The 57,671-nt window shown below is 45.1% G+C and carries 48 protein-coding genes and 1 pseudogene (1 of these 49 running past the window's edge); 26 read left to right on the plus strand and 23 right to left on the minus strand.

Annotation, left to right across the window (positions count from 1 at the left end; translation table 11 throughout):
- On the minus strand, positions 1-7,157 hold a 7,157-nt coding region (locus ACLI09_RS00005), incomplete at its 3' end, for a fibronectin type III domain-containing protein (RefSeq protein WP_411417521.1).
- 169 nt (positions 7,158-7,326) lie between these two features.
- Between ACLI09_RS00005 and hflX the strand changes: the two genes are divergently transcribed.
- The 3 genes from hflX (at position 7,327) to ACLI09_RS00020 (ending at position 10,737) form a co-directional block, all read left to right on the plus strand.
- Positions 7,327-8,577 (plus strand): GTPase HflX, encoded by a 1,251-nt coding sequence (hflX, locus tag ACLI09_RS00010; protein ID WP_411417522.1) that lies wholly within the window; start codon positions 7,327-7,329, stop codon positions 8,575-8,577.
- A gap of 224 nt (positions 8,578-8,801) precedes the next feature.
- The gene (locus ACLI09_RS00015; protein ID WP_411417523.1) at positions 8,802-9,392 is read left to right on the plus strand and encodes a TetR/AcrR family transcriptional regulator; all 591 of its coding nucleotides are present in this window, start codon (positions 8,802-8,804) and stop codon (positions 9,390-9,392) included.
- Positions 9,393-9,459: 67 nt separating this feature from the next.
- On the plus strand, positions 9,460-10,737 hold the full coding sequence (locus ACLI09_RS00020) for an MFS transporter (RefSeq protein ID WP_411417524.1): 1,278 nt from the start codon (positions 9,460-9,462) through the stop codon (positions 10,735-10,737).
- A gap of 15 nt (positions 10,738-10,752) precedes the next feature.
- Here the strand turns inward: ACLI09_RS00020 and ACLI09_RS00025 are convergent, their stop codons facing one another.
- Positions 10,753-12,243: a hypothetical protein gene (locus ACLI09_RS00025; protein ID WP_411417525.1), complete on the minus strand. Its 1,491-nt coding sequence runs from the start codon at positions 12,241-12,243 to the stop codon at positions 10,753-10,755.
- Positions 12,244-12,379: 136 nt separating this feature from the next.
- On the opposite strand from ACLI09_RS00025, the gene yiaA reads away from it, so the two are divergent.
- The 3 genes from yiaA to ACLI09_RS00040 all read left to right on the plus strand — a co-directional run bounded on the left by yiaA (position 12,380) and on the right by ACLI09_RS00040 (position 14,829).
- Positions 12,380-12,853, plus strand: a complete 474-nt coding sequence (gene yiaA, locus ACLI09_RS00030; protein ID WP_411417526.1) for an inner membrane protein YiaA — start codon at positions 12,380-12,382, stop codon at positions 12,851-12,853.
- Between the two features lie 142 nt (positions 12,854-12,995).
- Positions 12,996-14,267: a DUF2157 domain-containing protein gene (locus tag ACLI09_RS00035; protein ID WP_411417527.1), complete on the plus strand. Its 1,272-nt coding sequence runs from the start codon at positions 12,996-12,998 to the stop codon at positions 14,265-14,267.
- Positions 14,257-14,829: a GDYXXLXY domain-containing protein gene (locus ACLI09_RS00040; protein ID WP_411417528.1), complete on the plus strand. Its 573-nt coding sequence runs from the start codon at positions 14,257-14,259 to the stop codon at positions 14,827-14,829. Before ACLI09_RS00035 ends, ACLI09_RS00040 begins: the two co-directional genes overlap by 11 nt.
- Before the next feature lie 3 nt (positions 14,830-14,832).
- On the opposite strand, the gene ACLI09_RS00045 is transcribed toward ACLI09_RS00040, so the two are convergent.
- Positions 14,833-16,866, minus strand: coding sequence for a site-specific recombinase (locus ACLI09_RS00045; protein ID WP_411417529.1), 2,034 nt, complete (start codon positions 16,864-16,866; stop codon positions 14,833-14,835).
- A 355-nt stretch (positions 16,867-17,221) separates the two neighbouring features.
- Between ACLI09_RS00045 and ACLI09_RS00050 the strand changes: the two genes are divergently transcribed.
- The 11 genes from ACLI09_RS00050 (at position 17,222) to ACLI09_RS00100 (ending at position 27,202) form a co-directional block, all read left to right on the plus strand.
- Positions 17,222-19,897 (plus strand): tetratricopeptide repeat protein, encoded by a 2,676-nt coding sequence (locus tag ACLI09_RS00050; protein ID WP_411417530.1) that lies wholly within the window; start codon positions 17,222-17,224, stop codon positions 19,895-19,897.
- Between the two features lie 11 nt (positions 19,898-19,908).
- Positions 19,909-20,322 carry a bactofilin family protein gene (locus tag ACLI09_RS00055; RefSeq protein ID WP_411417531.1) on the plus strand — a complete coding sequence of 138 codons (414 nt, stop codon included), beginning with the start codon at positions 19,909-19,911 and terminating at the stop codon, positions 20,320-20,322.
- Positions 20,300-20,539 carry an AtpZ/AtpI family protein gene (locus ACLI09_RS00060; RefSeq protein WP_411417532.1) on the plus strand — a complete coding sequence of 80 codons (240 nt, stop codon included), beginning with the start codon at positions 20,300-20,302 and terminating at the stop codon, positions 20,537-20,539. The genes ACLI09_RS00055 and ACLI09_RS00060 overlap by 23 nt, the downstream gene beginning before the upstream one ends.
- Positions 20,540-20,543: 4 nt before the next feature.
- Entirely contained in the window at positions 20,544-20,933 is a 390-nt protein-coding gene (locus tag ACLI09_RS00065; RefSeq protein WP_411417533.1) for a hypothetical protein, read from the plus strand.
- Positions 20,934-21,048: 115 nt separating this feature from the next.
- Entirely contained in the window at positions 21,049-22,224 is a 1,176-nt protein-coding gene (atpB, locus tag ACLI09_RS00070) for a F0F1 ATP synthase subunit A (protein WP_411417534.1), read from the plus strand.
- Positions 22,225-22,256: 32 nt separating this feature from the next.
- Positions 22,257-22,454, plus strand: a complete 198-nt coding sequence (gene atpE / locus ACLI09_RS00075) for an ATP synthase F0 subunit C (protein WP_099085034.1) — start codon at positions 22,257-22,259, stop codon at positions 22,452-22,454.
- A 92-nt stretch (positions 22,455-22,546) separates the two neighbouring features.
- Positions 22,547-23,047, plus strand: a complete 501-nt coding sequence (locus ACLI09_RS00080; protein WP_411417535.1) for a F0F1 ATP synthase subunit B — start codon at positions 22,547-22,549, stop codon at positions 23,045-23,047.
- 9 nt (positions 23,048-23,056) lie between these two features.
- Complete coding sequence (gene atpH / locus ACLI09_RS00085) at positions 23,057-23,584, plus strand: ATP synthase F1 subunit delta (RefSeq protein ID WP_411417536.1); 528 nt, start codon at positions 23,057-23,059, stop codon at positions 23,582-23,584.
- A 52-nt stretch (positions 23,585-23,636) separates the two neighbouring features.
- Positions 23,637-25,211 (plus strand): F0F1 ATP synthase subunit alpha, encoded by a 1,575-nt coding sequence (atpA, locus tag ACLI09_RS00090; RefSeq protein ID WP_411417537.1) that lies wholly within the window; start codon positions 23,637-23,639, stop codon positions 25,209-25,211.
- An 84-nt stretch (positions 25,212-25,295) separates the two neighbouring features.
- Complete coding sequence (gene atpG, locus ACLI09_RS00095) at positions 25,296-26,162, plus strand: ATP synthase F1 subunit gamma (protein WP_411417538.1); 867 nt, start codon at positions 25,296-25,298, stop codon at positions 26,160-26,162.
- 134 nt (positions 26,163-26,296) lie between these two features.
- Positions 26,297-27,202, plus strand: a complete 906-nt coding sequence (locus ACLI09_RS00100; protein WP_411417539.1) for a hypothetical protein — start codon at positions 26,297-26,299, stop codon at positions 27,200-27,202.
- 188 nt (positions 27,203-27,390) lie between these two features.
- Here the strand turns inward: ACLI09_RS00100 and ACLI09_RS00105 are convergent, their stop codons facing one another.
- A complete protein-coding gene (locus ACLI09_RS00105; protein WP_411417540.1) occupies positions 27,391-29,292 on the minus strand; it encodes a M1 family metallopeptidase in 1,902 nt (633 codons plus the stop codon).
- A gap of 123 nt (positions 29,293-29,415) precedes the next feature.
- Here ACLI09_RS00105 and ACLI09_RS00110 point away from each other — a divergent pair, with 123 nt between their 5' ends.
- A complete protein-coding gene (locus tag ACLI09_RS00110; protein ID WP_411417541.1) occupies positions 29,416-29,760 on the plus strand; it encodes a type II toxin-antitoxin system HigB family toxin in 345 nt (114 codons plus the stop codon).
- 5 nt (positions 29,761-29,765) lie between these two features.
- Positions 29,766-30,320, plus strand: a complete 555-nt coding sequence (locus tag ACLI09_RS00115; RefSeq protein ID WP_411417542.1) for a helix-turn-helix domain-containing protein — start codon at positions 29,766-29,768, stop codon at positions 30,318-30,320.
- Between the two features lie 89 nt (positions 30,321-30,409).
- On the opposite strand, the gene ACLI09_RS00120 is transcribed toward ACLI09_RS00115, so the two are convergent.
- The 17 genes and pseudogenes from ACLI09_RS00120 to ACLI09_RS00200 all read right to left on the minus strand — a co-directional run bounded on the left by ACLI09_RS00120 (position 30,410) and on the right by ACLI09_RS00200 (position 49,817).
- Complete coding sequence (locus ACLI09_RS00120; protein ID WP_411417543.1) at positions 30,410-32,023, minus strand: S8 family peptidase; 1,614 nt, start codon at positions 32,021-32,023, stop codon at positions 30,410-30,412.
- Positions 32,024-32,264: 241 nt separating this feature from the next.
- Positions 32,265-33,128: an MBL fold metallo-hydrolase gene (locus tag ACLI09_RS00125; RefSeq protein ID WP_411417544.1), complete on the minus strand. Its 864-nt coding sequence runs from the start codon at positions 33,126-33,128 to the stop codon at positions 32,265-32,267.
- Positions 33,129-33,401: 273 nt separating this feature from the next.
- The gene (locus ACLI09_RS00130; protein WP_411417545.1) at positions 33,402-34,226 is read right to left on the minus strand and encodes an OmpA family protein; all 825 of its coding nucleotides are present in this window, start codon (positions 34,224-34,226) and stop codon (positions 33,402-33,404) included.
- Between the two features lie 9 nt (positions 34,227-34,235).
- Positions 34,236-36,233 (minus strand): KUP/HAK/KT family potassium transporter, encoded by a 1,998-nt coding sequence (locus tag ACLI09_RS00135; RefSeq protein ID WP_411417546.1) that lies wholly within the window; start codon positions 36,231-36,233, stop codon positions 34,236-34,238.
- 261 nt (positions 36,234-36,494) lie between these two features.
- Complete coding sequence (locus ACLI09_RS00140; RefSeq protein WP_411417547.1) at positions 36,495-37,316, minus strand: sulfurtransferase; 822 nt, start codon at positions 37,314-37,316, stop codon at positions 36,495-36,497.
- Positions 37,295-37,477 carry a hypothetical protein gene (locus ACLI09_RS00145; RefSeq protein WP_411417548.1) on the minus strand — a complete coding sequence of 61 codons (183 nt, stop codon included), beginning with the start codon at positions 37,475-37,477 and terminating at the stop codon, positions 37,295-37,297. The genes ACLI09_RS00140 and ACLI09_RS00145 overlap by 22 nt, the downstream gene beginning before the upstream one ends.
- 5 nt (positions 37,478-37,482) lie before the next feature.
- Positions 37,483-39,126, minus strand: a complete 1,644-nt coding sequence (locus ACLI09_RS00150) for a S41 family peptidase (protein WP_411418001.1) — start codon at positions 39,124-39,126, stop codon at positions 37,483-37,485.
- On the minus strand, positions 39,119-39,955 hold the full coding sequence (locus ACLI09_RS00155) for a DUF4349 domain-containing protein (protein WP_411417549.1): 837 nt from the start codon (positions 39,953-39,955) through the stop codon (positions 39,119-39,121). The genes ACLI09_RS00150 and ACLI09_RS00155 overlap by 8 nt, the downstream gene beginning before the upstream one ends.
- A gap of 51 nt (positions 39,956-40,006) precedes the next feature.
- Positions 40,007-40,405 (minus strand): ribonuclease P protein component, encoded by a 399-nt coding sequence (gene rnpA / locus ACLI09_RS00160; protein WP_411417550.1) that lies wholly within the window; start codon positions 40,403-40,405, stop codon positions 40,007-40,009.
- Between the two features lie 374 nt (positions 40,406-40,779).
- Positions 40,780-42,099: a Fe-S cluster assembly protein SufD gene (sufD, locus tag ACLI09_RS00165; protein ID WP_411417551.1), complete on the minus strand. Its 1,320-nt coding sequence runs from the start codon at positions 42,097-42,099 to the stop codon at positions 40,780-40,782.
- Between the two features lie 132 nt (positions 42,100-42,231).
- A pseudogene (locus ACLI09_RS00170) lies at positions 42,232-42,621 on the minus strand (four helix bundle protein).
- A gap of 51 nt (positions 42,622-42,672) precedes the next feature.
- Complete coding sequence (sufC, locus tag ACLI09_RS00175; RefSeq protein ID WP_411417552.1) at positions 42,673-43,419, minus strand: Fe-S cluster assembly ATPase SufC; 747 nt, start codon at positions 43,417-43,419, stop codon at positions 42,673-42,675.
- 24 nt (positions 43,420-43,443) lie between these two features.
- Positions 43,444-43,821 carry a PIN domain-containing protein gene (locus ACLI09_RS00180; RefSeq protein ID WP_411417553.1) on the minus strand — a complete coding sequence of 126 codons (378 nt, stop codon included), beginning with the start codon at positions 43,819-43,821 and terminating at the stop codon, positions 43,444-43,446.
- Entirely contained in the window at positions 43,808-44,011 is a 204-nt protein-coding gene (locus ACLI09_RS00185; RefSeq protein WP_411417554.1) for a hypothetical protein, read from the minus strand. Before ACLI09_RS00185 ends, ACLI09_RS00180 begins: the two co-directional genes overlap by 14 nt.
- A 27-nt stretch (positions 44,012-44,038) precedes the next feature.
- Positions 44,039-45,487 (minus strand): Fe-S cluster assembly protein SufB, encoded by a 1,449-nt coding sequence (gene sufB / locus ACLI09_RS00190; protein ID WP_411417555.1) that lies wholly within the window; start codon positions 45,485-45,487, stop codon positions 44,039-44,041.
- Between the two features lie 142 nt (positions 45,488-45,629).
- Positions 45,630-45,959 (minus strand): HesB/IscA family protein, encoded by a 330-nt coding sequence (locus ACLI09_RS00195; protein ID WP_411417556.1) that lies wholly within the window; start codon positions 45,957-45,959, stop codon positions 45,630-45,632.
- 252 nt (positions 45,960-46,211) lie between these two features.
- Positions 46,212-49,817 (minus strand): gliding motility-associated C-terminal domain-containing protein, encoded by a 3,606-nt coding sequence (locus tag ACLI09_RS00200; RefSeq protein ID WP_411417557.1) that lies wholly within the window; start codon positions 49,815-49,817, stop codon positions 46,212-46,214.
- A 339-nt stretch (positions 49,818-50,156) separates the two neighbouring features.
- Between ACLI09_RS00200 and ACLI09_RS00205 the strand changes: the two genes are divergently transcribed.
- The 6 genes from ACLI09_RS00205 to ACLI09_RS00230 all read left to right on the plus strand — a co-directional run bounded on the left by ACLI09_RS00205 (position 50,157) and on the right by ACLI09_RS00230 (position 54,438).
- Positions 50,157-51,371 carry an aminotransferase class V-fold PLP-dependent enzyme gene (locus ACLI09_RS00205; protein WP_411418002.1) on the plus strand — a complete coding sequence of 405 codons (1,215 nt, stop codon included), beginning with the start codon at positions 50,157-50,159 and terminating at the stop codon, positions 51,369-51,371.
- Positions 51,372-51,543: 172 nt separating this feature from the next.
- Positions 51,544-52,011, plus strand: coding sequence for a hypothetical protein (locus ACLI09_RS00210; protein WP_411417558.1), 468 nt, complete (start codon positions 51,544-51,546; stop codon positions 52,009-52,011).
- Positions 52,012-52,013: 2 nt separating this feature from the next.
- Complete coding sequence (locus tag ACLI09_RS00215; RefSeq protein WP_411417559.1) at positions 52,014-52,433, plus strand: SufE family protein; 420 nt, start codon at positions 52,014-52,016, stop codon at positions 52,431-52,433.
- A gap of 6 nt (positions 52,434-52,439) precedes the next feature.
- Entirely contained in the window at positions 52,440-52,763 is a 324-nt protein-coding gene (locus ACLI09_RS00220) for an SUF system Fe-S cluster assembly protein (RefSeq protein WP_411417560.1), read from the plus strand.
- Positions 52,764-52,945: 182 nt separating this feature from the next.
- Positions 52,946-53,470: a DUF2480 family protein gene (locus tag ACLI09_RS00225; RefSeq protein WP_411417561.1), complete on the plus strand. Its 525-nt coding sequence runs from the start codon at positions 52,946-52,948 to the stop codon at positions 53,468-53,470.
- A gap of 74 nt (positions 53,471-53,544) precedes the next feature.
- Positions 53,545-54,438, plus strand: coding sequence for a DUF3078 domain-containing protein (locus ACLI09_RS00230; RefSeq protein ID WP_411417562.1), 894 nt, complete (start codon positions 53,545-53,547; stop codon positions 54,436-54,438).
- 104 nt (positions 54,439-54,542) lie between these two features.
- Here the strand turns inward: ACLI09_RS00230 and ACLI09_RS00235 are convergent, their stop codons facing one another.
- On the minus strand, positions 54,543-55,196 hold the full coding sequence (locus tag ACLI09_RS00235; RefSeq protein ID WP_411417563.1) for an HD domain-containing protein: 654 nt from the start codon (positions 55,194-55,196) through the stop codon (positions 54,543-54,545).
- 189 nt (positions 55,197-55,385) lie between these two features.
- The gene (locus ACLI09_RS00240; RefSeq protein ID WP_411417564.1) at positions 55,386-56,339 is read right to left on the minus strand and encodes an L-threonine 3-dehydrogenase; all 954 of its coding nucleotides are present in this window, start codon (positions 56,337-56,339) and stop codon (positions 55,386-55,388) included.
- Between the two features lie 264 nt (positions 56,340-56,603).
- Between ACLI09_RS00240 and ACLI09_RS00245 the strand changes: the two genes are divergently transcribed.
- A protein-coding gene (locus ACLI09_RS00245; protein ID WP_411417565.1) for a hypothetical protein crosses the window boundary here: on the plus strand, positions 56,604-57,671 show its 5' end (the start). Its footprint extends 2,352 nt past the window's final position; the window shows 1,068 of its 3,420 coding nt (coding positions 1-1,068); the start codon lies at positions 56,604-56,606; the stop codon falls past the right edge of the window.

The raw sequence follows: 57,671 nt of genomic DNA on the forward strand, positions 1-57,671 counted from the left end.
AGCAATGTAATTGTTATTTGCGTTGCAGGGAACAGCTGTGCAAGGCAGGCCGTAGTTGCAGCACTTTCATAAACTACATCATACGTGCCAGGGGTACTGGCGGCAAGGTCTACTTCGCCAGTTGCAGGGTTAATAACAAGGCCTGCAGTAGAGGTAAATGTACCGCCGGTTGTACCGCTAAATGTTATTGTTGCAGTACCGCCGTTAGAGCAGTAAGGCGTATTATCATAGCTGTAAGTAGCTGTAGGTGCCGCTTCAATAACTACTGTGGCAGGCGCCGATACAAACTCCAGGCATGAACCGTTTGCCGGTATAGTATAAATTACATCATATGTGCCCGGTGTACTGCCATCAAGGGTTATTTCACCAGTTGTGGGATCTATTATGAGGCCCGCTGTAGATGAATAAGTACCATTAGCGTCACCCGTAAGGATTACCGCAGCAGTACCGCCATTAGTACAGAACGGTGTAGTTCCGTAGTCAATAACGGCAGAGTAAGACTCGTTAATAACTATTTCGGTAGTTGCCGGAGCCGGTGCACATGGCAGCGGTATGGCAACGTCATACGTTACAGTATAGGTACCCGCTGTACTAGCTACAAGGTCTATTTCGCCTGTAACAGGGTCAATCGCAAGGCCTGCTGTAGAGCTATATGTACCTCCTGCAGGGCCTGTTTGGGCAACTGTTGCAGTGCCCGCACTGTTACAGTAAGGCGAGGCATCATAGCTAATAGTTACTACAGGCTGCTCTATAATTTCAACCGTTACCGGCAGCGATACAAACTCAAGGCATGAGCCGTTTGCAGGTATGGTATAAATTACATCGTATGTGCCCGGAGTACTATCCGCAGGAGTAATTTCACCTGTTACAGGGTCTATTACAAGTCCTGCAGTTGATGAATAGGTTCCGTTACTATCACCTGTTAAAGTAACAGCAGCCGGGCCGTTGCTGGTACAGAAGGATGGCGCGCCATAATCTATAACTGCTGAGTACGACTCGTTTATGGTAATGTTAGTAGTTACGGTAACAGGGCCACAAGGTGCAGGAGATGCAACTACGTAAGTAACCACATAATCGCCCGGTGTACTGGCCACAAGGTCTACTTCGCCCGTTGCAGGGTCAATAGCAAGGCCTGTGGTAGAACTAAATGTACCGCCTGATGGGCCTGTAAGGGTAACCGTTGCTGTACCCGCACTATTACAGTAAGGCGAAGCATCGTAGCTTATGGTTACTACAGGTGGTGCCACGATTTCAACCGTTGTGGTGGTTGTAAATTCAGGGCAAGACGGTGTAGCTGCTATTGTATAAGTAACCACATAGGTGCCCGGTGTACTTAACGACGGGTTAATGGTACCCGTTACAGCATCTATAGAAAGGCCCGGTGTAGACGAGTATGCACCACCGGTGTTGCCTGTCTGGGTAACCGCAGCGCTTGTACTTGTAGTACATATAGGCGTAGCATAGGCTATTGTTCCGCTTGGCGCTGTATTGACTGTTATTTCCAGTTCTACAATCTGCTTACACTGCGGTACTGCTATATCGCGTACAACCACATACAGTGTTTGCGTAGTTGCATTAAACGGTACGGAAGTGTCTATAGCACCTGTACCCGTATTAGCCCCTGAAAGTGTAGTATATACACCCACCAGTTCATAAAGTGTAGGGTCTAATGAACCAAGGAAATCAATTGCTGCAAGGTCTGCATCTGCAGTACCGCTATCCCCGCAAAGCACAATTGGCTCTGGTACAGGCACCGTAAACGGAGCGCTTAGGGCAATAGTTACCTGGTCTGTTACAGGATCCGGGCTGGTAGGTACAGGCATTGTTACAATAACGCTGTATACATGGCTTCCCGGTTCATCGACTATAATGGTTTGGGAGTCATCTGTGGTGGTAACAATTGTAGGTGTAATCGGTTCTGCGTCCATAAACCACTGGTAAGTGTACACCTGTGGTGCCCCAGGGTTATCTACGTTTGCCGTAAGGTTGTATGTTTCAGTATTACAAAGTACCTGATCCAGGCCAAGTGATACTGTAGGGTTACAGCTAAGGTCGGCACCGGCTGATTGTGTAATGGTAACACTACCCGGAGCACCGTTAAAGTTTGTAATCAATAGCGCAAACACATCACCTGCTGAACCAGTAATGTCTATTTGCTCAAAGGCCGAACCAGAGTAGCTACAGTCTACAATGTAAGACGTATTAGGTGGTGAACCCAGTAACGAGCACGCCTCAAGTTTACTTTCAAACGGGCCGAATGCCGCGAAATCTACGTCGATAGGGTTACCGGTTCCATCAGCTATTTGTGAAAGTTCCAAGGTTACAGGGCCATCTTCGCTTAATGTTACATAGTACCATGTAGGGTTAGGTGTGCTGAAAAGGCAGCCTACAGTACCGTACGGTGGTACTGTGCCCCCAGAGTTGCTTGTTTGCGGCACAGAAAGTAAACCGGCACAAAGTGCCTGGGCATCTCCTACCGAAACTACCGGTCCATTAAAGTTGAGGGTAGCCCATGTACTAAAGCCACTGCCGTCAGGACACACAGTCCTTACATAGAAGGTATAGGCTACACCCGGGGTAAGCGGGCCAGAGGTATATGATGGCTGTGTTACCACAGTACCACTTGTAGGGGCAGGGTCTGCTTCGGGCTGTAGAACTACCTCCCACTCGCTAACCGTATCCGGCGAATCCCATGATATAGTAACGCCGTCTGCAGTAAGGCAAAGTATCTCAAGGTTTGTAGGTTTAGGGCATGGCGGTGGTGTACAGTTTACCACACCGGTAAACAGTGTTTGCCCTTGCAGGTTGGTTCCCGGCGCGTGCGCAAAAAGGTCTTCTCCAAAAGGATCTTGTATGGCAATGCCCACCTCGGCAGCAAAGTTACCACCGGTATTCCATACAAGTGAGAAGCCCAGACCATCGCAAAGCGCAACAGGGATAGTAAGTGGGCCAGAACCTGTAGGCAATGTAAGTGTACCTACCACAATACCGTTTTGTATAACGGACATGGTATTGCCATTCCATCCATCCCCAAAAGAGTCGGTAAGTATAAAGTTGTAGTTACATTGCGCTATAGGGAGGCAAATAGTGGTGTTAAAGTTAACAGGGCCCGACCAAAAGCTGGAATCTGTAGGTGAACACACCGCCCTTACATATACTTTATAAGGTGTGCCTGATGTAAGGCCTGTAGCAGTGTAAGGGTTATCTGTTGTTATAATGCCTACAGATGATGCTGTAGGAGCAGGGTCTGTAGCAGGAACTATATAAACTTCCCATGATGTGGCAGTTCCCTGGTTTGTCCATGCTATGGTAGCCTGGGAATCTGTAGGGTCTGTTACGGTAATGGCTGTGGGCTGCGGACAGGTAATTATAGTAATGTTTACATTATCTATAGCTCCCGGCGGGTTAGTGCCGAAAACACCGTCATTGCGCCACTCAAATATTAGCCTCATGGTGCCGCCCGCAAAAGCCGACGCGTTAAATATCTGGTTATAGGTGGTCCAGTTAGCATTTCCTACAAAGTTACCGCCAAGCTGTATTCCGCCACTGTTTGCAGCACTGGTTTGTGTGCCTGCTGTAGGTATGTAGGTAGCAGGTACTGCCCATACACGCACATAATCCCACCCTGTTTCACCAAGGTTTCTCCAGTCAAAGCCCAGGTTAATATCGGTAGTACCTAAAGGGATTGTAAAGTCGCGGTAGGCGTGTACCACCGATGCAGCATTGTTTGTATAAGCATTACTTACACCACCGTCATTAGTAACGTATAGTGAATGTGTGGGGCTGTTGCTTACCGCGGTGCCATAGTACCACTGGTTAGTTTGCGAACCGTTTACAAAAGTAAAGCCGTTATTGGTTTCAAAATCGTTGCTATAGTTAATGGTAGCCGGTATCTGCAGCGTACTGAAGTTTATAGGGCCGGTCCATAAACTAACGTCTGTAGGCGAACATATTGCCCGTACATATACTTTATAGCCTGTACTGTGTGTAAGGGTAGTGGTTACATACGGGTTAGTAGTTACCACAACTCCTGTAGACGAGGATGTAGGTGCAGGATCAGTAGCCGGCACAAGGAATACTTCCCACGATGTGGCTGTACCCTGGTTTGTCCACGCTATGGTAGCGCCTGTCTCGGTAATGTTTGTTACCGTTACGTTAGTAGGCTGCGGACATGTAATTATAGAAAGGTTTATGTTATCTATTGCGCCCGGAGGGTTAACACCGCCGCCGCCATCATTCCTCCATTCAAATACAAGCCTCATGGTACCGCCTGCAAAGGCCGAAGCATTAAATATCTGGTTGTAGGTAGTCCAGCTGGCATTGCCCACAAAGTTTCCGCCAAGCTGCACTCCGCCGCTGTTAGCCACCGATGTTTGTGTACCGGCTGCCGGTGTATAGGTTACCGGAACCGCCCAAACCCTTATATAATCCCAGCCTGTTTCGCCCAGGTTTCTCCAGTCGAAGGCAAAGTTTACATCTACAGTCCCTGCAGGAACGGCAATGTCCCTGTAGGCATGTACAACCGAGTTTGCAGAAGTAGTATACGCATTAGAAACACCGTTGTCGTTAGTTACATACAGCGAGTGTGTAGGGCTGTTACTTACAGCGGTACCGTAAAACCATTTATTAGTTTGTGTACCGTTTACAAGGGTAAAGCCATTCTCAGTTTCAAGGTCGTTGCTGTAGTTTAGCGTTGCAGGTATCTGCGTGGTACTAAAGTTGAGCGGACCCGACCAGAAACTTGAATCTGTAGGGCTACATACAGAGCGTACATAGAAGGTATAGTTTGTACCTGGTGTAAGGCCGGTAGCCTGATACGGGTTAGCGGTAACAATTTCCCCTGTAGACGATGCCGTAGGGGCAGGGCTTCCGGCAGGTAATACTAGCACTTCCCATGAAGTAGCCGTACCGGCGTTCGTCCAGCCCAGTGTAGCCGAATTTTGCGTTAAGTTAGATACTGTTAGCGCCGAAGGCTGCGAACAGGTTATTGCTGTAACGTTTATATTATCAACAGCCGCCGGTGGATTAGTACCAAAGATGCCGTCGTTGCGCCACTCAAATATAAGCCTTACGGTAGTACCCGCAAAAGCCGAGGCATTAAATGTATTACTATAGTTGGTCCAGCTGGCATTACCTACAAAGTTACCGCCAAGCTGTATACCACCGCTGTTTGCAATTGTAGTTTGTGTGCCTGCAGCCGGGTTATAAGTAACCGGTGCTACCCAAACCCGTAAATAGTCCCAACCGGTTTCTCCAAGGTTTTTCCAGTCAAAAGAAAGGTTTACATCGCCGGTTCCTACAGGAAGGGCTATATCCCTGTATGCCTGCACAACTGAAGACGCTGCGTTGTTATACGCGTTAGTTATACCACCATCGTTTGTAACGTATAGCGAGTGCGTAGGGCTATTGCTTGTAGCCGTGCCGTAAAACCATTGGTTAGGCTGCGATCCGTTTACAAAGGTAAAGCCGTTATTTACTTCAAAATCGTTGCTGTAATTAAGCGTAGCCGGAATTTGTGTAGTGTTAAAGTTTATTGGCCCGGACCAGAAACTCTTATCATCAGGGCCGCATACTGCCCTTACATAAAATTTATATGAAGTACTGTCTGTAAGGCCGGTAAGTACATAAGGGTTTGTAGATACTATGGTTCCTACAGAAGATGCCGTAGGTGCAGGGTCGCCTACAGGTACAGCAAATACTTCCCAAGATGTAGCTGTGCCTATGTTAGTCCAGCCCAGCGTAGCGCCGGTTTCAGTAATATTAGTTACCGTAAGCGCGGTAGGCTGAGAACAGGTAATAAGTGAAAATGATATATTGTCTAAAGCCCCAGGTGGGTTAACACCGCCACTGCCATCATTTCTCCACTCAAATATAAACCTCCTGGTAGTCCCCGCGTATTCTTGAACATTTATAGTGTTGCTTGATGTAGTCCAGACACTGCTGCCTACAAAGTTACCGCCTATCTGCACGCGGTTTGCGTTGCCGGTGGTCTGTGTACCTACGGTAGGTGTAAATGTACTGGGCACGTTCCATACCCGGATGTAGTCCCAGCCGGTTTCACCAAGGTTTTTCCAGTCAAAAGAAAGGTTCATTTCTATCGCACCTAACGGGATGTTAATATCGCGGTAAGCATGTACTACAGAGATTGCGCTGGTTGTATAAGCATTAGTAACACCGTCATCGTTACTAATGTATAACGAATGCGTAGGGCTGTTGCTGGTAGCAGTACCCAGAACCCATTTATTAGTTTGGGTACCGTTAAGTATGGTAAAGCCGTTATTTGCAGTCTCAAAATTAGTGGCAAAATTCAGGTCAGCCGGCACCTGTGTGGTGCTGAATGAAAATGGCCCTGCCCATCCGCTGTTGTTACCGGAGGGGCTACAAAGCGAACGCACATAAAATGCATAAGATGTGCCTGCCTGTAATGTTGTAACGGTATATGGGTTTGTGGTAACCACAGTGCCTGTGCCTGTGGGCGCCTGGGTAGCCTCAATAATCTGGATTTCCCATGAGGTAGAACCGGCAGGGTTAGCCCAGCCCAATGTGGCAGATGTGGCGGTTATAGCGGTTGCTGTAAGGCTTGTAGGGGTAAAACACTGCTGGAAAACACTTACATTATCTATCAGCCAGCGGTCGCCGTTGTTGCCCTGCATTACAAAGGCTATAAAACGCTGCTGGCCGCTTTGTGCTGCCGGTATGTCAACCACTTTTTGTACATACTCTATTTGCACAGGGTTAAGGGTAAGCTCGGTCCAGCTTTGCAGTTCGGTAAAGGTACTTGTGTCATTAGCATCGGTACCTATCATTACCTTGTAAGTGCTCAACTGGTCTGCAGGCAGCGTAAGCCTCGAGAAAAAGCGGAGCTGCGCATTTGTAGGTACCGTAAACGAAGGCGTTATAAGCCAGTCTTCAGTAACTTCACCCGCGGCCACGGTTTCCCTGTTAAGATATGCCGCGTGTGTTCCCTGGTAGGCAGGCTGTGCAGAACCGCCATTACCCTGTATCCACGTTTGAGCCGGTCCGGCTACATTGATTATCGACCATCCTGCAGGGCCTGAACCTGGAGTCCAGGTACCCTCAAAAGTTTCCGTAGGAAGCTGTGCCAACACGGAAAAAGAAAGCAGGAAAGCGAAAATCACAAAAGTAATTTTCTTCATATTGATTTATGTTTAGGTAAAATTTAATTCCCAAATTTAAAAAAATATAACACACGGTTAACTTATTCATAAATTTTAACAAATAAAAAGGCTTTGCCGTTATATTCTTGTTACAATAAAATTATTCGGATTTAATTTTTGTATTTTTGTGAAATCATTAAAAAGTAGTATGCTCGAAAAAGAAACCATAAATTTTGAAAAGACCGTAATTGCAGGAATTGTAACCCGGGAGCAAAATGAGGAAAAACTCTCAGAATATCTTGATGAACTTGAATTTCTGACATTTACAGCGGGCGGTCAGGTAGTTAAAAGGTTTTGGCAGCGTATGGAAAAACCCAACCCAAAAACATTTCTGGGCACCGGAAAAATAGAGGAAATTAACACCTATATAAAAGAGCACGACGTTAAAACACTAATTTTTGACGATGAGCTTACCCCAGCCCAGCAAAAAAACATAACCCGGGAGCTTGACTGTAAAGTGCTTGACCGTACTAACCTGATACTCGATATCTTCGCACAAAGGGCAGAAACGTCTTACGCCCGCACACAGGTAGAACTCGCCCAATGCATTTATTTGCTGCCAAGGCTATCGGGCATGTGGACCCACCTTGAGCGCCAGCGCGGTGGTATAGGCATGCGCGGCCCGGGTGAAACAGAAATTGAAACTGACCGTCGTATAGTGCGCGACCGAATCGCTTTACTTAAGGAGAAAATTCGCACGATAGACCGCCAGATGGGTGTGCAGCGCGGCAACCGAGGCGCACTGGTGCGCGTGGCCCTGGTGGGCTATACTAACGTAGGCAAAAGCACCCTGATGAATGTGATAAGCAAAAGCGAAGTGTTTGTAGAAAACAAGCTTTTTGCAACCCTCGATACTACAGTGCGCAAGGTGGTGATAAAAAACCTGCCATTTTTATTGTCTGATACGGTAGGGTTTATCCGTAAGCTGCCCACACAGCTGGTAGATTCGTTTAAAAGTACGCTCGACGAGGTACGCGAGGCCGACCTGCTGCTGCATGTGGTAGATATTTCGCACCCGGAGTTTGAAAACCACATCGCATCGGTAAACCAGATATTGCAGGATATTAAAAGCAACGGCAAGCCCACTATAATGGTATTTAATAAAATAGATGCCTATCAGCCACTTATCATAGACGAAGATGACCTGGTAACCGAAAAAACTACCCGCCACTTTACCCTTGAGGAATGGAAAGACACCTGGATGGGCACTGTAGGCGAAAAGAACGCCCTGTTTATCTCAGCCACAAATAAGGAGAACTTTGAAGAATTCCGTGAGAAGGTATATGAAGCCGTGAGGGAAATACACATTTCGCGCTTCCCGTACAATAACTTTTTATATCCTGATTATAAGGAGAACCTTGCCGTGGAGAAGGAAGAGGAAGATGGAGAAGAGTCATAAAGTCGAAAGTTATAAAGGCATAAAGTCTGGTAGGCCGTAAAGGCATATTGCATTCGCTTCCTTAAGAAGTAATATTATACAAGCGCTTTAATATTGGCAAATAGACCTTTATTAGAGCGCTTTTTCATTTGCAAACTCTTCGTTATTATTTATAAAAAAATCTTCAAAAATATTTCATAAATAAACGAACATTCATTTATATTTACAGCGTAAAATATAAATGAATGCGCACCCGCAATACCGATAAAGAAGCCCTGGTTAAAGAAAAAGCAATAGAACTACTTGTACAACAAGGGTTTGATGGCTTCAGTATGAACAAATTGGCGAAAGCCAGTGGCATATCGGTAGCTACACTATATATCTATTACCAGGATAAAGACGACCTCATCAAGAAAATAGGCATAGAGCTGGGTGAAGGGTTTTTTAAGGGTGCGCTAAAAAATTTCAGTCCGGATATGGCTTTCGCCGAAGGGCTGCGCCTGCAATGGGACAACCGTATAGCCTATAGTACTGCCAATAAAAAAGCGATGCAGTGCTGGGAAGCCCTGCGGCACTCGCCCCACAACGAGTATATAGTGCAACATGCCAAAGCCAACCTTAGGGAAGTGCTGGGTAAATTTATCCAAAACGCCATAGCTAACGGCCAGCTGGTGCAGCTGCCCTTTGAGGTATACTGGAGCATTGCTTACGGACCATTGTATACGCTGCTGAAATTTGATTCGGAAGGCAAAAGCGTGGGCGGCAGCCCCTTTAAACTTACTGAAGAAATTAAAGAGGCTGCATTTAAAAGCGTAATAAAAGCGCTTACGCCGTAACAAAGCGCAAGGAGTTCAATCATCTTATCAAAAACCACTCATCACTCATCAAAAAAAACGAACAGTAATGGAACAGAATCAAACCATTCCTCTCTCAGGTTACCAGAAGCTGGTAATCTTTATGCTGGCCATAACCCAGTTTACCGTAATACTAGACTTTATGGTAATGTCGCCGCTGGGCGATATGCTTATGAAATCAATCGGCATGGTGCCAAAGCAGTTTGGTGTGGCAGTATCGGCCTACGCTTTTAGCGCGGGCATATCCGGGCTGCTCACTGCGGGCTTTGCCGATAAATTTGACCGCAAAAAACTGTTGCTTTTCTTTTACGTTGGTTTTATTATAGGCACCCTGGCCTGTGGCCTGGTTAACAGCTATGAGGCATTAGTGGCCGCCCGCATATTTACCGGACTATTTGGTGGTGTCATTGGCTCTATATCTATGGCCATTGTTACCGATATATTTGCCATACAGCAACGTGGCCGGGTTATGGGCTTTTTACAAATGGGTTTTGGAGCAAGCCAGATCCTGGGGATTCCGTTAGGGCTGTACCTGGCAAATGCATGGGGATGGCATGCCCCTTTTTTATGGATTGTGGTAATGGCCGCGCTAATTGCCGCACTTATACTCTTTAAGCTAAAACCTGTTACAGCGCACCTTAAAATAAAACAGGATAAGTCGCCGCTTATACACCTGTGGCATACCATACAAAGAAGCGACTACCGCATAGGTTTTACTGCTACCGCACTGCTTTCTATAGGTGGGTTTATGATGATGCCTTTTGGAAGCGCGTTTGCAATAAACAACCTTGGGATAACTAACCTGCAGCTGCCCACGGTATATATGGTGGCGGGTATTTTTACCCTGGTAATGATGCCGGTTATGGGAAGGCTTAGCGACCGGTATGACAAGTTTAAGATATTTGCCATTGCCTGTTTGTGGATGGTGGTCGTAGTGCTGGTATATACCCATCTGGGCGTAACAGCATTATGGATAGTTATTTTGCTGAACGTGCTGATGATGGTGGGCATTACCGGGCGGATGGTGCCCAGCACTGCGCTGGTTACCGGGGTGCCCGAGGCCAAAGACCGTGGTGCTTTTATGAGCATTAATTCCAGCATGCAGCAAATAGCCGGGGGTATAGGCGCCTGGGTGGGTGGGCTTATTATTGTGCAAAAAACCAAAGCCAGCCCGCTGGAGCATTATGAAGTGGTAGGCTACATTGTAGCGTCCATTACACTAATAAGCATACTGCTGGTGTACAGGGTGAGCAGGATGGTAAAAAGAAAAATTGCCCTGCAAAAGCCCGGCAGCCTGCCTGTAGAGCCTATTATTACCGAAGTTTAGTTTGCAGAAATACTGCTAACTGCCTATCAGGTCTATAGCGGCCTGGTAGGCAGTTTTTTTATCGGCTTTGGCTAACAGCCAGCCTAAAAAGCTGATGATAAACAGGTCTTCCTTTATGTGCGGATTGATAAGTGCGAGTATATTCTTCTTGAAACCCGGGTGCTGTGCAATTTCCGGCTTCAGGATGTAACGCTCTACCATAAGCGCATAGTCCATAACGCGCTGCTCGCTTACCTCAGCAAGGTATTTTTTATAACGGCGTTTAAAACTTTTAAGGCGGGTGAGCGCTAATTCTTCGTGCCCAAACTGGGCATACATAACTATTTCCAACAAGCTTTTACGGATGGCCCACAGCATTCCCAGCTTCTTTTCGTACCACGCATCGCTGTGCGTAAACTGCGCTATGTGGTTAAATGCGGTGCGGTCGCTAAGCTGCACGCAGTACATGGCCAGGCACACACGCAGGTCGTTTACATCTATTGGGTTTGCCTTAGGTGATGCCGCTTTTAAAGTCCTCTCTGCCAAACTAATGGCCCCGCCGGGGTCGCCGTTAAAGTGCCTGTTAAGCGAAAGCAGCAACTGGTGGCGTAAATAGAAACGGTCATAATAGCGGCTGCCCTGCTTTTGCATCTGCTCCAGCATGCGGGTAAGATACGCCTCACTCTCGGCAAACCTGTGGTTGCGGAAATTGATGTTGGCTAAAAAATACAGTATATAAATGTGGTAGTATAGCTGCCCCTCTGCCCTATCCTTACTGCCTTCTATAAACTCAAAGCTCTTTTTTACAAATGGCTCTACCAGGCTAAAGTTGTGGTTCATTGTGGCATATTCATTAGCTATAAACAAAATCTGGTACAGCGATTTATAAGTCAGCACTTCATCAAGCGACACGTCGAGGCTGCCCATGGTACTCTCAATGAACGCCCTGAAGTCGATAACCTTCCCTTTATGCTGAATCTCCGCCAGTTCGCGGCGCAGCAAAGCATACCCAATATTGAGCTGCCCTTCCTGCTGCATTTGCTTCTCGTTGTCTTTGTGCTTCTTTATCAGTGCATCAAGATTTTCGGCAGGGTTAAGGTGGGCATATTGCAGGCGGGTATGGTAAATTTCGTTCAGCAGGCTAAACTGCTCTAACGGAATGGCTCTGGCTTCAGCTTTTGCCAGGCATTTAAATGCGGTTTTGGTTAACTGGTGTTCTAAGAAGTAACGGCTTACTACCAGCAGGCGCAATACCTCATTGGCTTGGCTGGTATTTTTCTCAAATGTGCGGTTTGCCATAAAATCCACCAGGCTATCGTGAAGCCTTTTGCGAAGTGCGTGGTACGCATCGCTATTATCCTGGCCTTTATATAAATTTTTTATCTCATTTATATCGTCAGTTTCTATCAATTTAAAGAGCCGTATGTTACGGGTATCGCCACGCTTATTCTTCTTTTGGAGATAGCCTGTAAAATCCTTATTATCATCATTATTCATCAATGATATTATGTCTTCTATAGCATTCATAAGCAATATAAAATAATGAAATACAAATGCCAAATTACAAAAATATATCGTCAGTTTTTTAAAAAGATTAGGTTTCGTGGCTGTGCGTTGTGTCGCATCTTTGCTTCAGAATTAATAACCAAAACAATTTAATCTTATGGAACCGCTAAAAACATTTGATGTAAACGAAACTTCAACATTTTCAAACAAAAAAGAAAACAACGGCCGCAACCCTATGAAGCCTACCGGCGCGTTTATAGGCGCCTCATGGGCGGCGCTGCTTGCCGGCGTGGTAGGGTATTGTGTAGGATTGTGGAATGCCGCCATGCAGCTTAACGAAAAAGGCTACTACTTTACCATACTGCTCTTTGGCCTGTTTGCCGTAATATCAGTACAAAAAAGCGTTAGGGACAAGGCCGAAGGCCTGCCCGTAACCGACCTATACTACGGCCTGAGTTGGTTTGCCACCCTGGCAAGTATCACACTGCTTGTAATAGGCTTATGGAATGCTGACTTGTTGCTGAGCGAAAAAGGATTTTACGGCATGTCATTCACGCTGAGCGTATTCTCGGCCATTGCCGTACAAAAAAACACCCGCGATGCCCAGCTTATTGATGCCCAAACCATATAAACGCTTTAGCGGTGGCCCCGTGGTATTGTAATGGTATCGCGGGGCTTTTTAAAAATACCAAACCACCTGTCGCCTTTTCAGGCCGGCCAACCCCGCCAACCAACCTTTATTTTTCTTACATTTAACCAAAACCGCGTACCAAATGCCGATACCTAAAAAAGACCTTGACGAGCTGCTGCATGCAAACGTCATTTCGCCCGAAACCGCAGGGGCCATACACAACTATTACCATGATAAAAAAGCCACTGCCGCTAACCCCCTGCTTGCCATATTCGGCGCGCTGGGCGGTGTGCTGGTAGGCTTGGGCATCATCCTGATTTTTGCCCACAACTGGGATAATTTTTCCCGGCAGGTAAAAACGCTGCTGGCTTTTACGCCGCTGGTATTGTCTCAGGCATTTGCGGCCTGGTGCATCGTTAAAAACAAAACTGCAGTGTTTAAAGAGACGGCTGCAGTGCTCATATTCTTCGCCGTGGGTGCCAGCATTTCGCTCGTAGCACAGGTATATAACATCAGCGGAGATTTTCCCCGGTTTTTGCTTACATGGGCACTGCTGTGTACCCCGCTCATGTACCTGCTGCGGAGTAATGCCGCCGTGGTGCTACACCTTATCTTTTCTACCTGGTATGCAGCAGAAGCCGGCTATTCTTTCCGGGATACTACTATCCCGTGGACTTACCTGTTGTTTATTGCAGCGCTGGCGCCCGTTTACCACAGACATTTAAAAGAAAACAACCAAAGCCACATGACCGTAACGCTTAACTGGCTGCTACCGCTCAGCTTCTGCATTACTTTTGGTGCTTTTATGGATGGTGCCGACGAATTTGTTTACTTTTTATATATGGCATTCTTTGGGCTGCTGTATGTTATTGGTTATTCTGAAACTTTGGGAGAAAAGCCTAACGGTTATCGCGCTATTGGGCAGCTGGGTGTTATTGTTTTGCTATTTTTCGGCTCATTCCGTTTTACGTGGGGTATCATTATAAACTCTCATAACCATTATGAATTTCTTGTCATTTGGATGGCATTACTTGCATGCTCCGGCTTTGTAATTTTCAGCACAAAAACCTGGCGCGACCGCAATTACTTTAAGTGGGTGCCTTTTCTGTTCCCCATTCTTTACGGCATCGGGCTGGCCAGCGAAAGTGCCGCAGCAACAGTAACTAACCTCATTCTACTTGCCGTTGGGCTATATTACATCCGCACGGGCATAACTGCAATGGAGTTTAGAACCGTAAACTTTGGCCTGACTCTAATTGCCATCCTAACTGCCTGCCGCTTTTTTGATACCGATTTATCATTTGTAGTACGCGGGGTGATGTTTGTAGGTGTTGGCCTGGGCTTTTTTGCCGCAAACTATACCGTGGCAAAACGAAAAAAAGAAACCGTAACAACCGAACCGTATGAAAATTAAGTATATCATTATAGCATTTGCAATAACCGCGCTGGCACAGCTGGCCATACCCGCCCAAATGGTTTGGGAAAACGAGCAGGCTTACACAAGCGGCACCGAATATAAGTTTAAAACCCAACCAATAGACCCTAACGACCCTTTTAGCGGAAAATACATCAGCCTGAATTTTGAAGCTGATGAAGTGTATGTACAGGATGGCGACTGGGGGTATGGTGACATGGGTTATGTAGTGCTGGGTAAAGACAAGGACGGCTTTGCAAAAATAGACACCCTGGTACACGAAAAGCCTGATGAAGGCGACTTTATAAAGATAACGGCAGACTATAATTATGACGATAAGGTAACCGTAACATACCCTTTTGAGCGCTTTTATATGGAAGAAAGCAAAGCCCCCGAAGCAGAACTACTGCATCGGGACTATATTTCTAAAAACAATAAAGTGCCTGCTTATGCCATAGTTGCCGTTAAAGGCGAAGTAGCAGTGGTTAAAGACGTTATACTGGATGGTATGCCCATCAAGGAATATGTGGAAACCCATAGCAAAAACCCTGACAGCAGGTAATGCTTATTTACGGAAACTGGGGAAGAAGAAAGTACCCGGCCTGCGCTTAAAATGCTTCCAGATGGAAAGCGATATGGGGCCAAATTCGGTAAGCGGGATATTGCGCGAGCGGAAGGCCAGTGCCATACTAAGGCCAAAACTAACCAGGAAGTTAATGAGCCCGATTAAAACGATGCCCACCACACCCCATACAATCATTTCGGTAGAAATATTAAAGTTGGCCCCATACAGTGCCAGGGCAAGGTTACCGCTGGCAAAGGTAATGTGGCGGATATCGATATTAAGGCCCAGGAACACGCCTATTGGCGCCGTGCTGCCCATAAACACCCCAAACCAAAAGTTGCTGATTATGCCTGCCCATTTGTTTTCGTACACCTTTGCCAGCTTTTGTGCACGGGTGCGCCCAAAGCTTTTTTTAAGCAGCGGGTGCTCCTGTATGCGGTAGTACATGTGGCGGAATTTATCGCGGTTAGCCACGCTGCCCGCTATAATACCCGAAAGGAACAGGAATACCCCGGCTATGGCCGCGTGAAAAATAGCCAGTGAATGTATGGGGCTAAGGTCGGTTACCAGGTGGTACCATTTAGTAAGTGCAAGATTGTAATGAAACGTGATATCTATAAGCCAGATACCCGCCCAGGCCACCGGGAACGCCACTAAGACATTGCCCACAAAGGCAATAAACTGGGAACGGAATACCCGCGCAAAAAATTCTGCGAAGGCAGTAAACTTTTCCTCCTGCGCCACTCCCCCCTCTTTATGGCCTTTTTCAAGGGCCCGCACCAGTGCGCTTGCCGTCATGGCGGGCTGTTTTGTTGCCAGGGTACAGCCCAGCACATAGATGGCAATAAAGCCCAGCGAATAGTTAAGGCTGTAAAAAAAAGCATGGCCAAAGGCGCTGGTTTCCATCATAGAGAGAAAAACCTTTACAATACACAGTATGCCCACAATAACGCCACCCCCCGCGGCTGCCCAAAACATACGGAAGTATTCCCACCGGCTTTTAGTAATATAATGCTCGCCGGTATTAGCGGTATGCTGTGTAATTTCGTAAGATATAAGCTGTGTACTGTCGCTTACCAGCTGGCGTACATTGTTTTTAACGCAGTTGTATGTTATTATTTTTAACCCCAGCGATATGGTATCGGTCCGGGCTTCGGCGGTTTCGTCTACGGCAAGCAGGGGCAACAGTACACCCAGGCGCTCCAGCTGCTGGCGTATGCGCAGCAGGTTTTGGTTAACCCGTATGGAAATGCCATATTTTTCGCTGTTTTTAAAGGCCGCCTTAACATAATTTACGCACTGGTGGTGCAGCACCATAAGCTGGCGGTAACCCACATCATCAGGGGCCACATAGTTGCGGTGCTCTTCGAGCAGGCGCTCGGTAAGCAAACCAAACTCTTTTTGTATGGCCAGGAACGGGCTTTCGAGGTTTTCATACTCGGGCACCATCTGTATCACGTCGGTTTCGAGCGCACGCCCGGCAATACGGTGAATGAGCACCTCCATGCTAAAGAGCAATTCGGCAAGCGGGCTTTTGGCTTCGCTGGAAACATAAAGCGAATGGAACCCCAGCGCAGTGTAAAGTTCCTCCAGCTTTTCGATGGGTATCCTGCCTATCCAGATGGGATCGGTCTTCTTATAAAACACCTGGTTTAGTATGTACTCAAGGGTGTCTTTACGGGGCTGGTCGGGTATCAGTTTTGCCAGTACGCGTTTCTTTACTTCAAAAAAGAAGTCGGAATCGGTAAGTATATCGGCATCGGTAAGTATCTTGCTGAATTTTTTTTGCTTAATTACCCCTTTAATGTAGAGCGAAAGGCTTTGGCGGTAGCGTTCGTTACCGGCTAATAATTCGAGCAGTTCGTCTAAGTTAACGGGTGGCAGCGCTTCGGGGTGTGAGGGGCGTATAAGGCTTACGAGGTCTACAAGCAGGTCTACCTCATCGGCTTTGTATTCCCAAAGGTTATTATCGTCAAAATTTAATTTGAAGAATTCCGGCAGGGTCATCGCAGCTTTGGTCTTCCTGAACTTCATTGGGGTACTCTTGGGGTTAGGAGGGTAAAAATACAAATCTATTATATACGCCGCGCCGGTAAAGGAAAATTTAGCACAAGGTTGTGAGGGGGCAAACGTTTCAGTTATGTCAACTGTCGCAGTGCCTTTGTTTCCTTAGAGACTTCCAAGACGGTGTTTTGAGTGTAATTTTGCCTACATACTAATAAAAAAATCCGTGATAATCTATTAAATCAGTTCATCAGTGTCCCTTTTCCGGGTTATATCAAAGTTGTTTTTTCGCTAAAATTCACTTCATTACAAAAAAGAACCGTATTTTTATCCCCCACTATACTAAAATATGATTTTAAAAGTTAAGGATAAAAAAACTTTTGCATTGAAAACCAACAGGTATACATATATTTTACTCCTTAGCGCAGGTGTTATTACCATAGCCTGCTCTACTAAAAAAGACTCGTTTGTTAACCGTAATTTCCATGCGGTTAACACTGAATATAACGTGCTGTATAACGGCGGCCTCGCACTCGACGCGGGCATTAAGGAACTTAAGACCACCTATGCCGAGAATTACTGGGAAGTACTGCCCGTAGAGCGCATGCAAACCCCGGTGGAAGAAATGGCCCCCACAGAGAAGCGCAATGCCAACTTTGAACGCGCTGAGGATAAGGCTACAAAGGCCATACAAAAACACTCGATGTATATAGGCGGTACCGAGCGTAACCCGCAGATAGACGAAGCCCACTTACTGCTGGGGCAGGCGCGTTATTATGATAACCGTTTTGTGCCGGCGCTCGAGGCGTTTAACTATGTACTGCTCAAATACCCGTCGAGCAGTAAGATAGATGAGGTAAAGGTGTGGCGCGAAAAATCGAACATCCGGCTTGATAACGATGGTGTGGCCATAAAGAACCTTAAAAAACTTATAGAGGAGAAGGAAGGCAAGATGGACGAACAGATATACAGCGATGCCAATGCCATGCTGGGACAGGCTTATATAAAAGAAGGCTACCAGGACAGCGCCGTATCTGCACTAATGAAAGCCGCGCAATACAGTAAAGACAACGAGAAAAAAGCACGCTACTACTTTATTTCGGGCCAGCTTTTTTCAAGGCTCAACATAAACGACAGTGCCTTTAGCTATTACCAGAAAGTAATAGACATGAAGCGTAAATCGCCGCGTGTATATACCATACAGGCCCATGCCATGCAGGCGGGGCAGTTTGACTATAAAACCGGCGACACCCTTGCCTTTATGGAAAAATACCGCGACCTGCTTAAAGACAGGGAAAACAGGGAATTCCTGGATGTGATAAACCATCAGGTAGGCTTGTTTTATGATAAGCAGGGCATGAACAAAAAGGCAGTTGAATATTATAATTATTCCCTCAGAAAGAAAAAAGGCGACCATTACCTTGTTGCCTCAAACTACAGGAATATAGCCGAGATAAACTTTGAAGATGCAAAGTATGTGATGGCGGGTAAATATTATGACAGTACACTGGTTAATATGGATTACCGCACCAGGGAGTATAAAACCATAAAAAAGAAACGGGACAACCTTGAAGACGTAATTAAGTATGAAGGTATTGCGCAACGCAACGACAGTATTTTAAAAGTCGCGGGCATGCCTGATGCAGAGCGGCTTGCTTATTACCAGGACCATATCATAAAGCTTAAGGAGCAGGAAGAAATAATGCGCAAAAAAGCCGAGGCCGAAGCGCAGCGCAAGGAAAACATGGAAGCTGCCGATGGCGGGCCCGGCCCGATAGGCGATTTAGGCAAAGTGTCCATGGGCGCACCTACAAGCAGTAAAGTTGGCGGGGAGCCCGTGGGGGCAATGAGTGGTATGCCGGCGCGCAGGAATGCTGCTAATGGCGGCGGTGCCAGGCCCGGGGCAGAAGGCACATTCTATTTTTATACGCCTGCCTCAGTACAGTATGGCAAACTTACCTTTCAGTCGCAGTGGGGAAAAAGGGCAAATGCCGATAACTGGCGCGTAGCCTCTGAAATAAAAGCAGGTGCAGGCACAAATGCCCAGGACACAACAATTGATAATGATTCGCTTACAGCGTCGGGCAGTAAAGAAGATAAACTGCTGGAGCCAAAATATGACCCGCAGTTTTATATAAGCCAGATTCCTACCGAGGCGAAAGCCCTGGACAGTATAGGCACAGAGCGCAACTTTGCCTACTACCAGCTTGGTGTTATTTATAAGGAGAAATTTAAAGAATACAGGCGGGCGGTTGATAAGCTGGAAACCCTGCTTACAAACAACCCCGAAGAGCGCCTGATACTGCCAAGTAAATACAACCTCTACAAATTGTATGAAGCCCTGGGCGATACAGCGAATGCCGAAAAATATAAGCAGATGGTGCTTAACCAATATCCTGACAGCAGGTATGCCGAAATTATCCGTAACCCGAACTCCGACACTGTAAAACAGGGCACTCCTGATGCGGTATATACGTCGGTTTTTGACAAGTACAGTAATGGGGAGATACGTGAGGTTGATGTGGCCATTGATGAGTATATAGACCAGTACAACGGCGAAGAGATACTGCCTAAGTTTGAGTTGCTTAAAGCGCGTGTACAGGCAAGGCTTGCGGGTGTAGACGAATATAAAAAAGCGCTTAACTATGTTGCTCTTACTTACCCTAACAGCAGCGAGGGCAAAGAGGCCGATGCCCTGCTGAAAAAAGACATCCCCGCGCTGGAGAAGGCAGCATTTGGCGCCAAGCCTACAACCTACAAGCTTATTTTTAAAGTAAACCCGGACGACCCTAAAGCTGCTGCGCTTACCGCTAAAATAAAGCAGTTTATTAAAGATGGCAATAACAACCGTATTACCCTGAGCAACGATATTTATACCCGGGGCGAGAATTTCCTGGTTATCCATGGGCTTATAAACAGGCTGGCAGCAGTAGATGCCGCGACCATACTTAAAGATTATAAGGATTATAAGGTAGCCGAAACACCGGTAATAATAAGCAGCGAAGACTATAAGGTACTGCAGATGAAAAAGAATTTTGATCAATACTTAGCAATACAGTAACAAATATGGCAATGTTTGAAAAAAAACCAAAATCCTATACCGATACCCTGGGTAAAACCAACAGGGTAGTTGAGGGCACCATTATTAAGGGAAATATCGTATCGCAGGCCGACTTTAGGCTCGACGGCGAACTGGTGGGCAACTTTACATCTACAGGTAAAATAGTTATAGGCCCTATGGGTAGCGTTACAGGCGATGTTAAATGTATAAATGCCGATATTGAAGGCAGGTTTAACGGCCGTATTGAAGTGGAGGAACTGCTTTCTATAAAATCTAAGGCTACCATACAGGGAGAGGTCCTTACAGGGCAGCTTTCGGTAGAGCCGGGCGCCATGTTTACCGCCACCTGCAACATGAAAGGCAACGTAAAACAAATGCCGCTACAGGCACAGGCACCCATAAATGAGCGACAACACGCCGGATAGCAAAGACAACGAGCGCAGGCAGCGCAATAAGTGGATAGCGCTTATTAATATACCCATACAAATGGGTATCATCATCTTTTTATTTTCTTGGCTGGGCGGCTGGCTCGACGAAGAATATCCTAACCCAAAAAATGTTTACCGTATAATATTTACCCTGCTGGGTGTATTCATTGCCCTATATAACGTGATACGGCAGGTAAACCAACTTAACAAATAACAATTTGAAGCAACAGTACCTTAGTATCTTTTTTAAAACAGGCATTATAGCCATAACAGCCTGTGTGCTCAACATCCTCTATTTTGTGTTTTTCCCCGTGCCGGATGTAATTTACCATTACTCCCTGTATTTTATCTATGGTTTTTTTACACTATCCTCATTTTTAATATTAGGTATCCTGATATTTGTAAACCGTAAAAGTGCAGCACAAACGGGCTATGCTTTCCTGTTGCTTACGGCGGTAAAAATGGGTGTAAGCTATGCTATAGCCAGGCCGTTATTAACGAAAACGATTGAATTTCCTACAGAAAAACTAAACTTTTTTATTGTTTTTACGCTCTTTTTAGCAATAGAGGCTTATTTTACAGCACGTTTGTTAAACAATAAGCAATAAAAAATCTCATACCCTGAAATTACTTTAAATTTTTTCAATGTACTGCATTGAAATATCAACATAAAATGTACCTTTGCACCAAATTTTAAGACTGTAAAATTAAGATAGTTACAACATGGTGTTATCCGGAAAACTACTCAAAAATACCCTGACAGCCTTTTTTGCTGTAATGCCCTCTTTATTCTTTGCTAACCAGCACGATGATACTACCGAAACGGTTACAGAATCTGCCGTACATGCTGCGATAGAAGGTGAATCTGCAAAAGGTGAGCCAGAAAGCAAAAAAGATGCTGTTGATGCTTACATTGAGCATCACCTTCAGGATGATTATGGTTTTACGTTTTTTTCAGACGAAGCCACGGGCGAGCATTATGGTTTCCCGCTTCCTGTTATCCTTATTGATAACGGGCTTAAGATTTTCTCTTCTTCAGAATTTCACCATGGTGAAAAGCTTGCTGAGGTAGATGGCAACTTTTATGCATTACACCACGGTAAAATATACAAAACAGATGCTACAGGCGACTTGAAGCTTAATGAGCACCACCATCCTACAGTAGAAAAACCATTTGACATTTCTATTACCAAGAATGTGGTAACAATGCTGTTTACGTCAATCTTATTGTTACTGATGTTTGTTGGATTAGCCAAGTCTTATAAAAAAGGCCCTATCCCTACAGGCATGGGCAGGGTGTTAGAGCCGCTTATCCTTTTCATCAGGGATGAAGTAGCAATACCGAATATCGGCGAAAAGAAATACAGGAAATATATGGGCTTTTTGCTTACTGTGTTTTTCTTTATCTGGATATTAAATCTTTTAGGTATGACACCGCTGGGTGTTAACGTTACTGGTAATATATCGGTTACCGTGTGCCTTGCTCTGTTTACATATTTAATCACGCAATTTAGTGCTAACAAAGATTACTGGAAACACATCTTCTGGATGCCGGACGTACCTGTAGCCATGAAGATAGTTTTAATGCCGATAGAGATATTGGGTACGCTTACAAAACCTTTTGCACTATTAATACGTCTGTTTGCTAATATTACCGCAGGCCACGTTGTTATCATGAGCCTTATCGCCATGATGTTTGTAGGTAAAAACCTTGCGGCAGACATGCCAATTTCAATAGGCCTTACATTATTCATTTCGGTTATAGAATTGCTTGTGGCATTCCTTCAGGCATTCATCTTCACTATGCTTTCGTCATTATTTATTGGTATGGCTGTTCAGGACCATCACCACGCTGATGACCATGATCATCATACAGATGAAGAACCTATTATTATTTAATTTTTTAGAAGTTTAATTTTATATATATACTTATGGAAGGTACTCTTAACTTAATCGGTGCAGGTTTAGTAGTAATCGGTGCAGGTGTTGGTTTAGGTAAAATCGGTGGTTCAGCAATGGACGCTATTGCTCGTCAGCCAGAAGCTGCCGGTAAAATCCAAACCGCGATGATCATCATTGCGGCTCTACTTGAAGGTTTGGCATTCGCTGCCCTAATCCTAGGCAAGTAATTAAAGAAAAGTTTAGCAATACCTGTAACGGTTGGTTACAGGTGTTGTTACTTTAAAAAATTAAATTGACAACTTATAATTAACAACTATAAATGGAAAAGTTAGTAAACGATTTTTCACTTGGCTTATTCTTTTGGCAGGCAATCATACTTGTGGTGCTTATCCTTCTTCTTGTAAAATTTGCATGGAAACCTATCATGACGGCTATTACCGAGCGTGAGCAGGGTATTGCAAACGCTATTGCCGCTGCAGAGAATGCACGTAAGGAAATGGCATCATTACAGGCAGACAACCAGCGTATACTTAACGAGGCCCGTGCCGAAAGGGATGCGATGATGAAAGAAGCCCGTGAAATTAAAGAGAAACTGGTTGCTGATGCTAAAGCTGAAGCTGAAGCAGTAGGCCACAAAATGATAGAGCAGGCAAAGGCTACCATAAACAGCGAGAAAAACGCGGCTATGGCCGAGCTTAAAAACCAGGTTTCGGCGCTTTCTGTAGAGATTGCCGAGAAACTGCTTAAAACAGAACTTTCTAACAAGGAGGCACAAAACAACCTTGTACAAAAAATGCTTGAAGAAGTAAAATTAAACTAACACACCGGTATGAGCAGAGCAGCGATTAGATATGCAAAGGCAATACTGGAAACAGCCCAGGATACCGGCACTGCCGCGCAGGTAGCTGATGATATGGCCCACATTGCCCAGACGGTAAAAGAGAACAACGAACTTAAGGACTTTATAGGCAGCCCTACTGTAAAAGGAGATGCCAAAGAAAATGCGCTTAAAGAAATATTCGCGGGGAGCCAGCCGCTAACCTTAGGCCTGTTCCACTTGCTGCAAAGCAACAGCAGGTTTGGCATACTTACCCATATTGCAGAACAGTATAAAGTACAGTATGACGAGGCTAACGGCATAGAGGTAGCTACGGTTACCACGGCTTTCCCCCTTGATGCTGCGCTGGAAGCTAAAGTACTGGCTAAAATAAAAGAGTTTTCTGATAAAAAGATTACGATAAAAAATATAGTAGACCCTGCTATAATAGGCGGGTTCATTATAAGGATAGGCGATAAGCAATTTAACGCATCAGTAGCCAGCAGGCTGCTTACATTAAAGAGGGAGCTAAGCAATTAGGCTCCTCTCACAAAAAAAGGCATTAAACAGGTAATTAAACTTAATTATACAGATGGCAGAAATTAAAGCTGCTGAAATTTCAGCAATATTAAAGAAACAATTGTCCGGTTTTGAATCGGGTGCTACCCTGGAAGAAGTAGGAACCGTACTTCAGGTAGGAGACGGTATAGCCCGTGTTTACGGATTAGGTAACGCACAGTATGGCGAACTTGTTCAGTTTGAAAACGGGTTAGAGGCTATTGTATTGAACCTTGAAGAAGACAATGTGGGCGTAGTATTGCTTGGCCCGTCTACAGGCATCAGGGAAGGTTCTACCGTAAAACGCACCCAGCGTATCGCTTCACTTAAAGCAGGTGAAGAACTGGTAGGCCGTGTGGTAGATACCCTTGGTAACCCTATTGACGGTAAAGGCCCGATAGGTGGTACCCTTTATGAGATGCCACTTGAGCGTAAAGCCCCGGGTGTTATCTTCCGCCAGCCGGTAACTGAGCCGCTTCAAACAGGTATCAAAGCTATCGACGCGATGATCCCGGTAGGACGTGGCCAGCGTGAGCTTGTTATTGGCGACCGCCAGACTGGTAAAACAACCGTATGTATCGATACGATACTTAACCAGAAAGAATTTTACGATGCAGGTAAGCCTGTATACTGTATATATGTTGCCATAGGCCAAAAGGCTTCTACGGTAGCAGGTATTGCAAAAACCCTTGAAGAAAAAGGCGCCCTTGCCTATACCATCATTGTTGCCGCTAACGCGAGTGACCCTGCCCCAATGCAGGTATACGCCCCGTTTGCAGGTGCAGCGATAGGTGAGTACTTCCGTGATACGGGCCGTCCGGCACTTATCATTTATGATGACCTTTCTAAACAGGCTGTTGCTTACCGTGAGGTGTCGCTACTACTGCGCCGTCCACCGGGCCGTGAGGCGTATCCTGGTGACGTTTTCTACCTTCACTCAAGGCTACTGGAGCGTGCTGCTAAGGTTATTGCCGATGACAGTATTGCAAAAGATATGAATGACTTACCTGAATCGCTTAAGCCTATTGTTAAAGGTGGCGGATCGCTTACGGCGCTTCCTATCATCGAAACTCAGGCGGGAGACGTTTCTGCATATATCCCTACTAACGTAATTTCGATTACAGACGGACAGATATTCCTGGAGTCAGACCTGTTTAATTCAGGTGTGCGCCCGGCTATCAACGTGGGTATATCAGTATCGCGTGTGGGTGGTAACGCCCAGATCAAGTCGATGAAAAAAGTAGCAGGTACACTTAAGCTTGACCAGGCACAGTACCGCGAGCTTGAGGCATTTGCCAAGTTTGGTTCTGACCTTGATAACGCTACCCTTAATGTAATTGAAAAAGGTAAGCGTAATGTAGAGATACTTAAGCAAAGTGTTAACGACCCGTTTACGGTTGAAGACCAGGTGGCTATTATCTATGCCGGTTCTAAAAACCTGCTTAGGAAAGTGCCTGTAAACAAGGTAAAAGAATTTGAAAAAGATTACCTGGCTTACCTTAACGCTACACATAAGGACACCCTTAACGCGCTTAAAGCCGGTAAATTTACTGACGAGATTACAGATGTGCTTGAGAAAGCCGCTGCTGAGATCGCTGCGAAATACTAATTAGATTTTTAGATTTTAGTAGTGGGTATTGAGATTCTGCCCAGTCTTAATACTTAATACCCACTACTTAATACTAGTATAAAAATGGCAAACTTAAAGGAAATACGTAACAGGATTGCTTCCGTTTCATCGACCATGCAAATTACAAGCGCGATGAAAATGGTTTCGGCCGCTAAGCTTAAAAAAGCCCAGGATGCCATTACGGCAATGAGGCCCTACAGCCAGAAGCTAACCGAATTATTACAAAACCTGAGCGCTACGCTTGAGGGTGACACAGGAGGCGCATTTGCCGAGCAACGCGCGGTAAATAAAATCCTTATTGTAGCCATAACCTCAAACAGGGGATTGTGCGGTGCTTTTAATGCTAACGTTATTAAACAGGTTAACCTGATTAAAGAGGCGTATGCCGGCAAACAGGTAGATGTGCTTGCCATAGGTAAAAAAGGTAACGACAGCCTTAAAAAAACCTGCACTGTAATAGACAACCAAAGCGGCCTTTTTGACACGCTTACGTTTGATAACGTAGCCGGTGTAGCTAAAGAGCTTATGGCAATGTTTACTGATGGGCAGTACGACAGGATAGAGCTGGTGTACAACCACTTTAAAAATGCCGCTACCCAGATAGTGCTTACAGAGCAGTTTTTGCCACTGGCGCCCGCTGAAGCCGCCGCGACGGATAGTACAGCCACACTTGACTATATCTTTGAGCCATCTAAAGAAGAAATTGTAAAAACGCTGATACCATTGTCGCTTAAAACACAGCTTTACAAAGCGGTACGCGACTCTTTTGCCTCTGAGCATGGCGCCCGTATGACGGCCATGCACAAAGCAACAGACAACGCTACCGAAATGCGTAACCAGCTTAAGCTTACATACAACAAGGCCCGCCAGGCAGCCATTACCGGCGAGATACTTGAAATTGTAGGTGGAGCCGAAGCCCTTAACGGTTAATAGTACAAAACAAACATAGTGAGAGAGGCTACCTGAAAGGGTGGCCTTTTTTTGTGGTATTTAATTTTCTATACATTTTTTTACTAATTTTAACATTATGAAACCAACTTCAACATCTAATTACATACATTTAAATGGTAGAATGCAATAAATTAAAATTACACTATTACTTTAATGATGATTCTCACAATATTGATGCCTTATTCAGAAATCAATGTGAAAATGAGTTGCTACATATTTTTACTGAAATATCAAACTCGTTAGATTTAAAACTTTATATCGAAAGCGAGCCTCCCAAAGAAGGTGGTTTTGCTGAGTTTTGGAAATTCTTGAGTGACAATAACATTCAAATAACGCTGTTAATAACCCTGGCAACTTTAATAGTCTCAAGAAAACCTGTTGAGAATAAAAAATTAACTCAACTACAGATTGAAAATCTAGAACTTGATAACGAATTGAAAAGAAAGGAGCTCGAAAAATTAAACCTAAAAACTTTAACGGAAAATGACATTACTAATGATTTGATTACTAAATTATTGGATTTATTAATGTTGAACTATAAAATTATTTGGAGAAGAAGTAATTTTTATAAGAAGGCAAATATATATCCCAAGATAACGAAAATCTCTACCCAGCGATTTTTAGATGACATACCTATCGGAAATGAGAAACAAGTTAGACAAGATAGATTTTCTAATTATATTTTACATTCTGATGAGTTACCTGATATTGAAATTGAGGAAGCTCAAATTGACCTAATTTCTCCTGTTTTAAAGCCCGGAAAATTTTTATGGAAAGGCTTTTACAGTAATCAGATTATTTCATTTGAAATGCTTGATGATACATTTCAATCAATGGTACAGCATGGAAAGATAAAGTTCAATAGCAATGTTTCCATATCTACAGTGATGAACCAGAAAAGAAAGATTGATGATAAAGGAGCAATAAAGGCTTCAAAAATTCAAATATTATTGGTTATTGATTATACTATTGATGGTGTAAAGTATATTACTGATAATGGAGCTTTATATAAAAAATAGAGAATAAATCACTTCAGCAATTCGTTAAAAACTATACTCTTTTCGTTTACTCCTCCCTCATCAAATTCCATAAAACTATAAATCCTTTTCCTCAAAAGTGTTCGCAGATATCTGAAATAACCGCATCATGGCCAAAACAAAAAAAGCAGCACTTTTAAGGTGCTGCTTAAATTCAATATCGTAGAAACTTACTGCTGTTTTATGTATGCATTATCTGCCTTATTTATATCGGACATAAACTCAGCCGGGTCTATCGCAATCACTTTTATGGCCGCTTTTGCCTTTGGCAGGGTAAACTCATAGGTAGGGTGCGCCCAGTCCCAGTCCGGCAGCACAGTGCGCTTCAGGTTAGGGTACGGGTTGTCTTTCTGGTAATGCATTTCGGCAAGCGGTACGTAGTAGCTTTCCTGCGTGCCGTCGTCATATACCACAATAAGGTCTATAGGCATAGGCATACGGCCTTTTCGCTCCAATGTAACCTTAGTAGTGCTTCCGGCCTCTGCAAGGCCTTTAATAGCGTAATCTATAGTGTTTGTAGTCTGGCACCAGTCTGTAAGGTACCAGTCCAGCACAGCGCCTGTAACGCGTTCTGCGCTGCGTTTAATATCATTCGGCGTAGGGTGGCTCAGTTTATAATCGTAGTAGTAGCGTTTAAGGGTTTCGGCAAGCTTATCCTGCCCTATAACATAGCCCAGCTGCGCCAGGAATATTTCGCCCTTGCTGTAGGCAGCAATACTATAGGCCATCCCGGTATCATAACGGTCGGCATGGGTGGTAAGCGGCTGCTCCTTCCCTGATTTAACCAGATAAAAATAGTTATCGTAAGCGCCTTTAAACGGGCTTTCCGGCTCCTCGCCCTCCTTTACTGTTGGCGGCAGCACGGTTTCCATAGCCAGGTCGCTTATGTAACTTGTGAAACCCTCATCCATCCACTCGTGCTTGCTCTCGTTTGTAGCGAGTACATGCTGAAACCACGAGTGCGCAAACTCATGGGCTGTAACGCCCACAAGGCTGCCGTAGCTGCGGTTTCCGGTAATAAGGGTACACATGGCATATTCCATACCACCATCGCCGCCCTGAACCACGCTATATTGCTTATAAGGGTACGGGCCTACATGGGTATTGTAAAATTCTAAAAGCTCGGCAACTTTAGGCTGCATCTTTTTCCAGCTTTCTGTATACTCAGGGTTGTTTTTGTAGAAGAAGTGAAGTTCTACCCCGTTTGGCCCCATTATCTTATCGTGGATATAAGCAGGGTCCGCTCCCCATGCAAAGTCATGTACGTTAGGCGCCACAAAATGCCAGGTTAGCGTTTTTGTTTTCTTAGGGTACTTTACGGTAATACCCGCATCTTCATACCCCTTCCCTATCTCGTTTTTGTTTTGCAGGTAGCCGCTACCGCCTATGGTGTAGTTTTTATCTATCGTGATGTTCACGTCAAAATCGCCCCACACCCCATGGAACTCGCGGCCTATGTAAGGGTCGGCGTGCCAGCCTTCAAAGTCATATTCTGCTATTTTAGGGTACCACTGGGTCATGCTCAGCGCCACGCCCTCTTCGCTGTTGCGGCCACTACGGCGTATCTGTAACGGAACCTGCCCTTCAAAATTCAGCGTAAGCGTAGTGCTTTTACCCGGTAATAGCGGAGTAACAAGGTCTACCGTAAGTACCGTGCCCTCTGCGTTAGCGGCGGCGGGTGTGCCGTCCTGCTTAAAGTTGGTAATGTTGAGGTAGCCCATTTCATTAGGCTTTAGCGTGGCGATGCGGCTTTCTTTTACGGTTTTATCTCCGGTTTTAAAGCTTTTTACCATACGCTTATCCGGGTCGGCTATTGCCTGCAGGCGGGCGTCCATCTCACTGCCCGGCTGAAACGCATTATTATACAGGTGGTAAAACACACGGCGTAACGTATCGGCCGAGTTATTGGTATACACCAACTGCTGCGTACCGGTGTATTTGAACGTTTTCACGTCCATATTTACATCCATTTTATAATCAACATGCTGCTGCCAGTAGCCCGGGTTAGGGTTGTGCTGCTGTGCGAATAGGCTGGTAGCCGAGAGTAAGGCTATGGTAATAAATGTTCTCATGCCGTAAAAATAAGGAAAGTTTGTAAAAGGTGTATTTATTGATGCGTTGATTTGTTGATTTGGAAAGGGAAAAGTTCTAATATTTTTAGAACTTTTTGTATCTTTGTTTTTCATTAGGTTATTATGGACGTTATCAATATAAAGCTAGTTGAGAAGCTAAAGCGAAAGAACAAGGGAAATGCTTCTTTAATTACAGCTATTGATAGATTAATATCTGACTTTAAATCGAACACATTTCTAAACCAGGAAGAACTTAACAGATTAAGGCCTGATGCAGATTGTGTGCATAGCGACGGATTTTATTTTTTTAATATAAATATCCACCGTATACTGGTTTTAATCGAGTTTGATGAACAGGGAGAGATAACAATTGTTTGGTGCGGAACGCATGCAGAGTATGAAAATACATTTAAAAATAACAAGGATACAATAAGAAAGTGGTTGAGAGACCGTGAATGGATAAATTGATTAGTATGGAAACAGAAACAGTAAAAAAAATTATTCAGAAAGGGTTTATTTCTGACGAGCTTGAACTGGAAAGGGCTTTAATTCTAGACAGGAAACTTAAGTTGCTAAGTGACGAAAATCCTGAGCTTAAGGAGCCGAGAAAAATACTGCGCCGTATAATTAAAGAATATGAGGATAAAAACTGGTCGGCAGATGCTGTTATCAGTGATGAAAAAATAAAAGAGAGCGACAATGCGGAATTTATAGCCGAACAGGAAAGATTGTTTATCCAAAAAAGAAAAGAAATTATTATTGATAAGCTGAACAAGTTTGATTTAAATCAACAAGATCTCGGTTTGATATTAGGGCATAGCAAGAGTTACATTTCAGAATTAATAAATGGTATTTCTCCTTTTGTATTAAAGGATCTTATAATAATTCACCGGGTTTTAAAAATTAGAATCGAAAACCTTGTCCCTACAATAATTCCTCAAAAAGACAGGATAAGAGTTAGAAAATCAATCCAAAAAATCAATAAGCCTGCATTAAAACTGACTAATAAGGATTTAAAATTCATTTAAAAACAAAAGCCGCTAACATACATTAGCGGCTTTCTTATTCAAAGATTCCTCAACTTCGCCATAGCTACGTTCGGAATGGAAAAACGTAATTACAGCTTCTCTCCCCTTGATACTTTATCGGCAAGGATGATTGCGTTATACGCATTAACGATTTTACCAGAACGGCTGATTTCGCTAAACGGCTGTGGCTGCTCTACATCGCCTACCATTACTTCGATAGGGATGGCAATACCTGATTTCATGATGATTTGCTTTACCTGCTGGGCCGTAAGCTTAGGGTAATACGCACGTACCAGTGCTGCTACACCCGCCGCGTTAGGCGACGCCATTGATGTACCCTGAAGGAACTCATAGGTATCGTTAGGCGTAGTGGCATAAATCCTCATACCCGGTGAAAACACGTCTACTTTAGTTTTACCAAAGTTAGAGAACGGTGCCACCATTTCGTCTGTACTGTATATTTCGTTTAACGCGCCTATGGTAAGTACGTTGTCTGTATATTCTGTAAGGGTATTAGAGTCGTCGTTAGGGTAACGCTCACTTTTATCGGCATCAAGGTTTATACCTTCGTTACCGGCAGCAAATACCACAAGTACGTCTTTCTGGCCTGCATATTTAAGCGCGTCGTATACCCACTGGCTGTGCGGGGAGTAGTATTTACCAAAGCTGCCGTTAATTACTTTAGCACCGTTATCTACCGCGTAGCGGATGGCAAGGGCCACGTCTTTATCATACTCGTCGCCATCCGGCACGGCACGAACCGACATGATTTCAACTACAGGAGTTGCTACACCGTCACCGCCTATGTTGTTATTCCTGGCTTGTGCAATGATGCCCGCTACGTGGGTACCGTGCTTAGCGCCATCTTTTTCGGGGCCGGTTACGTTATTGTTACCGTAGCCTCGGCTGTTCCAGTCGTCAGGGTCATCGCCCAGCAGTTCTTTACGCGGGTCGTAGTCCTGTTTCAGGTTGTATTTCAGCTGGTTGTCGTAGTGTTCTACGCCACCTGCTATCTGCTTCATAAGGTCGGCACGCGATGTGCGGCTCAGTATCTGTATAAAGCGGCTTTTTAAAGCGGTAAGCATCTGGTCATCCGTAGTAAGCTTTTCAAGGTCTTCGGCGGTATAGTTTTCTTTGCCGGTTTTTTCACGGAAAGAAGCATCCGCTTTCAGGATAAAATCCATCTGCTGCTTTCCGGCCTGAGCTTCCTGTATTTCTTTGTCATATTCAGCTTTTGCCCTTTTATAGGTTTCGCTGCCGTCATCACCTTTTTTTACAATGCGTACATACTCAAGGTTTTCGTGCTCTATGTTACCAAGGAAGTTCCAACCGTGCACATCGTCTATATAGCCGTTCTTATCGTCGTCAATATTATTGCCGGCAACTTCTTTGCTGTTTGTCCAGATAACCGGCTTAAGCTCAGGGTGGTCTATATCTACACCGCTGTCTATAACGCCCACAACCACTTTAGTGCTTTTGCGGTCTTTAAGCAGTTCATATACGCGGTCTACGCTCATGCCCGGTACCGTATCTTTCAAAAGGTCGAGGTGGCTCCAGCGTTTTTCGTCCGCATCAGATAGTTTTGCTTTTTTCTCAGTAAGAGGGGTAGTTATGGCAAGGGGTTCTGCCGTAATTTTCTTTGCGCCACAACTCGCTAAAAACAGCGCCAGGGCAGCAGAAAGGTAAATCGATTTGAATTTCATTTCGTTGTTGTTGAATTTCGTTTAGAAAATTTGTCTAATGTATTGCCTGTTTGTTACACAAAGTTAACATTTTAACTTTATGAACTCATTTAAACTTTTTTCAATTGGCTGCAAAATGGCCTTTTCACCTCATATTACACCTCTTTTTTTACTCCGTAGCGCTGCTATGCAGTGCAAAAAAGCTGCAATCTGAAGCAAAAATTCCTATTTTTCGCTTCAATCAAAAAAGTTTGAACGAGTTCTAGATTAATATATCGGCGGCTTTAAAAACCTCTTTAAGGCGCACGCCTTTATCAGTATGCTGCACGGTAATTACCTCGTTATGCGCATCGTGCTCCAGTACCAGGTACCAGCCGTTATCGGCGGCTTCGGAAAGGAACTTTGACTTTTCATCCATTGTTAACAGTGGGCGGGTATCGTAGCCCATAACATACGGCAGCGGGATGTGCCCGGCGGTAGGCAGCAGGTCGGCCACAAAAACAAACGTTTTACCGTTGTGGGTTATGTGGGGCAGCATCTGCTTTTCGGTATGGCCGTCGGCAAAGTGGATGCCAAAGCCCAGTTCGCTCTGTGCTATAAAGTCGCCCGACTCGGGGCGGGTGATAAATTTTAACTGGCCGCTTTCCTGCATGGGCAGTATGTTTTCGGGCAAAAACGATGCCTTTTCGCGGGCATTGGGTTTTGTGGCCCAGTCCCAATGGTTGTCGTTCGTCCAAAAGTGCGCGTTTTTAAACGCCGGTTCATAGCCGGTTTTATTGTTATTCCACTGAATGGCGCCGCCTACGTGGTCAAAATGCAGGTGGGTAAGGAATACATCGGTTACATCATCGCGGCTAAAGCCATGCGCAGCTAATGACTTGTCGAGGCTATGGTCGCCCCACATGGAGTAGTAACCAAAGAACTTTTCGTTCTGCTTGTTGCCCATACCCGTGTCTATAAGGGTAAGGCGGTTGCCTTCTTCTACCAGCAGGCAGCGGGCCGCCATATCGATGAGGTTACTTTCGTCGGCAGGGTTGGTGCGGTTCCAGATGCTTTTTGGCACTACGCCAAACATGGCGCCGCCGTCGAGCTTAAAGTTGCCGCTCTCTATGGTATATAATTTCATTTTAATTTGGAGTTGTTTTATGTAGAGCCAAATTAAGGGTTATTTATCGATTGGCAATGTGGGCTGTGAAGTATTACACAGAGTTACACGGAGGAAGCACAGAGGCTCACAGATAAAAAGTTTCACAAAGAAACGCAAAGAAGGCGCAAAGAGCCACAAAGCCAATCTTACGCTTTCACCGCTTAACCTTATGAGATTGCCTGATTCAAGCATTGAACTTGGGTTCGAGTGAAGCTGCTCCGTCTCCTTTGGATAGGTCTGGGGTGAGGCCTGTTAAGACTTCGTAATAACCAGCTCTACCCGGCGGTCATACTCCGGGCCTTTGCCCAGGGGCTTAGTGTTGCCATAGCCCTTGTAGGTCATGCGTTTCTCGGCAACTTTTTTCAGTAATAGGTATTTATACACACTCCTGGCCCGGTTTTGACTCAGTTCCCTTTTACGTGTGCTCATATCTATCGCCTCTTTCTGAAAGGTGGGTGTGCAGCATATATGCCCCTGTATTTCAAATTGCAGGTTTTTATATTTTTGCAATAGTTTAGTTATCTTGTCCAGTTCTTTTTTACTGCTCAGGGTAAGCTGGCTGCTCCCTTTAGGGAAGAGTATATTATCAAGGTAAATGCGGTCGCCCACAACCATATTGGCCTTAATGCCGTCTATATGGTACATGCCCGGCTCCAGCTTGGGCGGGGGTGTGGGCCTGAAGTTTACCACAACGTCTACGCGCCTGTTCTTGCTGCGGGCTTCGCTTACGTTATCTATATCTTCCTCAAGCATTATACGCCCCTTGCCTTCTATCGTAATGATAATTTTATTCTTAACACCGTGCGCCATCAGGGCCTCCTTAATAGTATTTGCCCTGTTGTTGCTCAGCTTAAGGTTGTAGCTGTCTTTACCGCGGTCATCGCAATAGCCAAATATCTGTATGGTTTCTATTCGGGTGGTATCAATAGCCTTAATAAACGCCACTGCATTATCGCCCTGCTTAGTATCCAGGTTGTATTTATCAAACTCAAAGTAAACAGAGAAAACAGTTTCTTCCTGTGCTTTTACAAACAAAGGGGCAAAGAGGAGCAGTAAGTAAGTAAGGCGTTTTAGCATGGTATGGCTTTATGCGTGTTCTTTTTCTTTATCCTTATGTTGTTTTTCGCTTATCCTGCACAGGCTTATATCTTCCGGCGGGTGTATTACGATAGGAAACTTTTCTACTTTTACCGAACTGCTGTCAAGCCCAAAGGCCCTGCCCTCTGAAAGCGACACTTTTTTCAGCACAAAGTAGATATCCAGTATTATTCTTTCAAACCACGGCAAATCATTGTCATAGCTCAGGAATTTTTCTATAATTACAAACTTAAAGTCGCCTATCACATTGTTGCGGTTAAGCGATTCATAACGGCTGGTAATGTCTACCTCGCCCTTTTTAACCAGGTCTTTAACCACCTGCTTAAACATTAGGTTGATGCGGGGCTGAACGCGGAAACCGAGGTAAAAATCTACCCGTATAACGTCGTCCTTCATTATTTCGCGTACCTTATAATCCATACGGTACGGCTCATCTACTACATTTACGTGTACAAACCAGTAAATATCAGCACGCTTCGGCCTTTTTTGCAATATTGAATAGATAACCTTCGACTCTATTTCGTCGCCCAGTGCAGCGTTTGTCATATACACCAGGTGTGTGGCATATTTTGGTATGCCCTTATCGTTACTCAACTCAGCGAGTACCTTTTTATAGTTGTCAATCTTGGTAAACTCAGTATACTCGCTGCGTATCCTTTTGGCCGTATGCCAAACGAACATTACAAAAGCCAGCAACCCGGCAATACCTACCGATACATAGCCCCCGTGGTGGAATTTGCTCATGTTGGCTATCAGGAACGAAAACTCTATTGTAAAATAAACCGCTACGGTAAACAATATAAATATCGGGTTATAGCGCTTCATTACCATATAGTAGCCCAGCAGTATGGTGGTCATTATCATGCAGAGCACAATAGCAAGCCCATAAGCGGCCTCCATATTGCTTGATTCTTCAAAATGGAGCACTATAAATACACATCCCCAAAACAATAGCCAGTTGATACTGGGTATATAAATTTGCCCCTTAAGCTCTGTAGGGAACTTAACCGATACCTTAGGCCAGAAGTTAAGGCGCATGGCTTCACTTATCAGCGTAAACGAACCGCTTATCAACGCCTGTGAGGCAATAACCGCAGCCATGGTGGCTATGGCAATACCAAAGGGCAAAAACCACTGCGGCATGAGCAAAAAGAACGGGTTACCCGGAACTTCGGGGCTGCCGCTTAGTACCGAAAGCGTTTTACCGCTGTGGGCGATAAGAAATGCGCCCTGCCCAAAATAGTTAAGCACCAGCATGGCCTTTACAAATATCCAGCTGATGCGGATGTTGCTGCGCCCGCAGTGCCCCATATCGCTGTACAGCGCCTCGGCACCTGTGGTACAAAGGAACACGAAGCCCAGCACATAAAAACCGTCGTGATGAATGCTAAGCAGGTGTATGGCATAGTACGGGTTTAACGCCTTAAGTACTTCGATATTTTCAAACATGGGTAAAAGGCCCAGTACACCCAGCATGCCGAACCAGATTAACATCATAGGACCAAAGAATTTACCTACAAAACTTGTGCCGAATTTCTGGATAATGAAAAGTACGAAAAGTATGCCGATTACTATAGGAACGGTATTAAGTTCTGGCCTGTAGATACGTAAGCCTTCAATAGCCGAAGATACCGAAATGGGAGGTGTAATAATACCGTCTGCAAGGAGGGCGCTACCGCCTATGATGGCCGGTATAATAAGCCCTTTTTTCTTAAAGCGCTTTACCAGGGTATAAAGCGAAAAGATACCGCCCTCGCCTTTGTTATCAGCCTGTAACGTCAGGATAACATACTTAAATGTGGTTTGAAGCGTTAGTGTCCAGAAGATACACGACAGGGCGCCTAATACAACTTCTTTATCTATGGGCGCCTCTCCCACTATGGCTTTCATTACATACAGGGGTGAAGTACCTATATCTCCGTAAATTATTCCTAGTGTTACAATAAGCCCGGCTACGGTTACCTTGTTAAGGTGTTGATTACTCACGATAATTGTTTGAATTAAAGCTACAAAGTTACGTGATTTTGCAAAAACAGTGCATATCACGGGGGCATTATTTACAGAGCGGCATTGCTAATTGCATTCTCTGCAATAGTGTATCGTATTTGTTTATTAAAAAGTTACAAACAACAGCATATTTAATTAAAAGCTGACTACCTTTTAATAATGTACTGCATTTTATGCAGGATATAGATTTTTTGTAAGGGTGTTGTGGGATAGATAGGCAACGCCGACGCAACGCCGCTATTATTGGTTTCGGCACCATTCGCTCCATGAGCCTACATAAAGTTTAGGCAGGGGCAAACCGGCGGCAGCTATTGCCAATAGCGTATGGCAGGCAGTAACACCGGAGCCGCAGTGTACGATACTGTTTTCTGTGGTATGATCTTCAAAAACTGATTTATATTTTTCCCTGAGTTTCTCTGGGGAAAGAAACAAGCCGTCCCCATCCATATTGTCCTTAAACGGGATGTTAATTGCTGACGGGATATGCCCGGCCACAGGGTCGAGCGGTTCGGTAAGGCCCAGGTAACGGTCGGTATCGCGCACGTCTATAATGCAACTCGTGCCATTTTTTGTGGCGTTTCTTACTTCATTAATGTCCGCCATGGGCAATTGCCAATTCGTTACAGGGTAAGCGATTATTGGTTTAGAAATTTCAATACCTGGACTCAGTTCGATTCTCGCCGCCTCTGCTGCCTGCAATCCTCCATTCAGCACCTGCACTTTAGCATGCCCCACTGCCCGCAGCATCCACCAGAAGCGTGCCGCGGCATTACTGCCTTGTTTGTCGTCGTACACTATAACATGGCTTTCGGGCGTGATGCCCAAATTACCCAACAGTTTTGCAAAGTCATTAATTGATGGCAACGGATGCCTACCGCCATGTGCGGCATCGTCGGGTACGGCTGCAAGGTCGTTGTTGAGGTCGACGTATAGTGCGCCTTTAATGTGCTTTTGCTGGTAGCGGGTAAAAGTTGGTTGGCCTGAACCGGCATCGATAAGGATGGGGTTTTCTTTTGATGAAAGAAGTTCTGAAAGCGTGATTAATGGTGAGTTGTTTTCCATACTAAAGTATTGCGTTCTTCCATTTCGACGATAGAAGAAATCTCAAGTTTTAAATCGAGATTTCTCCATTCTGCTGCGCTCCAGTCGAAATGGAAAACTGAGTAGGCTATTTCCTGCGTTACACCTGTATAAAAAAGCCCCAGCGACTGCCGGGTCTTCATAAAATTTATTTCTTCAATATCTTGTTATACTCGGCTGTATTAGCCAGCAGTTCGGTGGCCTTTTTAATTTCGGCATTGCTGGTGGTGTAATATTTATACAGGCCTTCCTTATACTGGTAGCGTTTTATAAGTTCATCGGTAAGCAGTTGTTTTATTTCCTGTTTATTAGCCGCCAGCTCTTTGTCTTCACTGTTTTTTACCGCGGTAAGAAGGCTGTTGTACTCGGCTTTAATGCTGCCGTCTACCTTTTCCTTCTGGGCAATAACCAGCAGGTCTTTTACCGCCTTTTCGGTTTCGGTGTCAAACTCAAACTTCTCCTTTTTCAGGTAGGCCTTAAAGGCATCAAAATCGGCATCGGTAATGTTCGGAATCTTATCACCCAGGTTAGGGTTTTTGTAGTAGTATTGCGTAGCGAAGTTAAAAATACCATCCTTACGGTCCAGCGCGTCGGCTATGGCGCTGTGCTTGCTTTCTTCAAGCACTACATCGGGCAGTATACCGCCGCCGTCATATACCGTGCGTCCGTTACGGGTTTTAAAGGCGTTGTAGTTTTTAGCATCAATGCGAATGGCTTTACCATCGGCATCTTTGTGGGTATAATCCAGCGCCTGTATGCCCCGGCCCGAAGGCGTATAATAGCGCGAAATAGTAACCTTTACCTGGGTGCCATAGGTAAGGTCGATAGGGCGCTGTACCAGGCCCTTGCCAAAACTGCGGCTGCCAATGATAACGGCACGGTCAAGATCCTGCAGCCCACCCGATACAATCTCAGATGCCGAGGCACTGTGCCCGTCTACAAGCACTGCCAGCGGAATATCAAGATCTACCGGGGGGGTGTGGGTTTTGTAGGTATTGTTGTATTTTTCGTTCTTACTCTTGGTCGTAACAATGGTTTCGCCCTCTTTTACAAACAGGCCACAAATGTTGATAGCCTCGTTAAGCAATCCGCCGGGGTTACCTCGCAGGTCGAGTATGATACGCTTCGCTCCCTTGCTTTTAAGGTCTAACAAAGCTGCCTTAGTTTCGGTTGTGGTTTTGCCGTTAAACTGTGATAACACTATATAACCAGTTTCTTTATCTACCATGGTAAAATAAGGCACAGCGTGCAGGTCTACCTCGCTCAGTATAAGGTCTGTCGTCATGGTTTTGCCCTGGCGCAGGTATACCAGCGTCACCTTAGTGTTTTTAGAACCTTTAAGAAGTTCGCTGGCATCCTCTTTAAAGTCGGCCAGTTTTACATCGCCTATCTGTATGATTTCGTCACCGGCTTTAAGCCCGGCTTTATCGGCAGGATAATCTTTGTACGGCTCCTTGATGATTAGCTTACCCTCTTTACGGGTTATGAGCGCGCCAATACCGGTATACTCACCCGTGTTGTTTATTTTAAAGCGTGCGACATCGGCCTCGTTAAAATAGTTTGTGTAGGGGTCAAGGTCTGCCAGCATGCTTTTGATGGCCTTATCCATCAGCTCACCGGGATTGGTCTCGTCTACATAATTGGTATTAACCGTTTTATACAGCGTGGTGAAAATTTCTATCTGCTTGGCAATTTCAAAGAAATCGTCTTTATAGGTAAAACCCACGGTGGTAAACAACACTACGGTTGCCACCGCCGGGAGTACGTATTTTTTCTTTAGTCTTTTAAACATCATTTTTTCTTTTTCTGGTTCTTCTTTTGTAAATGAAATAGGCTCCTACGAAAATAACGATTATCGGCCATATATTAAGCAGTACCAGTAAAAAACCTGATAAACCGTTAAAGCCGGACTTGATAGCGGCCCAGGCCTTGCCGAAATACGATTCGGTAACCGCTTCACCGGTTTCGGTAATTTTATAAAATTGAATGGTAACGGTACTCATAGAAACCCTGCTGCGGATGTACCGGAGCCTGCCTTCTGCCGCGTCAATCTCCTGGCGAATGGCCGATATTTCCTGCTCTATTTTCAGCATGTCGTCTACCTTGGTGGCTTTGCGTAGCATATCATAGTACCGCTCTTCCAGTACTTTCTTGGCTTTCATGCGTGCCTCTACATCAATGTACTCCTCGGTAACATCTTCGGCTGTTATGTCCCTTTTCTCAAAATAGCTTACCCCTTTGCTTATCGCAGCTACAAAGCCCTCAAAATTACCGGACGGCAGGCGCAGGGTCATTGTACGGCTCAACTCGTTATATTCTTTTGACTGCGAATCGTTTTGCAGCAGGCCATTATATTTTTTCAGGGCCGCGGTAATGGTAGCCGCTGTGGTGTCGAGGCTTTTGGTTTCAAAGCGCAGGTCGGCATTTTTAATGATCTGCTGCGCCTGAGCGGGCTTCTCAACGGTTGTGGCATCTGCCGATTCATCTTTAGCTACCGGTGCATTCTGTACGGTTTCCGCTTTGGCCTCATAGGTTACGTCGGCAGCAGCATTTGCTTCCTCCCCTTTTTTGCAGCCCATTACCGCCAGGGCAATAAGCAATGCGCATACTGTTCTTTTCATGTTGGTTGGTATATTTAGCTGTAAAACGCTAAAGTGTATAGCATTAGTATGTTACTCAGCTTTATTTGCAAATCCCTCCTGGATAAGGAATTTCTGGAATAGCTGTACGGTCTTTTCGGTAATTTCCTGATGGGTAAGCCGGTCTTTAGTCTGGTAAAAAAACATGATAGCGTAGGGCTTGTCTATCGCATCAAACAATATATGCTTGTTGTGGCGGTAGGCTTCGCGCAATACACGTTTGAAGTAATTGCGGTCGTGCGCGCGCTTAAAGTGTTTTTTAGAAACCGACACCCCCATTTGCAACGGCGCGCCCTCGAGCGAATCCAACGGCACATACACCAGCCGTAGCGGGTACTTTGACACCGACTTGCCCTGCGTAAACATATCGCCTATCAGGTTGCGGCTCTTGAGCTTTTCGGCTTTTGGGTAGGTATAGCGTTTAGTCTCCATGCGGAGGCAAAGGTAATGTTCTTTTGTCTTGAAACAAATTCAACATTTTTTTACATTCCGCATATTACATCCCTAGCTTTGCGTCTCTACGGCTTTGCGTGAGATATGACTTAATAGCGAAATTTTTACCACAAGGGCCACAAAGATTTTTTCACAAAGTGCACTAAGCAAACCGCCTTTGGCGGAAGAACACGAAGCTTTACTTCGTCAGTTCGTCTTCGCCTCGGGTGTGTTCTTTAGTACACGACATACTACCCATACAGCTTTGTGTTCATCGTGAAAAATCCTTGTGTCCTTTGTGGTAAAATATAATTACTAAAACAAAAAAACTGCCCCGAAAGGCAGTTCTTCACTATTTAAAAACGGATAAATTCTTATAAATCAAAACCCATATTTACGCCCAGCTTGCTGGCGATGAGTTTTGTAATGCGCTGCTTAAGCTCCGGTATGCGGATACTGTCGATTACCTCGTTGCTAAAGGCATACATAAGCAGGGCCTTGGCCTCTTTTTTAGGGATACCACGGCTTTGCAGGTAAAACATCGCGCTTTCGTCCAGTTGGCCTATGGTACAGCCGTGCGAACATTTTACGTCATCGGCAAATATCTCAAGCTGAGGCTTGGCGTTTATGGTCGCTTTGTCGCTTATCAGTATATTGTTGTTCTGCTGGAAAGCATCGGTTTTCTGCGCTTCTTTCTCTACGTATATCTTCCCGTTAAAAACCCCGGTGGAGTTTCCGTCAAAAATACCTTTGTAGTTCTGGTGGCTTTCGCAATTAGGAGTGGCGTGGCGCACGAGGGTAAAGTGGTCTACCAGCTGCTTGTCGCCAATGATGGTAATACCCTTAAGCGTACTCTCGATGTGCTCGCCCTGGTGGTAAAAATTAAGGTTGTTGCGGGTAATGTTGCCGCCAAACGAAAAAGTATGCACAGAGGCGTTGCTATTGCGTTTTTGGGCGATGTAGGTATTATCTACCAGGTTTGCCGTTTGCACGTCGTTCTGAATCTTGTAGTAATCAACATTACTATATGGCTGCGCGAATATTTCGGTAACGCTGTTAGTAAGCACCGGGTTGCTGTTAAGGCTCTGGTGGCGCTCTATAATTTGCACGTGCGCGTTTTCGCCCACAATGATAAGATTACGAGGCTGCAACATAAGTGCGGCTTCGTTTCCGGTGGAAAGATATAATATCTCCACAGGCTTATCGGCCACTTTGCTTTTAGGGATGTTAATGAATGCGCCCTCTATAGCAAACGCGGTGTTAAGCGACGTAAGGCTGTCATCGGTATTAGCAATTTTATTGAAGTAGGTATCTATAACCTCTTTATATTTTGGTTTGGTAAGCGCACTGCTCATAAGGCACACATCAAGACCGTCATGGGTAGTACTGCTTAAAAATGAGCTAAAAATACCGTCTACAAAAACAAGTTTGTAGGTATCTATCTCATGGAGAAAATATTTTTTTACATGCCCCGGGTAGTCTATAGCGTTGTCCTGCTTAGGGAACACACTAAAGTCGTTCTTAAGCACGCTGTTTAGCGACGTATATTTCCAGGCCTCCTCTTTTTTAGTAGGGAAGCCTTTATTTTCAAAGTTCTTAATGGCTTCGGTACGGATGTCATGCAGTGATGTGGTAACATCTACACGCTCCTCAAAAGCCATAAAAGACGATAATAGTTTTTCTTTAAGGTCCATAGTTTAGTTTCAGGTTTCAGGTTTCAGGTTGCTCACTCAAACCCCAAATCATCCTCATTATTTGGTTTCAGGTTTAAAGTTTCAGGTTGTTTACTCAAACCGTACTATTTGTTTCAAGTTTAAGGTTTCAGGTTACTGAAATTTAATCCCTTTAAAATCTTTTTTATTTAGGTAACTTATAAAATTACTTATTTTGCCACTCAACTTTTCGTAATCTGCTACTAACAATTCCAGGTTTTCTGCGGAAATATAATTGCAATCATATATCCTGTAAAGCTGTGAACGTGCTTCTCCGGCAGAGCCTTTAGCAATTGATAAAAACTGCCGGAACTCAAGGTTACCGTCTCTTTCAAAGCCTTCAGCAATGTTATCCATAACAGAACCTGAAGCACTTTTGACCTAGCTCTTTAGCCTAAAATCATTTTTTAGTTCTGTTTCAATTGAAATTAGGTGAATCTCTTTTGCAAGGCGCCTCGCTTCTTTCCATATCTCTAGTTCTTCAAACCGTTTAATTGTCGCCATGCTATAATCAACTTTAAAAACAACTTTAAACCTGAAACCTGAAACTAAAAATTAATTTTCCGCTTTAATCCAGTCGTAGCCTTTTTCTTCAAGTTCGTAGGCCAGCTCTTTGCCACCCGATTTTACAATTTTTCCGTTGTATAGTACGTGCACAAAATCCGGAACGATATAATCAAGAAGGCGCTGGTAGTGCGTGATAACAATAACCGCGTTGTCTTCGCTGCGCAGTTTGTTTACACCATTTGCTACAATACGGAGCGCGTCGATATCAAGGCCTGAGTCCGTTTCATCAAGGATTGCCAACTTAGGCTCCAGCATGGCCATCTGGAAGATCTCGTTACGCTTTTTCTCCCCACCCGAAAAGCCCTCGTTTAGCGAACGCGACAAAAACTTACGGTCGATTTCAAGAAGCTCGCTCTTCTCACGGATCAGCTTCAGCATTTCGTTGGCCGGCATTTCTTCCTTACCGTTTGCCTTGCGGGTCTCATTTATAGCAGTTTTCATAAAGTTAGTTACCGATACACCCGGAATCTCCACCGGGTACTGAAACGAAAGGAACACACCTTTGTGTGCGCGTTCTTCCGGGGCCAGTTCGCCTATGTCTTCACCTTCAAGGAGTATTTCGCCATCGGTTACCTCATAGTTTTCATTACCGGCAATAACCGACGAAAGGGTACTTTTACCCGAGCCGTTAGGCCCCATTATGGCATGTACCTCCCCGGCCTTAACCTCAAGGTTGATGCCTCTTAAAATATCTTTGTCTTCTACCCTGGCATGCAGGTTCTTAATTGTAAGCATATTCGTTCTGTTGATTCTTTATGTTTACGATATGTTATAAATTATAATATCGGTTTCTTCTTCTGCTCTTGCCAATTGTCTATCAGCGGTTAATAATGGAATGCCTAAATAAGCCGCTGTTGCTAATACAATACTGTCGGGCAACTTAAATTTATATTTTTTTCTTATTGAAATCGTATAATCTTTTACCGAAGCGGTTAGTTCGACAATTTTTACTGTTTTCAATAAATTCTTGATTTGAACAAAATCATATTCAGTAAGTTTTGAATAACTTAGCAATTCAATTTCGGAAATCGAAGAGATGTAAACATCTTTACCCTGAATATAATTCAGGGTATTTGCATCTCCATTTAAGATATATAGGATTATATTAGTATCAACAACTAACTTATTCCCACTCATCTCTCATTTCTTTTTGTATTTCAAGTGGGTCTTTGTCAAACTTCACTGTTCCAAGAAAAGCTTTTGCATCAAAACCTTTTTTAACAGGTTCTGTTGTTTCGGCATTTTTTATTTCAATACCAAAAGCTTCGGCAATCGACTTTAAAACCGGTAAATGCTTGTCCTCGACATTTTTAAGAATTAAATCCATAACTTTTCAAATTATCTCATTTTCAAATTACCCCACCGATCCTTCTAACGAAATCTCCAAAAGCTTCTGCGCCTCCACAGCAAACTCCATTGGCAGCTTGTTTAGCACCTCTTTACTAAAGCCGTTCACTATTAGTGCAATAGCTTTTTCTGTAGGGATGCCGCGCTGGTTGCAGTAAAACACCTGGTCTTCACCAATTTTACTGGTCGTGGCCTCGTGCTCTATTTTGGCCGAGGTGTTTTTAGATTCTATGTATGGGAACGTATGCGCACCGCAGTTGTTGCCCATAAGCAGCGAGTCACACTGAGAGAAGTTACGCGCGTTATCGGCACGGCTCCCTATCTGTACAAGGCCGCGGTAGCTGTTTTGCGACTTACCGGCAGATATACCTTTAGATATAATGGTACTCTTAGTGTTTTTACCAAGGTGAATCATCTTGGTGCCCGTATCGGCCTGCTGGTAGTTATTGGTTACGGCAATAGAGTAGAACTCCCCTACCGAATTGTCTCCCTTAAGCACACAACTTGGGTATTTCCAGGTAACGGCAGATCCTGTTTCTACCTGGGTCCAGCTTATTTTTGCATTGGTTTCGCAAAGGCCGCGCTTGGTTACAAAATTATAAACCCCGCCTTTACCCTCTTTATTTCCCGGGAACCAGTTTTGTACAGTACTGTATTTTATTTCGGCATTGTCCATGGCTATAAGCTCTACCACAGCAGCATGCAGCTGGTTTTCGTCGCGGCTTGGCGCGGTACAGCCTTCCAGATAGCTTACATAGCTGTTTTCATCGGCTATTACCAGCGTACGCTCAAACTGGCCGGTTCCTGCCTGGTTAATACGGAAGTACGTGCTCAGCTCCATCGGGCAGCGCACCCCTTTAGGGATGTAGCAAAAAGAGCCATCGGTAAATACCGCCGAGTTTAACGCTGCATAAAAGTTATCTTTTTGTGGCACAACAGTGCCGATGTACTTTCTTACAAGTTCCGGGTGTTCTTTAATTGCTTCGGATATAGGGCAGAAAATAATGCCTTTTTCGGCTAATGTTTTCTTAAACGTAGTAGCTACAGAAACTGAGTCTACTACAATATCAACAGCCACATTATTCATCATTTTTTGTTCATCTACAGAGATGCCCAGTTTTTTGTACATGGCCAAAAGCTCCGGGTCTACATCGTCAAGCGTTTTACTTGGGTCGGCTTTCTTAGGCGCCGAGTAATAAGAAATGGCCTGAAAATCAGGCTTGGCATAATGAACGTTTGCCCAGGTTGGTTCCGTCATCTGCTCCCACGCACGATAGGCCTCAAGGCGCCACTCGGTCATCCATTCCGGCTCTTCCTTTTTTAGCGAAAGCGCACGTATAACTTCCTCGCTTAACCCTATGGGAAACGTGTCGCTCTCTATATCGGTATAAAAACCGTACTCGTATTCTTTATTTTCGAGCTCGATCTTTAAATCATCTTCGGTATACTTACTCATTCTTTTTTTGTTTCAGGTTTAAGGTTTAAGGTTTAAGGTTGCTTACTCAAACGTAAAAACAAGGCTGAAATAGTATTTATTTAATGGGTTCATTTCAGGCGGCTAAGCAACTTTAAACCTGAAACGTTAAACTTTAAATTCGCTAAAGCGAGAAGCTCTCCCCGCAACCGCAGGTCCTGCTGGCATTAGGGTTATTAAAAACAAAGCCTTTGCCGTTAAGCCCGCCGCTAAACTCAAGCACAGTACCGGCAAGGTACAGCACGCTTTTTTTGTCTACGGCTATCTTTACACCATTGTCTTCAAACACTTTATCCGTTTCGCTCAGCGCGTTGTCAAATTTTAATTCGTATGACAAGCCTGAACATCCTCCACTTTTTACACCCACCCTTATATAATCGGTTTGCGCGTTAAAGCCGTCATCCTCCATGAGCATAATGGCCCTTTTCTTTGCTGAATCAGATACTTTTATCATAACTTAATAATATATAATTAGTCTAAATTTAGTGCAAAGATACGGCATTTTTATGTAAAGCAATATCGGCTACATATTTTGTATACATATCAGTATAAGCAATAGTTATACATAAAATTATAAAAATGGAGCCCTCATAAATATTGATTAACGCCTTAACGTGTTAAATTAATAAATTAGTAAAGCCTCCCGAGGGAGGCTTTACCGCACTGTTTGTTTGTGGAACTGATATATAGAAAGAAAATATATCCATTAATTAGTTTGCCGGTTTATGTACACCCAGCCCGTGGTGCTTTGCCCCATTTCAGGCTCTACCACGTAAAAATAAGTGCCGGTGGGCAACTCGTTATTGTTGTCGGCCTGGCCGTACCATTCGTTTTTGTAGTTGTGGCGGCTGTATACCTCAAGGCCATAGCGGTTGTAAATAACCAGCTTGCGCACCTCCAGGAACGAAAGGTCAAAACTATCATTTAGCGTGTCGCCATTTGGAGAAATGCCCCGGGGTATCATGCAGTCGCCTTTCGTGATGGCAATAGGCACAATGCTTACACAGCCCGCAGCGCTCTCAGCCCGCACATATACTGTTTGTGCTTCCCCTGTAAATATATACTGCGTGGTATCGGCCAATGCGTCCGCAGCATTTTCAGCATTGCTTTCGGAGGCGTAATAGGTAAGCACCACATCCCCGGAAACACCTTCTACGGCTGCGTTAAGGTTAAACGGTGGGCAGCCGGCAATAGAAAATGATATTGCCGATAACGGCGCTTCGTTAACTTTAATATCAAATTGGCTAACTGCATAGCAATCGCCGGAAGTTATCCTCGTGTAGATAGTTTGTGGGTTTGTGCCGTTGGTGAAGCTGCCTGCATTGGCAATGGCATTGGTGTTTGCATCGGCGTCCTCCAAAGAAATAAAGTAAGCAACTGTTGCGCCGGGCTGGTTTTGCAATAACGCTGCATTCTGGGTAGTTAGATCAAACACCGTACTACCACCGCTACCACATAGCTGCAAATCGGGTACCGCAACCGCAACCGGGGCTGGGGTAACGTTAAGTTCAAATTCGCTAACTGCATAGCAATCGCCGGAGGTTATCCTGGCATAAATTGTTTGCGGGTTTGCGGTATTTGCAAAACTTGCAGTGTTTGCTATGGCATTGGTGTTTGCATCGGCATCCGCCAAAGAAATAAAGTACGCAACTGTTGCGCCAGGCTGGTTTTGAAGCAAGGCCGCATTTTGAACCGTTAAGTTAAACGCCGTACTACCACCGCTACCACATAGCTGCAAATCAGGTACTACAACCGATAACGGCGCTTCGTTAACTTTAATATCAAATTGGCTGACCGCATAACAATCACCGGAAGTTATCCTGGCGTAGATAGTTTGTGGGTTTGTGCCGTTGGTAAAGTTGCCTGCATTAGCTATGGCATTGGTGTTTGCATCGGCATCCGCCAAAGAAATAAAGTACGCAACTGTAGCGCCGGGCTGGTTTTGAAGCAAGGCCGCATTTTGAACCGTCAAGTCAAATGCCGTACTACCACCGCTACCACATAGCTGTAAATCGGGCACTGCAACCGCAACCGGGGCCGGGGTAACGCTAAGGTTGAACTGGCTAACCGCATAGCAATCGCCGGACGTTACCCTGGCGTAGATAGTTTGTAGGTTTGTGCCGTTGGTAAAGTTGCCTGCATTAGCTATGGCATTGGTGTTTGCATCGGCGTCCGCCAAAGAAATAAAGTAGGCAACTGTTGCGCCAGGCTGGTTTTGAAGCAAGGCCGCATTTTGAACCGTTAAGTTAAACGCCGTACTACCACCGCTACCACACAGCTGTAAATCAGGTACCGCAACCGCAACCGGGGCCGGGATAATAGTAAGGTTGAACTGGCTGACCGCATAACAATCACCGGAAGTCACCCTGGCATAGATAGTTTGCGGGTTTGTGCCGTTGGTGAAGTTGCCTGCATTAGCTATGGCATTGGTGTTTGCATCGGCGTCCGCCAAAGAAATAAAGTACGCAACTGTAGCGCCGGGCTGGTTTTGCAATAACGCTGCATTTTGAACCGTTAAGTTAAACGCCGTACTACCACCGCTACCACATAGCTGTAAATCGGGCACTGCAACCGCAACCGGGGCCGGGGTAACTTCAACATCAAATTGGGTAATGATATGACAATCAGAAGCCGTATCGGTTATCCTTACATAAATTGTTTGCCCCGCAGAGGTAAAAGCAGCGGGGTTTGCTATTGCATTGGTACTCGTATCGGCGTCCGTTGCTGAGGTATAGTAGGCAATGGTGTAAATATTGGCGTCAAGCCCGGCCATAATAGTGGCCTGCTGGGCGGTAAGGTCAAATACTGCAGTGGTACCGGTTACTGCACACTGGGCAACATCCTGCGGCGGGGTAAAGGCAATACCACTACCGGTAACCAAAACCTGGGCTGTTACGGTTTGCACGGCATTATTGCTCGTTACATCAGCCGTTACGGTATAGGTGCCCGGCGTGCTGAAAACGTGGTACCCCAGGTTAGAAGTATTATCTGCGCCGCTGGCCGGGTCGCCAAAATTCCAGGCCGTAAGGGTAACATCAGGAATACGCAGCAGGCTGAAGGAAACTTCGTTGCCGCAGTTTTCATCAAATAAGATGCCCGACTGAAAATAGCTTTGGTTAAACGTAGGGAGGCCAATGCTATCGCCATCAGTCAGTGTCAGTACATTAGTTGTAAACCCGGCTGCCAGCCCTGCATTATTGGGGTTGCTAATGGCAACAAGTGTGTTTAACCCCGTTGAATTCATGGTATATATTTTGCCGTCAGGGCCTAATTGCAGTGCACACATATACCGGCCGTTATACTGGCCTATTGTAGTTGCTGATGCCGCGATAGCGCTTTCATTTCCGGCATCAAGGTCGTATTGGTATATTTTAACGATTGTAGTACCTAACGCACCAACAAACAGGCGATTGCTGTCGGCAACATAAAGGTACCGGCTGTTAGGGGAAAATTCTATTCCGTATCCGGCATTTGTAATTTGTAAATGCCTCATATTTGAAACCTGTCCCGTAGTATTGTCAAAATCAAAAATTTCTATTTGGGCATTAACTATAGAAGACCCAAAAACATCTCCCGAATCCTGCACTGCTGCAAGCCGGGTGCCATCGGGCGATGCTTTAAGCTGCCCTGCGGGGCCATCGTTGATATACGAACCTTCGAAGGGAGTAGCCGTGGTGTAGGAATATCCTATGGCGCTTGTAACCGGTGTTTCTGCAATCCCAGATTCATCTACCAGGTAGGCAATAAACTCGTTGCTGGCCGAGCGGTGCGATATTACCCATATACGCTCTTTATCAGCATGGTATACGGCTGTAATTTTTTCCACACGTGCATCATCGGCAAGCACTATATTCTTGTTTGCGGTAACGGCGCCCAGGCCGCTATCCAGAGACATATCAATTTCAGAATATACCAGGCCGTTTTCCAGCGCAATGTTAAACAGGTAATAGATGCCGGGAGCCCCGGGTTTTGGCACTATGATGCCCGATTGCGTAGAACTCTGGCTACCGCTAAGTATATTGTCGCCGTTTAGCATCTGTACATGGTTTTTATTCCATACCGTTCCGTTTGAGGCATAAAACAGCAGCTGCCCGTTTTCGTCGCTCATTACGGCGGTACCTTCCATTACGCTGGTTTGCCCGCCCTCCGCATATTGTGGGCCGCCTCCTGCAAAGCTCAGCCCCTGGTTAAAGCTCCAGTACCAGTTGTCCGCCTGATGGCCCGTCCAGAGCCCGTTTTGCCACTGGGCATGCCCGGCAACGGAAAGCAGTAAGGCAGCCAGGCAGATTAATTTATAATGTGTTGAATTCATGAGGTTAGGTAAATTTATGTTTGTGTGGGGTCAAGTTAAACTTATCTTAAATACGTTTATACCCGTATTTAGAATTACAACGTTTTCGGCGGTTTGTTGTGGAGATATCAGTTAGTATTCGTTTTTGCATTCGCTACTTACAGGTTCTATATATGTTGCCGCTGCGGGAATTTCCCTGTTATAAAAAAGTTGAGATATAGAGGTAACTGGAGGTACAATATATCCCATGTTAAACCTTAATCGTAATCATAACATAGGAAGGCATCCGTATTTTATTTCGTAACTTTGTACAAAATTCTATGCATTATGGATGCAACACACAACGTAGATACACTGCAACTGTTCGATATAAACGCCATTAGGGCAGATTTCCCAATACTTAACCAAAAAGTAAACGGCAAGCCCCTGGTGTATTTTGACAATGCTGCCACGTCACAAAAACCGCAGGTAGTTATTGACGCTATTACACAATACTACAGTACAATCAATGCCAACATACACCGCGGGGTTCACACCCTGAGCCAGTTAGCCACAGACGCTTATGAGGCATCACGCCAAACGGTTCAGCAGCACATTAACGCGAAGCATTCGCATGAGGTACTGTTTACCAGCGGCACCACACACGGCATTAACCTGGTAGCCAGCGGGTTTACACAGTTTGTAAAAGCGGGAGACTATATAATGGTATCGGCACTGGAGCACCATAGTAACATAGTGCCCTGGCAGATGCTTTGTGAGCGCACGGGCGCTACACTTCAGGTTATCCCCATGAACGAAAAGGGCGAACTTATTATGGAGGAATTTGACCGCCTTATATCAGAAAAAACGAAGATTGTGGCGGTTAACCATATCAGTAACGCGTTGGGTACCATAAACCCTATAAAATATATTATAGACAGGGCACACGCCTCTGGCGCCGCAGTATTTATAGACGGGGCCCAGGCGGCACCGCACCTCAAGCCGGATGTACAGGCGCTCGATGCTGATTTTTATGCCTTTAGCGGACACAAGACCTGCGGCCCTACCGGCAGCGGAATTTTATATGGTAAAGAAGAATGGCTGGAGAAACTCCCTCCCTACCAAGGCGGCGGCGAAATGATAAAAGAAGTTACCTTTGAAAAAACCACCTACGCCGGGCTGCCCCACAAGTTTGAGGCAGGCACACCGCATATAGAGGGCGGCATAGTGCTGGGCACAGCTATAGATTATCTTAACGGCGTGGGTTTTGATGCCATAGCCGCTTACGAGCAAAACCTTTTAGAGTACGGTAATCAAAAACTTTTAGAAATAGATGGCATGGAACTGATAGGCACCGCGGCTGAAAAAGCTTCGGTAATATCGTTTAATCTTAAGGGTATACACCCGTATGATGTGGGCACGCTGGTAGATAAAATGGGCATTGCGGTGCGCACCGGCCACCACTGCGCGCAGCCCGTTATGAACGCTTTTTGCATACCCGGCACCATAAGGGCATCATTTGCCTTTTACAATACTAAAGAAGAGATAGACGCGCTTGTGGCGGCCGTAAAAAAGGCGCAGATGATGCTGAGTTAATTAGTGGCAATATTTTTGCTAATTTTATGTTGAAGATTGAAATTTTCACAGAGATACACGGAGGAGGCACAGAGATTCACAGAGTTGCCTTCATCTGTTTTTAAAAATTTAAAATTCTCTGTGAGCCTCTGTGAAAAACTCCGTGAAACTCTGTGTATAATTAAAACATAAAATGAAAAAAGCACTTTCAATTCTGATACTACTTACAGTAACCATGGGCTGCTGTTCGTCAAAAAAAACAGCCCAAGCTTCAACAGACCGTAAAGGCCAGGGGCTACAGTTTGAATATACCGCCTTAACCAGGGGCAGTTATAAAAAGGTTATTGCCACAGCAGAAGGCCTTAAGGTTACAAACGGCAGGGATGCAGAGCCACAAAACGTAGCTATAAGTACAGCCGACTGGAACAATATGGTGGATTTTTACCAAAAAAATATAGAGAAAAAACTCAGTGGCCTGCAGGATCTTGAAGCGCCCAGCAAAAAACACCAGTACGACGGCGCGCTTGCAGCTACGTTTACGGTAATGATAGGCGACCAGCTGTTCAGGACCCCAACGTTTGACCATGGCAACCCGCCAGCACAGGTTAAAGGGCTGGTAGATGAAATGATAAGGCTTGCGGGAATGGAGACAAATAAATAAACATGAAGATTAAAGAGATACAGGACGAGATTGTAGATGAATTCTCGATGTTTGAGGAGTGGGACGAGCGTTACCAGTATGTAATAGACCTGGGTAAAACGCTACCGCTGATTAATGAGCAGTATAAAACTGAGGATAACATCATTAAAGGCTGCCAGAGTAAAGTATGGCTGTATGCAGAACAGCAGGGCGGCAACATAGTGTTTACTGCCGATAGCGACGCGATACTTACCAAGGGCCTTATTGCCATAATGATACGCGTATTTAGCAACCAGAAGCCTGAGGCTATACTGGAGGCTGATACAGGTTTTATTGACGAGATAGGCCTTAAGGAACACCTTTCGCCCACGCGTGCTAATGGCCTTGTAAGCATGGTAAAACAAATAAAAATGTATGCACTGGCCTTTAGTGCCAAAAACTAATAAATTATGGAACAGGAAATTGATACCGCCCAACTGGGGGAAGAGATAGTAAAGGTACTTAAGGGCATTTATGACCCTGAGATACCTGTAGATATTTATGAACTTGGCCTTGTGTATGACGTAATGGTTAATACCGACCGTGAAGTAAAAATATTAATGACACTTACCTCGCCCAACTGCCCTGTGGCAGAAAGCCTCCCTGCCGAGGTAGAGGAAAAAATAAGGAAAATAGAAGGCGTGGTGGCCGCTGAGGTAGAAATAACATTCGACCCGCCCTGGACCCGCGACCTTATGAGCGAAGAAGCCAAGCTGGAGTTGGGGATGCTTTAATTGAGTCGAAAGTTTGAAAGTCGAAAGTATATAAAGTTCGCATCGAACAGGCGCAGTTTTCCCTGGCAATACCTTCACTCTGATGCTTTTGTTCGAGTGAAGCTATTCCCCTCTTGAGAGAGGTTAGGGGTGTGTTACTGCAATCGGGCAATTTAAATCAGCCTCGTTAAAAAAAAATTCATATGAAACCCGAAATAAATACAGAAGACGAAATTGTAAACCGTGTGGCTAACAGCGCCCTCCAGGTTTTTGACCTTGAAGATTATTATCCCGAAGGAAAGCGGTTGACACTCGACATTTCCGGATGGTTGTGGGAAGGTTTTGTACTGCGTGAAAAAGATTTTCGCGAAGCGCTTAAAAACCATGACTGGCAGCAGTATGCCGGGGCATATGTGGCGGTGCAATGCAGTACCGATGCCATAGTGCCCGCATGGGCCTACATGCTTATAACTACATACTTACAGCCCGTGGCCAAAAAAGTAATACAGGGAACGGTAGCGCAGCTTGATGTGCTTATTTACCAGGAAATTTTAGACGGGCTTGATTATACACCCTATACTGATAAACCGGTTATTATAAAAGGCTGCTCACGCAAGCCGGTACCGCAGGAAGCCTATGTAATGGCTACCCAAAAGATAATGGCGGTAGCTAAAAGCATCATGTTTGGCGAGGCGTGCTCGTCGGTACCCCTCTACAAACGCAGATAGTCATTTTTTACATTAAAAAACCTACACGCGGCTAAGGCACGGTGTTTGCAGTAAATTTGAGAAACCTACTTGTCATGAAAAAAATACTTTTACTATTTGCGTTCAGCCTTTCCGCTTTTACCTCCTTCGCACAGGACAATCCGGTTAATGAGGCAGAGGCAGATAACGATACCATAGGCCCGTGGACTAAAAAGGGCAACGCATCGCTTATGTTTAACCAGAGTACTTTTGATAACTGGCTTGCCGGCGGCGAGAACAACATATCGGGTACGCTTGGGCTTAATTATGACTTTAATTATAAAAAAGGTGCCTGGAGCTGGGACAACAAGCTAATAGCCTCTTACGGCATTATAAAAACGCGCAACAGCGCCTTTGCCAAAAAAACTGATGACAGGCTGTACTTTAATTCGGTGGTGGGCAAGCAGGCTACAGGACGCTGGATGTATACCGCGTTTTTAAACTTCAGGACACAGTTTACTAAGGGCTATTTATATGAGAATGATGAAAACGGCGCCGAAACCCGCGAGGAATATACAAACTTTATGTCGCCTGCTTATGTGCTGGTAGGGCCGGGTATGCAGTATACCCGCAATGAAAACTTTAAGATAAACCTGTCTCCCGCTACCTCTAAATTTACCTTTGTAGATAAAAACTTTACATTGCCCAACGAGGCGTATTTTGGCGTAAAAGAAGGGGAGAGTATGCGCTATGAGTTAGGTTTTAATGCTAACCTGTATTACAAGCTGGACATCATTGCCAATGTAACTTTTGAGAACATAGTAAACCTGTATTCAAACTACCTGGAAGACCCGCAAAATGTGGATATCGACTACCAGCTGAATATAGTAATGAAAATAAACCGCTACCTTACCACAAACCTTAGCTTCCAGACCATTTATGACGACAATGCCTACCAGGGCTTCCAGGTAAGGCAGGTGTTTGGCGTATCGGCTAATTATGGGTTTTAGGCTGCGCCGTTAATTTGTTAATTCGATGATTCGTTAATTCGGTTTGCTCCAATCCAAACATCCGAGTGAAGCCCCTGCCTACTGCGACTGCTGATTACTGAACACTAAAGCTCCCCCTCCCACTCGGCATAAAACTGCGCCAGAAAGCCTTCCATATACCTGTGCCGGCCTTCGGCAATTTTGCGGCCCGTGGCGGTGTTCATGCGGTCTTTAAGCAACAGCAGCTTTTCATAAAAATGATTGATTGTGGGGGCCGCACTGGCCTTGTACTGGTCTTTTGTCAGGTTTAGTTCCGGTGCAATGCCGGGGTCATATATGGGGCGGTTCTTAAACCCGCCGTAGTTAAAGGTGCGTGCTATGCCTATGGCACCTATGGCATCAAGCCGGTCGGCATCCTGCACAATATCAAGCTCTATGCTGCTGAATTTCTTCTCAAAATTGCCGCCTTTAAACGATATGTTCTCTATAATGGCAATAACGTGGGCAATTGTTTGCCCGTTTACGCTGTGGCTTTCTAAAAATTCACGCGCCACGCGTGGCCCTATGGTTTCATCCCCATTGTAAAATTTACTATCGGCTACATCGTGCAGCAGCGCGCCCAGCTGCACTATAAGTAAATCGCAAGCCTCTCCTTGTGCTATGTTTAACGCATTATTATACACCCGCTGTATGTGGAACCAGTCATGCCCGCCTTCAGCGCCCTCAAGTTGTTGTTTAACAAAATTTATGGTGTGGTGTATAAGTGTGGGATTGCTCATTGTCTTTTTTTGCAAAGATAGGGAAAGTGGTCAGTGGTCAGCGGCAGTAGGCAGTTAGAGAGGTAAAGTAGCAAAGTTCTTCGAAGTTCCTAATACTGAATCCACGTAACAACAATAACAACAATTAAAATAAAACGCCCGCAGGTAGTTGGCTGCGGGCGTTTCGGGTAGTAGTGTGTTGAGTATAGTCTAGTTTTCGTGTTTTAGTGATTCCAGGTGGATCAGCATATCTTTAGTCATGCTTTCCAGGTTAAATTCGTGTTGCCAGCCCCAGTCTGCACGCGCGCTGCTGTCGTCTATGCTTTGCGGCCAGCTGTCGGCTATTTTTTGCCGGAAGTCGGGCTCGTAGCCTATCGTGAAATCCGGAATTTCCCTTTGTATGGCTTCAGCTACCTCAGCAGGTGTAAAGTCCATAGCGCTCAGGTTGTAGCTGCTGCGTATGCTGATGCTTTCAGCCGGGGCCTGCATTATTTCTACAGTGGCGCGAATGGCATCGTCCATATACATCATGGGGAGGCGGGTTTCCTCGCTTAAAAAGCAGGTGTAACTTCCATTCTCAAGGGCTTTATGGTAAATGTCTACAGCATAATCGGTAGTGCCGCCTCCGGGAGGGGTGCTCCAGCTAATAAGGCCGGGGTAGCGTATGCTGCGCACGTCTACACCATAAATGTTGTGGTAGTACTCGCACCAGCGCTCGCCGCTTTGCTTGCTTATGCCATATACGGTGCTGGGCTCCATAATGGTATACTGCGGGGTATTTTGCTTAGGGGTGGTAGGGCCAAAAACAGCAATGCTGCTGGGCCAGAATATCTTTTTTATCTTGCCGCCTTTGGCAAGGTTAAGCACATGGAAAAGCGAATTCATGTTGAGGTCCCAGGCAAAGGCAGGGTTTTTTTCGGCGGTGGCACTTAGCAGTGCAGCCATAAGGTAAACATCCTCTACATTATATTTTTCTATAACATGCTCTACCTGGTTATAGTCGAGCGCGTTTACAACTTCAAAGGGTCCCGAAGCTACAAAATCAGGGTCGCCCTTGCGTACATCAGACGCTATTACTGCGTTAGTGCCATAAACGGCGCGGAGTTTTTTGGTAAGCTCTGTACCTATCTGTCCGCAAGCGCCTATTATTAAAATGTTCGCCATGTAGTGTGTTGTGTTTTACTGCGCAAAGATAAAGTAATAAAATTATCGATTTTACTTTTTAATAACTCTGTTATAACATTTTTTTGAAAGATTGTGATTGAATAACGCTTATAGGGGAATATTGTGCATTGAATAGGTCTCACCCACCGCATCAGGCACCGGCCTTCCGCCATCGCACAGTCCAACAACCGACAACCGCCAACCAGCAACCAATTTCCTACTCAAATACACTACTTTTGTAGTTTTTGAGTTTATAGGGATAAGATGCTAAAGAACGGGCTTTTATGGATGTTTTTATTGTGCGCGGCCAGCCTTTACGGGCAGGACAACCCTGTGCAGCATAAAACCCGGAATGTATTAGCCGTTAACGATACGGTGCGTATCGACAGCATCTCTGTCAACCCTGCTTATTTTCAGTTGACTGACAGCGGCGGCAAGGCCATAGACACTACACTTTACCGGGTTGATTTTTCTTCGGCAAAAGTCATTTTTAAAAACGGCGGTGCCCCGGCAGACAGCCTGAAGGTTACCTACCTGCCCTACCCCGATTTCCTTACAAAAAAATACAGCCTGTATGACAACTCCCGCGTGGTAGCTAACGACGCGCAAACCGGCCAGCGCTTTGCCTACCAGCAGGGCGCTGTTAGCACCTTTAAACCCTTTAACGGGCTTACCACATCGGGCAGCATTACCCGGGGCATTACTATAGGCAACAACCAGAATGCGGTAGTTAATTCTAACCTCGACCTGCAAATTACCGGTAAATTGTCAGACAAAGTAAGCCTGCGCGCCAGCATACAGGACAGCAACATCCCCTTGCAGGAGGGCGGCTACTCTCAGCGGCTGGATGAGTTTGACCAGATATTCATCGAAATGTTCAGCGACAACTGGAATGTGCGCGCGGGCGACCTTTTCCTCGAAAACCGGGAGTCCCGTTTCCTGAACTTCAACAAAAAAGTACAGGGGCTTAATACTAATTTTACCTTCGGAAAGGGCGATAGTAAAACCACCATAAGCATGGCAGCGGCGCTGGTTAGGGGGCAATATGCCCGCAGCACCTTTACCGGGCAGGAGGGCAACCAGGGGCCGTATAAGCTTACGGGCAATAACGGCGAACTGTATGTACTGGTGATTTCTGGTTCAGAGCGCGTGTATGTAAACGGTGTGCTGCTGGAACGCGGCGAGAGCAATGACTATGTTATAGACTATAACGCCGGCGAGATCATCTTTACCTCGCTGTTTCCCATTACCAGCGAGATGCGCATTAATGTAGAGTACCAGTATACACAGCAAAACTACACCCGTTTTGTTACCTATGGCGGCATTACCCAC

Source organism: Flavobacterium sp. RHBU_24, from assembly GCF_046613695.1.
Classification (GTDB): Bacteria; Bacteroidota; Bacteroidia; order Flavobacteriales; family Flavobacteriaceae; genus Flavobacterium.

Excerpts from the sequence above, each read along its gene's own strand:
- ACLI09_RS00185 (WP_411417554.1), bottom strand. The coding sequence starts at position 44,011 with ATGGATTTAATTCTTAAAAATGTCGAGGACAAGCATTTACCGGTTTTA.
- ACLI09_RS00040 (WP_411417528.1), top strand. The coding sequence starts at position 14,257 with ATGAAAATTAAGTATATCATTATAGCATTTGCAATAACCGCGCTGGCA.
- sufD (WP_411417551.1), bottom strand. The coding sequence starts at position 42,099 with ATGGACCTTAAAGAAAAACTATTATCGTCTTTTATGGCTTTTGAGGAG.
- ACLI09_RS00150 (WP_411418001.1), bottom strand. The coding sequence starts at position 39,126 with ATGTTTAAAAGACTAAAGAAAAAATACGTACTCCCGGCGGTGGCAACC.
- ACLI09_RS00240 (WP_411417564.1), bottom strand. The coding sequence starts at position 56,339 with ATGGCGAACATTTTAATAATAGGCGCTTGCGGACAGATAGGTACAGAG.
- ACLI09_RS00155 (WP_411417549.1), bottom strand. The coding sequence starts at position 39,955 with ATGAAAAGAACAGTATGCGCATTGCTTATTGCCCTGGCGGTAATGGGC.
- ACLI09_RS00115 (WP_411417542.1), top strand. The coding sequence starts at position 29,766 with ATGGAAACAGAAACAGTAAAAAAAATTATTCAGAAAGGGTTTATTTCT.
- yiaA (WP_411417526.1), top strand. The coding sequence starts at position 12,380 with ATGGAACCGCTAAAAACATTTGATGTAAACGAAACTTCAACATTTTCA.
- ACLI09_RS00105 (WP_411417540.1), bottom strand. The coding sequence starts at position 29,292 with ATGAGAACATTTATTACCATAGCCTTACTCTCGGCTACCAGCCTATTC.
- ACLI09_RS00025 (WP_411417525.1), bottom strand. The coding sequence starts at position 12,243 with ATGAATGCTATAGAAGACATAATATCATTGATGAATAATGATGATAAT.
- ACLI09_RS00180 (WP_411417553.1), bottom strand. The coding sequence starts at position 43,821 with ATGAGTGGGAATAAGTTAGTTGTTGATACTAATATAATCCTATATATC.
- atpB (WP_411417534.1), top strand. The coding sequence starts at position 21,049 with ATGGTGTTATCCGGAAAACTACTCAAAAATACCCTGACAGCCTTTTTT.
- ACLI09_RS00220 (WP_411417560.1), top strand. The coding sequence starts at position 52,440 with ATGGAACAGGAAATTGATACCGCCCAACTGGGGGAAGAGATAGTAAAG.
- atpG (WP_411417538.1), top strand. The coding sequence starts at position 25,296 with ATGGCAAACTTAAAGGAAATACGTAACAGGATTGCTTCCGTTTCATCG.
- ACLI09_RS00020 (WP_411417524.1), top strand. The coding sequence starts at position 9,460 with ATGGAACAGAATCAAACCATTCCTCTCTCAGGTTACCAGAAGCTGGTA.
- atpH (WP_411417536.1), top strand. The coding sequence starts at position 23,057 with ATGAGCAGAGCAGCGATTAGATATGCAAAGGCAATACTGGAAACAGCC.
- ACLI09_RS00130 (WP_411417545.1), bottom strand. The coding sequence starts at position 34,226 with ATGCTAAAACGCCTTACTTACTTACTGCTCCTCTTTGCCCCTTTGTTT.
- ACLI09_RS00060 (WP_411417532.1), top strand. The coding sequence starts at position 20,300 with ATGAGCGACAACACGCCGGATAGCAAAGACAACGAGCGCAGGCAGCGC.
- ACLI09_RS00125 (WP_411417544.1), bottom strand. The coding sequence starts at position 33,128 with ATGAAATTATATACCATAGAGAGCGGCAACTTTAAGCTCGACGGCGGC.
- ACLI09_RS00210 (WP_411417558.1), top strand. The coding sequence starts at position 51,544 with ATGAAAAAAGCACTTTCAATTCTGATACTACTTACAGTAACCATGGGC.
- ACLI09_RS00230 (WP_411417562.1), top strand. The coding sequence starts at position 53,545 with ATGAAAAAAATACTTTTACTATTTGCGTTCAGCCTTTCCGCTTTTACC.
- ACLI09_RS00195 (WP_411417556.1), bottom strand. The coding sequence starts at position 45,959 with ATGATAAAAGTATCTGATTCAGCAAAGAAAAGGGCCATTATGCTCATG.
- ACLI09_RS00045 (WP_411417529.1), bottom strand. The coding sequence starts at position 16,866 with ATGAAGTTCAGGAAGACCAAAGCTGCGATGACCCTGCCGGAATTCTTC.
- atpA (WP_411417537.1), top strand. The coding sequence starts at position 23,637 with ATGGCAGAAATTAAAGCTGCTGAAATTTCAGCAATATTAAAGAAACAA.
- atpE (WP_099085034.1), top strand. The coding sequence starts at position 22,257 with ATGGAAGGTACTCTTAACTTAATCGGTGCAGGTTTAGTAGTAATCGGT.
- ACLI09_RS00110 (WP_411417541.1), top strand. The coding sequence starts at position 29,416 with ATGGACGTTATCAATATAAAGCTAGTTGAGAAGCTAAAGCGAAAGAAC.
- ACLI09_RS00145 (WP_411417548.1), bottom strand. The coding sequence starts at position 37,477 with ATGAAGACCCGGCAGTCGCTGGGGCTTTTTTATACAGGTGTAACGCAG.
- hflX (WP_411417522.1), top strand. The coding sequence starts at position 7,327 with ATGCTCGAAAAAGAAACCATAAATTTTGAAAAGACCGTAATTGCAGGA.
- ACLI09_RS00225 (WP_411417561.1), top strand. The coding sequence starts at position 52,946 with ATGAAACCCGAAATAAATACAGAAGACGAAATTGTAAACCGTGTGGCT.
- ACLI09_RS00215 (WP_411417559.1), top strand. The coding sequence starts at position 52,014 with ATGAAGATTAAAGAGATACAGGACGAGATTGTAGATGAATTCTCGATG.
- sufB (WP_411417555.1), bottom strand. The coding sequence starts at position 45,487 with ATGAGTAAGTATACCGAAGATGATTTAAAGATCGAGCTCGAAAATAAA.
- ACLI09_RS00120 (WP_411417543.1), bottom strand. The coding sequence starts at position 32,023 with ATGAAATTCAAATCGATTTACCTTTCTGCTGCCCTGGCGCTGTTTTTA.
- rnpA (WP_411417550.1), bottom strand. The coding sequence starts at position 40,405 with ATGGAGACTAAACGCTATACCTACCCAAAAGCCGAAAAGCTCAAGAGC.
- ACLI09_RS00015 (WP_411417523.1), top strand. The coding sequence starts at position 8,802 with ATGCGCACCCGCAATACCGATAAAGAAGCCCTGGTTAAAGAAAAAGCA.
- sufC (WP_411417552.1), bottom strand. The coding sequence starts at position 43,419 with ATGCTTACAATTAAGAACCTGCATGCCAGGGTAGAAGACAAAGATATT.
- ACLI09_RS00200 (WP_411417557.1), bottom strand. The coding sequence starts at position 49,817 with ATGAATTCAACACATTATAAATTAATCTGCCTGGCTGCCTTACTGCTT.
- ACLI09_RS00140 (WP_411417547.1), bottom strand. The coding sequence starts at position 37,316 with ATGGAAAACAACTCACCATTAATCACGCTTTCAGAACTTCTTTCATCA.
- ACLI09_RS00235 (WP_411417563.1), bottom strand. The coding sequence starts at position 55,196 with ATGAGCAATCCCACACTTATACACCACACCATAAATTTTGTTAAACAA.
- ACLI09_RS00035 (WP_411417527.1), top strand. The coding sequence starts at position 12,996 with ATGCCGATACCTAAAAAAGACCTTGACGAGCTGCTGCATGCAAACGTC.
- ACLI09_RS00100 (WP_411417539.1), top strand. The coding sequence starts at position 26,297 with ATGGTAGAATGCAATAAATTAAAATTACACTATTACTTTAATGATGAT.
- ACLI09_RS00055 (WP_411417531.1), top strand. The coding sequence starts at position 19,909 with ATGTTTGAAAAAAAACCAAAATCCTATACCGATACCCTGGGTAAAACC.
- ACLI09_RS00080 (WP_411417535.1), top strand. The coding sequence starts at position 22,547 with ATGGAAAAGTTAGTAAACGATTTTTCACTTGGCTTATTCTTTTGGCAG.